Source organism: Candidatus Zixiibacteriota bacterium (assembly GCA_022865345.1).
GTDB lineage: Bacteria > Zixibacteria > MSB-5A5 > MSB-5A5 > RBG-16-43-9 > RBG-16-43-9.
Window position 1 is genome coordinate 1 of sequence record JALHSU010000134.1, and the last position, 57,671, is coordinate 57,671.

At 43.5% G+C, this 57,671-nt stretch carries 45 protein-coding genes (1 of these 45 running past the window's edge); 4 read left to right on the forward strand and 41 right to left on the reverse strand.

Annotated elements, in window-relative coordinates; translation table 11 throughout:
* Positions 1–800 precede the first annotated feature (800 nt).
* The 14 genes from ftsZ to mraZ all read right to left on the reverse strand — a co-directional run bounded on the left by ftsZ (position 801) and on the right by mraZ (position 17,765).
* Complete coding sequence (gene ftsZ, locus MUP17_05850) at positions 801–1,949, reverse strand: cell division protein FtsZ (protein MCJ7458495.1); 1,149 nt, start codon at positions 1,947–1,949, stop codon at positions 801–803.
* A 165-nt stretch (positions 1,950–2,114) separates the two neighbouring features.
* A complete protein-coding gene (gene ftsA / locus MUP17_05855) occupies positions 2,115–3,347 on the reverse strand; it encodes a cell division protein FtsA (GenBank protein MCJ7458496.1) in 1,233 nt (410 codons plus the stop codon).
* Between the two features lie 57 nt (positions 3,348–3,404).
* Positions 3,405–4,130 (reverse strand): FtsQ-type POTRA domain-containing protein, encoded by a 726-nt coding sequence (locus MUP17_05860; protein ID MCJ7458497.1) that lies wholly within the window; start codon positions 4,128–4,130, stop codon positions 3,405–3,407.
* Positions 4,127–5,509: a UDP-N-acetylmuramate--L-alanine ligase gene (gene murC / locus MUP17_05865; protein MCJ7458498.1), complete on the reverse strand. Its 1,383-nt coding sequence runs from the start codon at positions 5,507–5,509 to the stop codon at positions 4,127–4,129. The genes MUP17_05860 and murC overlap by 4 nt, the downstream gene beginning before the upstream one ends.
* Positions 5,510–5,806: 297 nt before the next feature.
* Positions 5,807–6,904, reverse strand: a complete 1,098-nt coding sequence (murG, locus tag MUP17_05870) for an undecaprenyldiphospho-muramoylpentapeptide beta-N-acetylglucosaminyltransferase (protein ID MCJ7458499.1) — start codon at positions 6,902–6,904, stop codon at positions 5,807–5,809.
* A complete protein-coding gene (ftsW, locus tag MUP17_05875; GenBank protein MCJ7458500.1) occupies positions 6,898–8,010 on the reverse strand; it encodes a putative lipid II flippase FtsW in 1,113 nt (370 codons plus the stop codon). Before ftsW ends, murG begins: the two co-directional genes overlap by 7 nt.
* Positions 8,003–9,406, reverse strand: coding sequence for a UDP-N-acetylmuramoyl-L-alanine--D-glutamate ligase (gene murD, locus MUP17_05880; GenBank protein ID MCJ7458501.1), 1,404 nt, complete (start codon positions 9,404–9,406; stop codon positions 8,003–8,005). The genes ftsW and murD overlap by 8 nt, the downstream gene beginning before the upstream one ends.
* Positions 9,407–9,809: 403 nt before the next feature.
* The gene (gene mraY / locus MUP17_05885) at positions 9,810–10,898 is read right to left on the reverse strand and encodes a phospho-N-acetylmuramoyl-pentapeptide-transferase (protein MCJ7458502.1); all 1,089 of its coding nucleotides are present in this window, start codon (positions 10,896–10,898) and stop codon (positions 9,810–9,812) included.
* 1 nt (position 10,899) lies between these two features.
* Complete coding sequence (locus MUP17_05890; GenBank protein ID MCJ7458503.1) at positions 10,900–12,315, reverse strand: UDP-N-acetylmuramoyl-tripeptide--D-alanyl-D-alanine ligase; 1,416 nt, start codon at positions 12,313–12,315, stop codon at positions 10,900–10,902.
* 80 nt (positions 12,316–12,395) lie between these two features.
* A complete protein-coding gene (locus tag MUP17_05895; protein MCJ7458504.1) occupies positions 12,396–13,880 on the reverse strand; it encodes a UDP-N-acetylmuramoyl-L-alanyl-D-glutamate--2,6-diaminopimelate ligase in 1,485 nt (494 codons plus the stop codon).
* Positions 13,873–15,927, reverse strand: a complete 2,055-nt coding sequence (locus tag MUP17_05900) for a transpeptidase family protein (GenBank protein MCJ7458505.1) — start codon at positions 15,925–15,927, stop codon at positions 13,873–13,875. Before MUP17_05900 ends, MUP17_05895 begins: the two co-directional genes overlap by 8 nt.
* On the reverse strand, positions 15,917–16,357 hold the full coding sequence (gene ftsL, locus MUP17_05905; GenBank protein MCJ7458506.1) for a cell division protein FtsL: 441 nt from the start codon (positions 16,355–16,357) through the stop codon (positions 15,917–15,919). The genes MUP17_05900 and ftsL overlap by 11 nt, the downstream gene beginning before the upstream one ends.
* A 33-nt stretch (positions 16,358–16,390) precedes the next feature.
* Positions 16,391–17,338, reverse strand: a complete 948-nt coding sequence (gene rsmH / locus MUP17_05910) for a 16S rRNA (cytosine(1402)-N(4))-methyltransferase RsmH (protein MCJ7458507.1) — start codon at positions 17,336–17,338, stop codon at positions 16,391–16,393.
* The gene (gene mraZ / locus MUP17_05915; protein ID MCJ7458508.1) at positions 17,304–17,765 is read right to left on the reverse strand and encodes a division/cell wall cluster transcriptional repressor MraZ; all 462 of its coding nucleotides are present in this window, start codon (positions 17,763–17,765) and stop codon (positions 17,304–17,306) included. The genes rsmH and mraZ overlap by 35 nt, the downstream gene beginning before the upstream one ends.
* A 461-nt stretch (positions 17,766–18,226) precedes the next feature.
* On the opposite strand from mraZ, the gene MUP17_05920 reads away from it, so the two are divergent.
* Positions 18,227–20,656: a C25 family cysteine peptidase gene (locus MUP17_05920; protein MCJ7458509.1), complete on the forward strand. Its 2,430-nt coding sequence runs from the start codon at positions 18,227–18,229 to the stop codon at positions 20,654–20,656.
* Between the two features lie 131 nt (positions 20,657–20,787).
* Here the strand turns inward: MUP17_05920 and MUP17_05925 are convergent, their stop codons facing one another.
* Together MUP17_05925 and MUP17_05930 are read right to left on the reverse strand one after the other, a co-directional pair.
* Positions 20,788–21,447 carry a rhomboid family intramembrane serine protease gene (locus MUP17_05925; protein ID MCJ7458510.1) on the reverse strand — a complete coding sequence of 220 codons (660 nt, stop codon included), beginning with the start codon at positions 21,445–21,447 and terminating at the stop codon, positions 20,788–20,790.
* Between the two features lie 185 nt (positions 21,448–21,632).
* Positions 21,633–23,354 carry a M23 family metallopeptidase gene (locus MUP17_05930; protein MCJ7458511.1) on the reverse strand — a complete coding sequence of 574 codons (1,722 nt, stop codon included), beginning with the start codon at positions 23,352–23,354 and terminating at the stop codon, positions 21,633–21,635.
* 144 nt (positions 23,355–23,498) lie between these two features.
* Between MUP17_05930 and MUP17_05935 the strand changes: the two genes are divergently transcribed.
* From MUP17_05935 to MUP17_05945, 3 genes are all read left to right on the forward strand, one after another.
* Positions 23,499–24,581: a hypothetical protein gene (locus MUP17_05935; protein MCJ7458512.1), complete on the forward strand. Its 1,083-nt coding sequence runs from the start codon at positions 23,499–23,501 to the stop codon at positions 24,579–24,581.
* A gap of 41 nt (positions 24,582–24,622) precedes the next feature.
* Complete coding sequence (locus MUP17_05940; protein ID MCJ7458513.1) at positions 24,623–26,506, forward strand: S8 family serine peptidase; 1,884 nt, start codon at positions 24,623–24,625, stop codon at positions 26,504–26,506.
* A gap of 182 nt (positions 26,507–26,688) precedes the next feature.
* Positions 26,689–28,488, forward strand: a complete 1,800-nt coding sequence (locus MUP17_05945) for a peptidylprolyl isomerase (GenBank protein ID MCJ7458514.1) — start codon at positions 26,689–26,691, stop codon at positions 28,486–28,488.
* A gap of 77 nt (positions 28,489–28,565) precedes the next feature.
* On the opposite strand, the gene MUP17_05950 is transcribed toward MUP17_05945, so the two are convergent.
* From MUP17_05950 to MUP17_06070, 25 genes are all read right to left on the reverse strand, one after another.
* On the reverse strand, positions 28,566–28,979 hold the full coding sequence (locus MUP17_05950) for a hypothetical protein (protein MCJ7458515.1): 414 nt from the start codon (positions 28,977–28,979) through the stop codon (positions 28,566–28,568).
* A 66-nt stretch (positions 28,980–29,045) separates the two neighbouring features.
* Complete coding sequence (locus tag MUP17_05955; GenBank protein MCJ7458516.1) at positions 29,046–30,707, reverse strand: transglutaminase; 1,662 nt, start codon at positions 30,705–30,707, stop codon at positions 29,046–29,048.
* Positions 30,708–30,915: 208 nt separating this feature from the next.
* On the reverse strand, positions 30,916–32,172 hold the full coding sequence (locus MUP17_05960) for a Glu/Leu/Phe/Val dehydrogenase (protein MCJ7458517.1): 1,257 nt from the start codon (positions 32,170–32,172) through the stop codon (positions 30,916–30,918).
* Between the two features lie 336 nt (positions 32,173–32,508).
* Entirely contained in the window at positions 32,509–32,925 is a 417-nt protein-coding gene (locus MUP17_05965; GenBank protein ID MCJ7458518.1) for a F0F1 ATP synthase subunit epsilon, read from the reverse strand.
* 272 nt (positions 32,926–33,197) lie between these two features.
* Positions 33,198–36,128, reverse strand: coding sequence for a M28 family peptidase (locus MUP17_05970; GenBank protein ID MCJ7458519.1), 2,931 nt, complete (start codon positions 36,126–36,128; stop codon positions 33,198–33,200).
* 295 nt (positions 36,129–36,423) lie between these two features.
* Positions 36,424–36,855 carry a PaaI family thioesterase gene (locus MUP17_05975; GenBank protein MCJ7458520.1) on the reverse strand — a complete coding sequence of 144 codons (432 nt, stop codon included), beginning with the start codon at positions 36,853–36,855 and terminating at the stop codon, positions 36,424–36,426.
* A 98-nt stretch (positions 36,856–36,953) separates the two neighbouring features.
* The gene (locus MUP17_05980) at positions 36,954–37,706 is read right to left on the reverse strand and encodes a hypothetical protein (protein ID MCJ7458521.1); all 753 of its coding nucleotides are present in this window, start codon (positions 37,704–37,706) and stop codon (positions 36,954–36,956) included.
* Between the two features lie 211 nt (positions 37,707–37,917).
* A complete protein-coding gene (argF, locus tag MUP17_05985; protein ID MCJ7458522.1) occupies positions 37,918–38,850 on the reverse strand; it encodes an ornithine carbamoyltransferase in 933 nt (310 codons plus the stop codon).
* A 326-nt stretch (positions 38,851–39,176) separates the two neighbouring features.
* Positions 39,177–40,541: an ATP-dependent protease ATPase subunit HslU gene (gene hslU / locus MUP17_05990; GenBank protein MCJ7458523.1), complete on the reverse strand. Its 1,365-nt coding sequence runs from the start codon at positions 40,539–40,541 to the stop codon at positions 39,177–39,179.
* Positions 40,542–40,729: 188 nt separating this feature from the next.
* Positions 40,730–41,275 carry an ATP-dependent protease subunit HslV gene (gene hslV / locus MUP17_05995; GenBank protein ID MCJ7458524.1) on the reverse strand — a complete coding sequence of 182 codons (546 nt, stop codon included), beginning with the start codon at positions 41,273–41,275 and terminating at the stop codon, positions 40,730–40,732.
* Between the two features lie 21 nt (positions 41,276–41,296).
* Positions 41,297–42,217: a tyrosine recombinase XerC gene (xerC, locus tag MUP17_06000; protein ID MCJ7458525.1), complete on the reverse strand. Its 921-nt coding sequence runs from the start codon at positions 42,215–42,217 to the stop codon at positions 41,297–41,299.
* Positions 42,218–42,230: 13 nt separating this feature from the next.
* Positions 42,231–44,471 carry a type I DNA topoisomerase gene (gene topA / locus MUP17_06005; GenBank protein ID MCJ7458526.1) on the reverse strand — a complete coding sequence of 747 codons (2,241 nt, stop codon included), beginning with the start codon at positions 44,469–44,471 and terminating at the stop codon, positions 42,231–42,233.
* Positions 44,472–44,483: 12 nt separating this feature from the next.
* Entirely contained in the window at positions 44,484–44,723 is a 240-nt protein-coding gene (rpoZ, locus tag MUP17_06010) for a DNA-directed RNA polymerase subunit omega (protein ID MCJ7458527.1), read from the reverse strand.
* 175 nt (positions 44,724–44,898) lie between these two features.
* Positions 44,899–45,516: a guanylate kinase gene (gene gmk, locus MUP17_06015; protein ID MCJ7458528.1), complete on the reverse strand. Its 618-nt coding sequence runs from the start codon at positions 45,514–45,516 to the stop codon at positions 44,899–44,901.
* 107 nt (positions 45,517–45,623) lie between these two features.
* The gene (locus MUP17_06020) at positions 45,624–46,502 is read right to left on the reverse strand and encodes a YicC family protein (protein MCJ7458529.1); all 879 of its coding nucleotides are present in this window, start codon (positions 46,500–46,502) and stop codon (positions 45,624–45,626) included.
* A gap of 163 nt (positions 46,503–46,665) precedes the next feature.
* Entirely contained in the window at positions 46,666–47,136 is a 471-nt protein-coding gene (locus MUP17_06025) for a DUF2721 domain-containing protein (protein MCJ7458530.1), read from the reverse strand.
* A 101-nt stretch (positions 47,137–47,237) separates the two neighbouring features.
* Positions 47,238–48,515, reverse strand: a complete 1,278-nt coding sequence (locus MUP17_06030) for a bifunctional folylpolyglutamate synthase/dihydrofolate synthase (GenBank protein MCJ7458531.1) — start codon at positions 48,513–48,515, stop codon at positions 47,238–47,240.
* 33 nt (positions 48,516–48,548) lie between these two features.
* On the reverse strand, positions 48,549–49,403 hold the full coding sequence (accD, locus tag MUP17_06035; protein ID MCJ7458532.1) for an acetyl-CoA carboxylase, carboxyltransferase subunit beta: 855 nt from the start codon (positions 49,401–49,403) through the stop codon (positions 48,549–48,551).
* Positions 49,404–49,414: 11 nt separating this feature from the next.
* The gene (rimI, locus tag MUP17_06040) at positions 49,415–49,870 is read right to left on the reverse strand and encodes a ribosomal protein S18-alanine N-acetyltransferase (GenBank protein MCJ7458533.1); all 456 of its coding nucleotides are present in this window, start codon (positions 49,868–49,870) and stop codon (positions 49,415–49,417) included.
* The gene (gene tsaB / locus MUP17_06045) at positions 49,863–50,549 is read right to left on the reverse strand and encodes a tRNA (adenosine(37)-N6)-threonylcarbamoyltransferase complex dimerization subunit type 1 TsaB (GenBank protein MCJ7458534.1); all 687 of its coding nucleotides are present in this window, start codon (positions 50,547–50,549) and stop codon (positions 49,863–49,865) included. The genes rimI and tsaB overlap by 8 nt, the downstream gene beginning before the upstream one ends.
* A 221-nt stretch (positions 50,550–50,770) precedes the next feature.
* Positions 50,771–51,193, reverse strand: a complete 423-nt coding sequence (tsaE, locus tag MUP17_06050; protein ID MCJ7458535.1) for a tRNA (adenosine(37)-N6)-threonylcarbamoyltransferase complex ATPase subunit type 1 TsaE — start codon at positions 51,191–51,193, stop codon at positions 50,771–50,773.
* A 28-nt stretch (positions 51,194–51,221) separates the two neighbouring features.
* On the reverse strand, positions 51,222–52,784 hold the full coding sequence (locus tag MUP17_06055) for a bifunctional response regulator/alkaline phosphatase family protein (GenBank protein MCJ7458536.1): 1,563 nt from the start codon (positions 52,782–52,784) through the stop codon (positions 51,222–51,224).
* 147 nt (positions 52,785–52,931) lie between these two features.
* On the reverse strand, positions 52,932–54,185 hold the full coding sequence (locus MUP17_06060; protein MCJ7458537.1) for a HAMP domain-containing histidine kinase: 1,254 nt from the start codon (positions 54,183–54,185) through the stop codon (positions 52,932–52,934).
* A gap of 407 nt (positions 54,186–54,592) precedes the next feature.
* The gene (serS, locus tag MUP17_06065) at positions 54,593–55,864 is read right to left on the reverse strand and encodes a serine--tRNA ligase (protein MCJ7458538.1); all 1,272 of its coding nucleotides are present in this window, start codon (positions 55,862–55,864) and stop codon (positions 54,593–54,595) included.
* Positions 55,857–57,671, reverse strand: partial view of a sugar transferase gene (locus MUP17_06070; GenBank protein ID MCJ7458539.1) — the 3' portion only. The gene runs 498 nt beyond the window's last position; 1,815 of the gene's 2,313 nt are visible here — the last part of the coding sequence; its start codon lies beyond the right edge, outside the window; it ends in the stop codon at positions 55,857–55,859. Before MUP17_06070 ends, serS begins: the two co-directional genes overlap by 8 nt.

Sequence of the window (57,671 nt, forward strand, 5' to 3'; positions counted from 1 at the left end):
CAACTGCTTAGCAGGCAGCTGCCTTCAGCCATCTCGGCCACCTCTCCGGGAAATACAGTTTGGAGTTTGTTTGTTTGGAGTTTGGAGACCACTCAACCCCACAACACCTAACTCAAGGTTTAGGAGTCTACAAGTTTAAGAGTTTAACCGACCCATCCCTACAACTCCAAAAAATATCGCTAATTTTACAAAGAGCAAATTCGAACTTGATTTTAAAAAACCCTTAAACCTTATTTGAATTTCTTCGCTAAGAACAAGAAACTTCCACCGCAAACTTATTCTATTTACGGATGCTTCAATATATAAATAAAAAATTATCAGAAATCAACTACTTTTATTCATAAGTTAAACCCACGTTGAGGGCAACCCATACGGGCAAGCTGTGGGTTTACCAATTTGTAGGGACGAGGAAACCTCGCCCCTCGGTTTTTTGTAGCGTCGGGTTTCATATCCGACGTTTTGTTTTATTTTGGATGTTCGGGAGATATTTAAGAACAAACAGGGGCGTTCATTTGAACGCCCCTACAATATAAAACATAGACAGAAGGTCAATCCTCTTACCTAGGTTGAGGGCAACCTAGGGCTACCGAGTTCCCCACGTAGGAGACAACATGGATCTACCAAGTTTTTCGTAGGGCAGCCCTTCAGAGTTGCTCCTTTTCTTTTTCGTAAGGCTGAAGTCTTCACCAGGATCCTGTGGACAAGACCTTGATGGCCTTGCCCTACGTATCGGACAGGGACAAGCCCTGTCCCTACTTGTCTTGTCTCAAACTCCAAACGAACAAACTCCAAACTCTCTTCTATCTCCCTTCCTGTTTCCTGAGATAAGCTGGTATCTCCAGGTCATCCTGGGAAAAAGCCGCATCCCTGTTTTTAGGCACAAGGATCTGCTGGGTTGTGCTCTCTTTTTTAAGCGGACGCGGTTTCTCAAAGACCAGCTTGCGCGAGGAAAACAGGTCGTGTTCTGATTCCGGCTCTTTTTTCAGGGCTGAACTTCCGAAACCGGTCGCAATCACCGTCACCCTGATCTCGTCTCTTAAGAACTCATCGATAACTGCTCCCCAGATGATATTTGCTTCAGCTCCAGCTGCCTCTACTACGACTGAGGAAGCTTCGTTCACCTCAAACAGGGTCATCTGCGGACCTCCGGTCACGTTCACCAGAACACCTTTTGCTCCGGAGATGGAGACATTTTCCAGGAGCGGACTGGCGATAGCTTTCTGAGCTGCCTCTTTAGCCCTGTTTTCCCCGGATGCATAGCCGGTTCCCATAAGTGCATCACCCATCTCCGACATGATCGTTTTCACGTCTGCGAAATCCAAATTGATCAGACCGGGCACGGTGATTAAGTCTGAGATCCCTTTGGTGGCTTGAAGCAAAACCTCGTCTGCAAACCTGAAAGCCTCTAAAAGCGTGGTCTCCTTCTGCACCACAGAGAGAAGTTTCTGATTCGGTATAATAATCAAGGTGTCAACCCTCTGCTTCAGCTCCTCAATCCCCTGCAGGGCTTTTGCCATTCTTTTCTTTCCCTCGAAATCAAACGGCTTGGTTACCACTGCAATGGTCAAAGCACCTAATTCTTTAGCGATCTCCGCAATTATGGGTGCTGCACCAGTACCGGTTCCTCCACCCATCCCTGCGGTGATGAAGACCATATCCGTACCAGCTAATGCCTCTGCTACCAGCTCCCTGTCCTCTTCAATTGCCCTCCTGCCGATCTCCGGATTGGAGCCTGCTCCCAGACCTTTGGTCAGCTTGGCTCCGATTTGGATTTTCTGGACCGAGCGGGAGTTATCCAGAGCCTGGGCATCTGTGTTGACCGAGATAAACTCCACCCCGGATAATGATGCATCTATCATCCGGTTAATTGCGTTACCGCCCGCACCTCCCACGCCCACCACTTTCATCCGCGCATATTCCTGAGCCCCTATGTCTAACTCGAAGAACATAACTGACCTCCTGTCTTAAGAGATTTTATATTTCTTTATCATTCCTGCCAAAGTGAACGAGCCTGGCCGGGCAAGGTGCCCGACCTACGAAGACCGTGAACTTATATTTCATCAATTCTCGTAGGCGGGACCAGCCCCGCACACATGAGCTTTTCAAAGATCTCTTTATAAATATTCTCCAAAAAAGTTTTTTACCCTCTGAGCGACCCGGTTGAAAAGCCTTCCATTAGCTCCCTTTCTGAATTTCCCCTGGTAATTTCTTAGCCCGTAAAGAACCAACCCGATTCCTGTGGTATTCACCGGATTAACCGCTATGTCTAAAAGACCGCTCACCCCTTTAACTTCGCCCTTTTTTACCGGCATATCAAAAACCTGCTCAGCTAAATCCTCTGTCCCTTCTAAAAGAGAGCCTCCACCAGTCAGCACAACCCCGGTTGCCAAAATATCTGAGAAACTTGTCTTCTTCAGCTCTCTCAAAGCCAGACTGAAAATCTCCTCCATCCGTGGCTCGATTATAGCGGCTAATATGCTTCGGGAAACTTCCCTTGGCTCTCTTGCACCCACTCCAGGAACTTTTATCATCTCCTCAGGATCAGCCAAGGAAGCCAAGGCACAGCCGTAATTTTTTTTCAGTTCTTCAGCCTGCTCGACTGGAGTTCTCAAACCTATGGCTAAATCGTTAGTCACGTTCCTCCCGCCTAAGCTTATGACTGCAGTGTGCCTTATGCAACCATCGTAGAAAATTGCCAGATTAGTAGTTCCTCCACCTATATCAATCAGGACAACTCCCGACTCTATCTCCTCTGGCGTAAGTAGAGCCTGGCTTTCTGCCAGGGGTTCTAAGACTAAATCTAAAAGCTCATACCCTGCCCGTTTCACACTGCGGTGGATATTTTGGGTCGAGGTGACTGAGCCGGTGACTATGTGAACCTCTACTTCCAATCTCGTTCCTCCCATTCCTCTGGGGTCTTTAATACCGGACTGGTCATCCACGGTGAACTCCTGGGGAAGCACATGAATTATCTCCCGGTCCATCGGGATAGCAACAGTTTTGGCAGCCTCAATTGCTCTTTCAATTTCAGACTGGGTGATCTCATGGTCCTGACGGGTTACAGCTATAACCCCGCGGCTGTTGATGCTGCGGATATGGTCGCCGGCTATGCCAGCATAAATCGATTCAGCTTTCACCCCTGCCATAAGCTCCGCGTCCTGGACCGCTTTGATTATCGAGTTAACAGTCTGCTCCAAATTCACCACCACCCCCCGCTTCAATCCTTCTGCCGGGGCTGTTCCTAACCCGATGATCTTCACCTTTCCTTCTTCGTCTACTTCCCCGATCACTGCGCCTATCTTGGTCGTGCCTATATCTAAACCTACAACCACGTTATCTTTTCCCATAGCTTATCTCCCCTGCAAGCTTTTATACCGCCTGAACGGCAGTATAAAGGCTTCTTTTTAGAGGCTTTTCCTTGCTTCTTTAAAAATTACCTGGTCCTTGAATCTGAAATCAAGGCATGAGCATTCCTCAACTACTAATGCTTTTTCTAACCAGACGAATCTTTCGATTTTTTTTTGAAAATCTCCTGTCCCGAAAAAGATCCTGGCGCCGCTTTTCACTAGAATGACTACTAAATTATCCTTATCCTCTAAATCTATCTCTGAAATTTGATCCAGAAACTCGGGTAGTTTTTCCCTTACTGCTTTATAAAAGGCTAAGGCTTCCTCGATTTTTGGCTCCTCTGCTCTGCTGTAAGGTTTAAAGCTTCTGGATTTTATCCCGTTAACAATTGGCAAATCATAGGCTTCCCCTTCTCTTAATGGGATGATCTCCCCCTCCAATGATAGGCCGCACAGCTGGGGCGAAAGGTTTAAGATTAAATCAGGTTTTTTCTCCTCTATCCTTATGGCGATTTTATCTGGAAGGATCCTGTAAGTCTCAACGGATTTCACCCTCTGATCTTTTTCTATCTTCCTTTCGATATCCCCTAAGTCGATTTTGAAAATGTTCTGCTTCAATCTCAAATTCGCCAACTTGAGCACCTCATCCTGGCTTAAACCTTCGTTTCCAGTTATGTCCAGGTTTTTCAGACCGAAAAGAGTTGACTCGGTGAAAAAAAGCTCAACCCCTCTCAGCCAGAGAAAGAGCAGCACCAGAACTCCTGCGATTGCTGCTTTTTTCACCTCTCCCCCTCTTTTAAGGATAAGAGCAGATTCTCACCCACCTTGAATATGTCTCCTGCCCCTAAGGTTATCACCATATCCCCTGATTTTAAGATTTTTTTAAGGAAGGGGATTGTCTTCTCTTTCTCCGGTATATAGAAAACCTCCTTATGCCCGTATTCTCTCGCCTGTGAAGCAACAAGCTCACCGGTTATCCCTGGGATAGGCTCTTCCCTGGCTGGATAGACATCTGTTACGATCAATATGTCCGAGTCGAAAAAAGATTTGCCAAACTCTTTATAGAAATCCCTGGTGCGGGAATAAAGATGAGGCTGGAAGACAGCTATGGTCCTTCTTGACCATCCATCCCTTGCAGCTTTCAATGTAGCTCTTATCTCTGTGGGATGGTGTGCATAGTCATCTACAACCATCACCCCGTTTATAATCCCTTTGATTTCGAATCTCCTGCTAACTCCTTTGAATTCTGATAGGGCTTTTTTCATCTTGTCAAAGGGTATCTCAAGTTCCAATGCCACACAGATTGCAGCTAAAGAGTTTTTGACATTATGGATTCCGGGAACAAACAGGGAGACTTCTCCTAAATCTTTGTCCTTATGCCTTACCTTGAAACGGCTGCCATTTTCTTTGAGCATGAATGAATGAGCTACCAGGTCAGCCTGGGGAACCAGCCCGTAAGTGATTATAGGCCTTTCTATCCTGGGCATTATCTCCTGAATGGTCGCCTCATCCAGGCACAAAATCACGCTTCCATAAAAGGGAACTTTATTGACGAATTCTGTGAAAACCGATTTTATCTCCTCTAAATCCTTGTAATAATCCAGATGCTCAGCTTCTAAGGTAGTGACCACAGCAATCGTAGGTGTAAGGCGCAAAAACGAGCGATCGAACTCGTCTGCCTCAGCTACCAGGTATTCACCCTGACCTAATTTGGCATTGCTCCCTAAGTTTGTGACCCTCCCACCCACGATAATGGTCGGGTCTAATCCAGCTTCTGTTAAAATCTGGCCTATCATCGAGGTGGTAGTTGTCTTTCCGTGAGTCCCTGCTACACCGATGCCGAATTTCATCCGCATCAGCTCGCCCAACATCTCCGATCTTCTTATCACCGGGATTTTGTTCTCCTTGGCTAAAACTACTTCTGGATTCGTATCTTTGACTGCTGAGGAGATGACCACAACATCCGCTCCTGCGACATTCTCCCTCTTATGCTCCAGGAAGATCTTAATGCCTAATTTTCTCAACCTTTCAGTTGATTCAGAGCTTCTTATGTCTGACCCGGAAATTGAATATCCTAAATTCCAGAGGATCTCGGCAATGCCGCACATCCCGGTCCCGCCTATCCCCACAAAATGAAGCTTTTTTACCTTTTTGAATTGCATCATCATATTTCACTTCTTCTTAGTTCCTCGTTGGGTCTCCTGACCAACGAGGCTCCGTTGGTGAGAACACCAACGGAGAGCACTTTCATCAGTCATTGCGAGGAGTCCGCACGGACGACGAAGCAATCTGAACTAAGTAAACGGATTGCTTCGCCCTTTCGGGAACTCGCAACGACGTTTGTTATTTCTTATTATCTTCCTTTTTCAGTCTTCCATTTTCCTTTACTTAGCCCGCGTAGGGGCGGAGCTCATCTCCGCCCTAAGGTGTGCGGGTGGAGGCAAGCTCCGCCCCTACGACTATTTCTTTAAGAGTTCCTCCATCTCATCCACAATTTGAGAAGCTGCCATTGGTTTAGCTAAAATTTTTGCATTTCTCGACATCTCTTTCAATCTGTTTTCATCCTTCAAGAGCCCCACAATCAGAATTGCCAGATTCTCACCTTTTAGCTCCTTTTCTAATATCACTTCAGCCGCACCTTTTTCTTTTAAGGACATAGCATTATATCTCTGATGGTCTGCTGTGGCAAAAGGATAAGGGATAAGAATCGAGGGTTTGCCGCAGGCGGTCACCTCAGCTAAAGTCAGAGCACCAGACCTACAAACCAGCAAATCAGCAACGGCATAAGCTGAGCTCATATCCTGGATAAAAGGAAGTATTGTTGCGTTTAAGTTTACACCTTTCATAAAATCTCTGATCTCCTCAAAATCCTTACTTCCTGTCTGCCAGAGAATCTGAATATCTCCAGCCTGTTCCAGATAACTAATCCCTTCCCTTATGGCTTGATTTATCCTTCTTGAACCCTGACTGCCACCCAAGATGAAGACTGTTTTCTTGTCCGGGTTCAGATTGAACTTTCTTAGTCCTTCTTCCCTGTTCCCGGAGATGATCTCTTTTCTGATAGGATTACCTAATACCCTCAACTTTCCCTTCAAAGGAAAGTACCTGGTCGAATCTTGGTATGAAAGACAAACCCGGTTGGTAAATAAGGACAAAATCCTGGTAGATATGCCCGGATAAGAATTTTGTTCCTGAATTAGCGTTTTCTTTCCCAGCAAGCTCGCCATTAAAAGAACAGGCAGGCTTACATAACCTCCGGTACCAACCACAATGTCAGGTTGATACTTTCTCAAAACCGTTCTTGATTCCAGAAAACTTTTCAGTATGTAGAAAGGCAAAAAGAAAAGCTCTTTTCTCAGACTGCGGGCTAATCCTTTAGCGGAGATGAACTCCAAATTGAAATTATTTCTTGGAACCAATTCCTTTTCCAATCCTTTCCTCGTGCCGATGAAAAGTATCTCCGAGTCCGGAAACCGGTATTTGAACTCATTGGCAATAGCAATCGCCGGGTAGATATGCCCTCCGGTTCCTCCTCCAGCTAAAATCACTTTTAGCATAACCTCCTGTGTATCTTAAAATCCCTTTGTCTGGAGATATTCAGGATTATCCCCACACCTGCCAGATTGAAAAAAAGAGAAGTTCCTCCATAACTTAAAAAAGGCATCGGTATTCCCGTGGTTGGAAGTAGTCCTAAAACCACGCTTGAATTTATGAGAAAATTTATGAAGATGGTAAAGGTAAGCCCAAAAGCAAGGTAATAACCTAACAGGTCCGGCGCTCTCTGGGAAATCTGAATACCTCTCCAGGCTAAAAGAAAAAATAGGATTAAAATGCCTGCTACCCAGAAAAAACCTCCCTCTTCACCGATTGTAGCCAGGATGAAATCAGTATGAGGTTCCGGCAGAAAGAAAAGTTTCTGCCTGCCCTGACCTAACCCTACGCCGGTTAATCCGCCATTACCCATAGACAAAACCGATTGTTTGAGCTGATAACTTCCCTGTAACGGGTCATTAAGGGCTTTAGCATAATCTATTATCCTGTCTTTTTCGTACCCGGTTAAAAACACAAATAAAAGCCCGATGACTATAACGGGAACAGTGATGAATAACAGATAACGCAATTTTACTCCAGATAGATAAAGCAGAACCAGGGAACTTAAAACCAGGGTAAAAAGCCCTCCCAGGTGAGGCTCTTTCAAGAGAAGCAGACCTGACACTCCTAAAACCACCAGGTAAGGCAGGAGCAGATGTTTGAACTGTTTTATCTTCTCGCCTTTTTTAACCAGGGTAAACGACATAAATAGGATAAAAGAATACCTGAAAAATTCGCTGGGCTGAAACCCGATAGGGCCAATCCGAATCCATCTTTTTACCCCTTTGGTCGGGTCCAAGAACAACACCAGGACCAGAAAAATCGCCGATAGAAAAAGACAAACATACGATATCTTTTTAAGGCGATGGTAATCTGTCTTCATTAACAGGAATAAACCCACAGAGGAGACAATAAGCCAGGAGAGCTGTCTGATTAGAAAAAAGGATGAGTCCTTCTTCATTTTGAAATCAGCCAGTATGGCGGAGGCAGAATAGATCATTATCATTCCCAGGAAAACCAGGATTAGAACGATAGCAATCAACATGAAATCAGGCTTGGACCGGTCAGTCATCTCTTTTCCCCTTTAGATTCAGGACCGCTTCTTTAAAAACCCTTCCTCGGTGCTCATAATCTTTGAACATATCGAAACTGGCGCAGGCAGGGGAAAGCAAAACGCAGTCACCCTTATCCGCTTTTTTGAACCCTAATTCTACTGCTTCCTGCATAGACTCGACTATGCATGTAGGCACCAGCTCACCTAAGGCATTTTTTATTTTCTCTTTTGCCTGGCCTAAAAGGATTAGTCCTTTAACCTTCGATTTGACTAACCCCCTCAATTTCGTAAAATCTCCGCCTTTATCCTTACCTCCGGCGATGAGAAAAACCGGCTCTTTTATGCTCTGCAGGGCATAGAAAACAGAATCAACATTGGTGGCTTTGGAATCATTAACGAATCTTACCTGGTCGATTATGGCAACTTCTTCTAACCGGTGTTCGACCCCTTTGAAACTTCTCAGGGTTTTTTCCATTGAATCTTTTTTCACGCCTAAGACAGCACTGATGGCACAGGCAGCGCAGGCATTGGACAGATTATGTGGCCCCTTGATCCTTATCTCTTCTAACGGGATTATCTCTTCAGCTTTACCATTGAGCTGAAACACTAAGTTTCCATTTCTGACGTAGGAGCCAACCTTCAATTCGCTTTTAGTGCTGAAAAACAGGCTTTTTGCCCGGGACAGAGGTGCCAGGTTTGAGGTTATCGGATCATCCCAGTTTAAAACGACAAAATCATCCTCGGTCTGATTCTCGAAAATCCTCAACTTGGCATCAGTATAGCTTTTCATATCAGGGTAACGGTCAAGATGGTCAGGGGTGATGTTCAAAATTGCCGAGACCTTCGGCTTGAACTCCTCGATTTTCTCCAATTGAAAACTGGAGACCTCCAGAACGATTATACCTTTGCTGGAAACCTCCTGCACCACACTTGAGAACGGAACACCGATATTTCCCGCCACTTTTACCTCCCTTCCATCCTCTTTTAATATCTCACCCACAAGAGTAGTAGTGGTTGTCTTGCCGTTTGAACCGGTAATACCTATGATCTGAGCTTCGCAAAGCCAGTAGGCTACCTCCATTTCCGAGAAAATCGGTATTCCTTTGTTCTGAGCTTCAATCAAGACCGGTAGATCAGAGGGTATACCCGGACTTATGATCAGATAGTCCTTATGTTCAATGGATTCTTTCGTGTGTCCTCCGGTCTCATAGTCTATTTCTGAGTTTTTCAATTCTGTAATCTCTGAAGATAAGCTTTCCTTATCCTTCTTTTCTGTCAAGAAAACAGAAGCACCCAGGCTCTTCAAAACCTTAGCCAGAGCCATACCAGACCGAGCCATCCCGAAAACAGAGATTTTTTTCCCTCTAATCCGATCCACTCTCACGCATACCTCATCCGAACAAAGCGCTCTCAATTTTTCCCCTCAAACCCTTTAGTCCTCGAATCTTTTATTTTTTTCGTAGGGCAAATCTCAAGATCCACCTTGGACCTTCAGGTTTGTTTGTCTTCTATCTCGCAAGGCTGAAGTCTTGCCCTACCACCTGTCATTGCGAGGAGTCCGTAGGACGACAAAGCAATCTTCACAGTATAGGGGATTGCTTCGCCCCCTATGAGGGCTCGCAATGACAGCATAATTTTTTACCGCTGCTCGTTGGTCTCCTGACCAACGAGGCTCCGTTGGTGAGGACACCAACAGAGAGCAAGGCCTTGACATACACACCTTTTGTATGTTCTAACCGACTTTAGTCGGGTCTTTTCTTACGCCACTGAAGTGGCTTTGAACTAAATTTGTTTTTCCTTTGAACTTTTGAACTTTTTTATCTTATCTTTAGAGTACTTAACGTCAAAAGCGCAAATATCGCTCCTGCTATCCAGAATCTGACCACCACTTTCGGCTCCTGCCAGCCGGAAAGCTCAAAATGATGATGCAGAGGTGCCATCTTGAAAATCCTTTTGCCTTTACTGCACTTGAAATAGACCACCTGGAGCATAACTGAAAGCGCCTCAGCCACAAAAACTCCGCCGACTATCACCAGGAGCAGCTCTTTTTTTACCAGAACAGCCAACAAACCTAAGGAGCTTCCCAAAGCTAAAGCTCCGGTATCCCCCATAAAGACCTTTGCTGGATAGGAGTTGAACCATAAGAAACCTAATGCCGCTCCTATTAAAGTCCCGCAGAAAATAGTTAACTCACCAGCCCCTTCTAAATAAGTAATGCCTAAATATCTGGAAAAATCCGTCCTTCCTGTAACATAGGCTATACCAGCAAAGGCGATTGCGCATAGCCCGGCCAAGCCTATGGCTAATCCATCCAGCCCATCAGTCAAATTGACCGCATTGGATGAGCCAGTCAGGACCAGCATCACAAATGGAATGTATAAAATCCCGAAGTCCAGGAAGTAGCTTTTGAGAAAAGGTATCTCAGTGGCAGTATCAAAATTGCGCGAGGGCGGAAAAAAATAAAGGAGCGCTCCTATGATTAAGCCCAGACTCACCTGTCCTATTAATTTTTTCCTGCCAACCAGTCCTTTGCGCTGGTGTTTTATGGCTTTGAGATAATCATCCATGAACCCGATCGCACCGGTCCAGGCAGTTGCCAGAAGAATCAGCTGTATATACCGGTTGCTCAGATCAGCCCAAAGGGCAGTGGGCAGCAAAACTGAGAAAAGGATTATCAGTCCGCCCATAGTTGGCGTCCCCTCCTTCGTCAGATGGGTTGCTGGCCCCTCTGCCCTTATCTTTTCCTTCACCTGTTTTTCCCTGAGTTTGCGAATGAAGTAGGGTCCCAGAATCAGACTTATCAAAAGAGCAGTGACTGTAGCATAAGCGCTGCGGAAAGTTATATATTTAAACAGGTTAAAAAAACTTATATGCTTGCTTAAGGGATATAACAAATGATAGAGCATTTTAGCTTTTGACCGGATAAAGTTTTTTCAAACCATCCACGACTGCTTCCAAGCCTATTTTCCTTGAGCCTTTGAAAAGGACCACATCCCCGGGTTTCAAAATCTCCAGAAGCTTTTCCAGGAGAGATTTTTTATCTTGAAACGAGAATATATTTTTTTTCTCAAAACCTTTATCTTTGGCCCCTTGGGCAATTCCTGAGGAGAGCCCTCCAAAGGTAAAAAGGTAATCTACTTCACATTCCTTGACTTTTTCACCAATTGTTTTGTGAAATTCCAAAGATTTTTCGCCTAACTCTAACATATCCCCTAAAACTGCCACTTTATTTCCAGAAGTCTTCATCCCTTTAAGGGTTTCTAAAGCCATCCCCATTGAAGTAGGGTTAGCATTATAGGAATCGTTTAAGATTTTTATACCATCTACTTCAGACAGTTCCATTCTTAACTCAAAAGGAGTATAATTTTCCAGAGCTTCTTTAATTTTTTCCCCCTCTATCTTGAGGATCGATGCTGCCGAAAATGCGGCTAAGGCATTATAAACATTATGTTTCCCTAAGAGCTTAATAGTAATTGGAAATGAATTATTTACAGAAAACGAGAAAAATCCATTTCCGTTTTGAATTATGTTTTTCGCTACGAAATCAGCTTCTTTTTCCAGGCCGAAAGTGTAGACTTTTCTTTTCTCAATTTTAACTCTTTTTGAAAGCCAGGGGTCATCTGCATTCAGGACTATCTTTCCTTTTTCATCCATATTCTCTAAAAGCTCAAATTTAGCCTGAGCAATTTTTTCTAAGCTTCCCATAAACTCTAAATGAGCTGGACCTATATTGGTGATCAGTCCCGTGTCAGGATTTGCCATTCTGGTCAAAATTCCTATCTCTCCTGGCTGGTTCATCCCCAATTCCAGGACCAACACTTCAGTCTCAGAAGTAATCTTAAGCAGAGTCAAAGGAACCCCCACCTGATTATTGAAGCTTTTTTCTGAACGGAGGACTTTATACTTTTTCGAAAGAACCTCTGCTATCATCTCTTTGGTAGTGGTTTTACCATTTGTGCCGGTGATAGCCACTACTTTGACATTAAATTTATCCCGGTACCATTTTGCAATCTCTTGCAGGGCAGTTCTGGTATCTTTAACCAGAACCGCCCTTTTCCCTGAGGTGGAAGATATGTAGGGAATTTCTCTATCTGTTAATTTGTCTTCTGAAATGATTACACAGGATGCCCCTTTATCCAGGGCCTGTTTTATGAAGTCGTGTCCGTCATACTTCTCACCTTTTATGGCGATGAAGAGATTCTGGGGCTCGATCGTTCTGGAATCAATAGACAACCCTTTAATCCGGAAATCCGCAAAGGGTCCTTCAGGAAATGGTTTCCCTTTAACTATGTCTAAAAGCTCTTTATATCTTATTTCTATCATAAATCTATCTTTTTGTTCAGACTGACTTTAGTCAGGTTCTTTTTTCCTCTCCTTCGTAAGGAGAGGGTGAGGTTACGCCACTAAAGTGGCTTGGAACACGATTGCACCCGACCTGATTTCTTTAACTCATCTTCTACAATCTCTCGCTCGCTGAAATGGAGCTTCTCTTTACCAATTATCTGATAATCCTCATGCCCTTTACCTGCTAAAACGATGGTGTCGTTTTCTTTTGCTCTTCTCAGGGCAGAGATAATTGCCTCTTTCCGATCCAGGATTACTTCCACTTTTGATCTATCAGAAACCCCTTTTAGTATCTCTGCGATTATTTCCTTCGGATCTTCGCTCCTCGGATTATCCGTGGTAAGCATCACAAAATCTGCCAGATTACTTGAAATCCTGCCCATAATTTCTCTTTTTGTCCTGTCCCTGTCACCCCCGCATCCGAATAAGAAGACTATCTTTCCCTTTGTCATTTTTCTAACTGTTAGGAGTAGGTTCTCAAAGGCAAAAGGAGTATGAGCATAGTCGATTATCACCTTGAAATTCTGACCTGACTCTATTTGCTCTAGTCTACCCGGAACTCCGGAGAAACTCTCTAAACCTGTCTTGATTTTTGAAAGACTCGTTCCGGTAACAAAAGCGGAGGCAACGGCGGCTAAGGCATTGTAGATATTCACATCGCCTAAGACCTTCAAGTTTATATCCAGATCACCTCCCGGGGTAACCAGTTCTAATTTGAACCCTGAATCAGTCTGGGAACAGGTCTTTACATAGAAATCTGCTTCTTTGTTTTTCAATGAGTATGTCAATCTTACCCCTTTGCTGACATTATAGAAGTATTCCCATTCCGGATCATCCAGATTGATCACCGCATAACTGTCATCTTTAAGATTCTGGAATAGAATCCCTTTAGCCTCCCTGTAAGATTTCATATCCTTGTGAAAATCTAAGTGTTCCGGATTCAGGTTGGTGAAGACCGCCACGTCGAAATCCACCATCTTAACTCTGTTCAGGACTAAGGAATGAGAAGAGACCTCCATCGCCACAGAAGTAACCTTTTGCTTGAGCATCTCGTAAAACATCCTCTGCAAATCAAGTGATTCCGGGGTGGTATTTGCAGCCGGGATTTTTTTATCACCTATATGGTAAGCTATAGTCCCGATTAAACCTGTTTTCTCTGCATCTTTTTCCCAGATAGATTTAAGCATGTAGGTGATGGTGGTCTTGCCGTTGGTTCCGGTTACTCCAACTACTTTCAGCTTAGAGGAGGTATAATCATAGTACAAAGCAGAAATTAGCGACAGGGCTTCTCTTGAGTCTTTCACTTTTATCTGAGCCTTTAAAGGGTAGTCGCCTTTTTTTTCTAAGACGCAGGCAACAGCCCCTTTCTGGATAGCGGAGTTTATATATTTGTGCCCATCCTGCTCAAATCCGGACATGGCGAAAAAAAGGTCGTCTTTTTCTATCTTTCTTGAATCATATTCTAATTTATTTATGTTACAATCGATGTCTCCGTAAATCTCCTTCTCCGGAAGCACCTCCAGAAGTTTCTTCAGTTTAGTCATCTGATCTGCACTCCAGAAAACAGGTTTCCCCACCTGTAAGTTTCGTTCCAGGCAAGGGAGCCTGCTTTATCACTTTGCCCGAACCCTGCAGCTTTACTGTAATTGAATAAGAGCTTAAGAGCTTGACAGCTTCCCTTACCGTGGAGCCAGTTAAATCCGGCATGATTTTCCGGTCCTGCAACAGTTTCAAATCCTTTATCTCACTGCCAGAATCTATCTTCCCCTTTAGAGAAGTAACATCCTGCTCATTCAGCCGTACCTTATGAAGTGTTGCTGCTTGAACGGCTGATTTTTGTCTTTCTGAATCCTGTTCCCTGGAGGCAACTGAAAAGGAAACCTGTGGCTTTTCAATTTTATTTTTCACCAGTAGATTTTCAGATGGGATTATTTTCTCAGTCACTCTCTTGAAAGCCGGACCTGCTGTCTGGCCTCCATAATGCATCCCTTTAGGCGAGTCCAGCATGATAAACCCGACCATCTGAGGATTTTCTGCCGGGAAAAAACCTACAAATGAAGCGATATATTTACCCTTCTGGTAACCTCTTTCTCCGACTTTAGGCTTCTCAGCGGTGCCGGTCTTTCCGGCTATATTTACCCCTTCTATTTGCACTGTATTCCCTGTCCCGTCAGTGACCACACCCCTCAAGAACTCAGTTAAAAGATAAGCGGTTTTTGGCTCTAACGCTCTTCTGAGCACGGTAGGCTGGAACTCCTGAGCAACTTTTCCCTCCTCATCCAGAATCGCTTTCACCACATAAGGTTTAAGAAGAAGACCACCATTGGCTATGGCAGCATAGGCACATACAAGCTGGATCGGGGTAACTGAGACGCCCTGACCAATGGCAAAAGTTGCGGTAGTGATGTCAGACCATTTCTTAGCAGAGGAAGGAAAAAGTCCTTTCGCCTCTCCTGGTAGGTCTATTCCGGTTCTCTCTCCAAATCCGAACCTCTTAGCATAATCTAAAAGGTTCTCGTCACCGACCTCCATTGCCACCTTGGCCATACCTATATTGCTGGATAACACCACACAGTCTTTAAAAGTTAGCCAGCCATATTCGTGAATATCGTGGAACGTCTTTTTCCCGATCTTGAACTTACCCTTCTCGGCAAAAAGCGAATCTTCAGGCTTTTTTATCCCTTTTTCCAGCGCGGCCGCAACTGTGATTATTTTAAAAGTAGAGCCTGGCTCGAAATTGTCGCAGACTAATCTGTTTTTAAGCCTCAGTTCAGAAGATGTGTTCTCTGCATTTTCTTTTGAGATATATGCCATAGCCAGGATCTCTCCTGTGCTCGGGTTTAGAAGAATGCCGGAACCAGCTTCTGAACCGGTAAGTTTAATGGAGTTCTTCAGTTCATCTTCTAATTTAGCCTGAAGGTCTAAATCCAGAGTCAACACCAGGCTTTTTCCGCTCTGTGGATCCACCAGAGGGTACTCCCTTATCTGGTATGAGTTTCCCCAGGCGTCCTTCTGAAAAATTCCCTTCCCGTCCTTTCCGGATAGGAACTGGTTATACTGATATTCTACGCCAGCAGAACCCTTATTATCTATGTCCGTGAAGCCTATCAGGTCGCAAGCCAAAGGATAATAAGGATAACTCCTTTTGGTCTCTTCCTGCACGTATATCCCCTTTAAACGCCAGCTTTTTACCTTTTCAGCTTCCTCTTTTTCGCACTTCCTTTTTAGCCAGACAAACCTTTTTCCATCCTGACATAGGGAACCTTTGATTTCCTGGTCACTTTTTTCAGACAAAGCGGAGAAACGGTTTGCCACCAGGCTCTTATTGGCGACACTTTCCGGCACCGCGAAAAAAGACTCAGCCGGAAGGTTAAAAGCCAAAATCTTCATATTCCGGTCATAGATCACTCCGCGTCTTGCTTCTAACTTCATACAGACCTCCTGCTGGCGTAAAGCAAGTTTCTGGATTTGCGCACTCTTGACTACCTGGAGCTGAAAAACCCGCAGAAGTACCGCCAGGGTGAAAAGGACTGCTAACAGAAAAAGAACCGTGCTTCTTCTTCTGAGTTCCGATTTTTTCTTAGAGGTCATGTTTTATTTCTTTAGCTGGCAATCTTTTCTCTTCAAAAGGATAAAGTTTTTTCCCGAAATTTTTTAGCTTGACCCACAGGTTCGCAGTAAGATTTGACTTTTTTGGCTGCTGTTCATACACTCGCTGAATCTGATATTCAGTGGGATGGACCAGTTCTAATTTCTCCTGGGAGATTTTCTCTATTCTCTCAAAGGATGAGAGTTCCGAGGTCTCCAGGGTGAGGTATTTATATTTTTTTTCCTCTTCAGCCAGGAGTTTTTTTTGTTCCTGTATCTCTTTTAATAGCTTTATGACCTTAACCCTCTGCCAGACATAAAGGATTGAAAAAACGATCAGCACCAGCAGAGCCAGATAAAAAAACTTATGGCTATACCCTTTAATCCGCTTCTTTTGCGGTTTTGGCCTGTAAAAGAATTTGAATTCTGACAAGCAAGCTCCCTGCTTCTTCCACCTCAGACCGGGTTATCCGATCTTTTCTGCTACCCTTAATTTTGCGCTTCTGGCTCTTGGATTTTCTTCGATCTCTTTCTCATCCGGAATAACCGGTTTCCTGGTCAGGATTTTCAGCACTTTCTTTCCTCCGCAGGTGCAGACTGGAAAATCCGGTGGACAGGTGCATCCTTTAGCCAGTTCAGAGAATCTACTCTTGACGATTCTATCTTCCACGGAATGATAGGAGATAACGCAGACCCTTCCTCCCGGAGCTAAAGCTTCAATCCCGGCATCCAGCCCATTTTTTAATTCAGAAAGCTCATCATTTACCTCAATTCTTAAAGCCTGAAAAATCCGGGAAAGAGTTTTGATATCGCCCTTCGTTTTTAATATGCTTTTCACTATATCCTTGAGTTCTTTGGTGGTTTCTATCTTTTTTATTCTCCTGTTCTGGACAATTGCCTGAGCTATCTTTTTAGAAAACCTTTCCTCCCCATATTCTTTGAAAATCCTGGTAAGTTCTTCAGCTGGATATTCATTTACGACATCTAACGCTATTGTTCCTTCACTCTGGTCAAATCTCATATCCAGTGGACCATATATAGAGTAGCTAAAACCTCTTTCCGGATTCTCTAATTGATAAGAGGATAGACCCAAGTCAAATAGGACCCCGCTTATCTTCTCTAAATTCAGGCTTTTTAATATCTCAGGAAGATGGCTATAACTCTGACTGAAAAAATCCACCTTCTTTCCAAACCTCCTGAGTCTTTCTTTTGAAATCCTTAAAGAATCGCTATCTCTATCAATCCCTAAGAGCTTTCCTCCCTCATTCAGCTCTTCTAAAACCGCTTCTGCATGTCCTCCGGTTCCCAGGGTCGCATCGACATATGTTCCTGACCTGTCAGTAATTAGACATTCAATTACTTTCTCTTTAAGTGCCGGTTTATGGTAAATCGTTCCAATCCTCGATCTCTTCAACTATCTCCTCAATCGGTTTTTCTCCTTCTCCACCTTCCTTATACTTCTTGAACAACTCTGGATTCCAGAGCTCGATCCGATCTGGTAACTTGATTATTCGCACTTCTTTTTCTATTTTGGCGTCTGCCAGAAGCTCTTGCGAGATACTCATCCTTCCCTGTTTATCTAACTGAGATTCAGTGGCATTTGAGAAAATGATTCGTAAGTAGCGTCTTATATCCTTTTTATTTGAACGCAGTTTTTTAAGTTTTCCGATGAAATTATCCCATTGATCCATAGAATAGACTGCCAGACAACCTTCCAGCCCGACCGTTATCATATAAGTATCGCAAAGCGTTGAACTATTAGTTTTTCTGAATTTAGCTGGAAGGCTAACTCTCCCTTTGTGGTCGAGTGAGTAATTATAGGAATTTTTGGTGAGGGGCATTTTTATCTATTTTTAGGTTTTGTTTGCCACTGCTTGCCACTGCTTGCCACTAATATTATCTTATGTTTGTTCTATTGTCAAGGAAAAAATTAAAAATTCTAATTTTTTTTTAGATTCCCCAAGTATTGGAAACTCACCACTATTTATAGGAGCCTTCCCCCTACATCTTGATTCAAATTCTAATCCTTGTAATCACGAAAAAAATAACTTCTTCACCTGAAACAGAATATAAGAATCTTCAAAACATCCGCTTGAAGTTTTATATGGCAAGCCTTTTGCCATATACTTATTGATAAATCCTAAAGAAGCTCTGATGAAGTCGCGGAGCATGGTCTGGCAAGGTGCCCGACCTACGAAAAATAACACATTTATCCATTTCGTAGGCGTCCCGCCACGGCGGGACCAGCCTCGTAAGTTAAGGTTCTCATAGACTTCTTAAAAAACCTGGAGGGGGAGTAGTTTTGGCTAAGAAATTCTTTTTAAGTTGTGTAGTTCTTTCGATATTACACTCATTTTGTTTTTCACAGTCGACCTATCAAGTAAATTTCTCAGAAGAAGAGCTTCAATTTCAGAAAAAAGGTAATTATGATTATATTCAGCTAAAAAAAGGTGAATCCGAGGAAGAGATTGAAAAACCTGTACTTCCTTTCAGGATTTTTAACCTTTTAATTCCTGAGAATAAAGTCGTCGATACGGTTCTGTGCGAGACTGAGAACGAGAAGCTTCTCGGAAACTATTTTATTTGCCCTGGTTTTAGAAAAGAGAAAACCGATGGAATGCCAGTCGAGGATTTACCTGTATTTGACTCTACAGTTTACTTCTCTGATGAGGTGTATCCTCAAGAACCATATAAGATTATAAGCTCAGATTATTTAGAGGGGAATCATATTTTGAGCCTGGCTTTATATCCTTTAAAGTATTTTCCGAAATCCCAGAACCTTTTATTAAACAAGAGCTTAAAGCTAACCATCATTCTAAAGGAAGCTCCATCGAGAAGAGTTTATCCTAAAATAGGTTTAGAGGAAAAAAATAGACTGTCAGCAGCTTTTCTTGGTGATTTACTTTACAATCCTGAAGAGCTTCCTCAATATTCCCGCACGCCTGAATACAAAGCCGGAGCCTCGGATCAACCTGTATATCTAATAATCACTTCAGAAGAGTTGAGGAATTCCTTTTTCCCTCTGATTGAATGGAAAACTCAAAAAGGGTTAAGGGCAAAGATCGTTACGACTGATAGCATAATGAATTCCTGTAGTGGCAGAGACCTCCAGGAAAAAACCAGAAATTTCCTGATCCAATCTTATCCTGATGGTCTTTTGTGGATCCTTTTAGGTGGAGACGGAGATATAGTCCCGTTCAGATACGCCTACCATGCCAATACCTCTTCCCCCATTCCGATTATTGACCAGCAGATCTGCGACCTTTATTATGCGGATTTAGATGGAGACTGGGATAAAGATGGAGATGGGGTTTATGGGGAGCCGACTGATGATTCTCCTGACTTGTATCCTGAGCTTTTTGTCGGGAGAGCACCTGTAAAAACTCCAGAAGAAGCGGACGTTTTCGTCCAGAAGATAATAAATTACGAGAAAAACCCGGGGTCTGGTGATTATTCCTTTCTCAAAAAAGCGTTGTGGCTAAGCTCTGACCAGATGAGAGACTGGGAAACAGTCGGACAGCATACTTTGGTCTCCCAGCAGGTCGACCAGAGTTTTTTCCAGGACCTGCAGAGTTTAGTAGAATCTCCTTCAGGAAGTGCTGAAAACCCCACTGATCCCTCAGGCTCAAAATGTATTGAGGTTCTAAATCAGGGATGGGGAATAATCGGGGTATTTGCTCACGGGAAATCAAACGGTTTTGTCGCCAGTTCCAATCTTATAAACCAATGGCCCAAAAGCTGTGTTTATTCGGATTCCAATATCGATGATGGCAATGGTCATTTGAATAACCTGAATAACAGCAATAAGTTAGGAATCATTTACTCGATTTCCTGTGACCAAACCGCGCTGGATGTTGAAACTGAGCCGACTTTAGGAACTCCGCCCTGTATAGGAAAAAGTTTCCTGATCTCCAAAGATAAAGGAGCAGTCGCCTTTTTAGGGTATTCCCGCTGGGGCTGGGTTTCTACCTCTTACAAGTTAGCTTCAGAATTTATGAAAAATCTTTTCAAACCTGAATATGAATATCACATCGGAATAGCTGAAGCCTTTTCAAAAACAGCCTACTCAATTTACAGGGACTTGAATTACGGACATAACCTCTTAGGTGACCCGGAGATGCAAATCTGGACCGAAGTACCTTGTTCTCTTGAAGTTAATTACCCTTATGATCTCTCATCCGATTCTATCTTTATCGTGCAGGTTAAAGTAAAAGGATTACCATTGCCTGATGCAAAAGTAGTTGTAAGCCAAAAGGATACACTCTTTTTCACAGGTATAACGGGTCAGGAAAGCAATACTTCCATCCCTCTTTTAAATTTAAGACCGGGTGAGGTTAACCTGACTGTTACTAAACACAACTTTTTACCTTTTGAAGCTAAAATGAACCTTAGTGCCAAATCAGATGTAAAAGATTCTGATAAAGGATTAGATCTAAACCTCTCCCTGGGACTTAACTATCCTAATCCCTTTAACCCCTCGACCACCATCCCCTTCAAAGTTGGGAGTTTGAAGTCTGGCGTTGGGAGTCCCCTCCTCACATCCCTGAAAATCTACAATATCCTCGGACAATTGGTGAGGACTCTGGTGAACGATGAAAAACTTCCTGGAAATTACCAGGTCATCTGGGATGGAAAAGACCAAAGGGGAAACTTGGTGTCATCCGGGATTTACTTCTATCAGTTAAGGGCTGGTGATTATCAGGAAACTAAAAAGATGAGTCTGGTGAGGTAACCCACCTTGCCCTCAAGGTGGGTCAAAATTGATCAACCCAGGTTGAGGACAACCCTACGGGCAGGCTCTGGGTCTACCATTTTCTCACTCCGTACAGGGCGAGGGAACCTCGCCCCTACCGCGCGTCTGATTTATCTCAATATATAAAACAACAGAATCCCAGCTAAAAACCCTCCTATATGAGCAAAAAAAGCAACCCCTCCTGCGCTCTGAGCACCTAAAGACGGAAGAGCATATATCAACTGCAGTATAAACCAGAATCCGAGAACAAAAAATGCTGGTATCTTTATTATCCTGGCAAAGAATCCGAAAAAGACCAGAGTCAACACCCTGGCATAGGGAAATGCCACCATATAAGCCCCCAACACCCCGGCAATAGCTCCTGAGGCTCCGATCATTGGCACTGTAGAATTGGGTGAAGTCAGTATATGCGAGAAGCTGGCTGCCAGACCTGAGATCAGATATAAGAGGATGAACTTAAATCTGCCTAATCTGTCCTCCATGTTGTCTCCGAATATCCATAAGTAAAGCATATTCCCCAAAAGATGCAGAAAACCCCCGTGAAGAAACATGGAGGTAAAAAGGGTCAGAGGAACAGGGAAAGTGGCATAATGGGTCACTTTACCAAGGTGTGTAATCTTGTAAGGTATCGCACCATATTTAAGCACAAGTCCTTCTACTCCAGGACCTAAGGAAAATTGATATAGGAAAACCAGGACATTTATCCCGATGAGCAGAGGAGTTACTATTGGTTTCTTATAAGAAGGTATGTCGTCTTTTAGCGGAAGCATTTGTTTTTTTCCATTGAACTTTTGAACTTTTTTTCAGTATTCCAGCCTTGCCCTCAAGGTGGGAGCATTTCTTAGGGTAAAGCTAAAGCTTTACACTCCAATTTTAATCTCTCAGTTGGTCTCCTCACCAACGAATTCTTTCCCTTTGACCCTTTATCCCTTGAACTCTTTAACCTTTGAACTGTCTAAATTATTTTAAACCTGCTTTTGATTATTTTGGTATTTCGCATCCTGTCCTGAGCCTTGATAACCAGTTTGTGCCATCCAAGAGACAAAACCTTTACAGGTTTGCAGATTAAAATGAGTTTTTCGGGGTCATACTCCGGTATCTGCCAATCCCCGTCCAGGTAAACCTCTATATCCTGATCATTTCCTATTCCCGATAGGTCATCTGAAACCCTTGCGGATATGATTATCTTTTTTACGCTTATCTTTTGACCCGGTTTTGGATAAAGCTCTCTTATCTCCGGAGTTTTCCTATCCTCTAAGAGCACGTAGGTTGACAGATCTCGCACCTCTCCGGAAATCGAATTGTTTGCGGTATCTATTTCATGCCCTGTGAATTTATATGCGCTGTCAAAGAACTCATATAGTCCGGTTTTTGCCAGTCGACACTTGCCTTTCGTGCATCGGATAGTGATTTTTGCATTTCTGGCTAACGGGACATCTGACGGCAGAAAAGAATAAAAAGAGCTTCTCAGCCTAGCATTTCTGGGTAAGCCTAATTTCTTAACCTGCAGGGCAATCTTTCTAAAAACCGAGCCTGAGTCTATCTCAACACTCGCCAGTCCATCCTCGCTCTGTGTGATTATTTTGTCCTGGTTTATGGTCATAAAAAGTCTGGGATTTTCAGTCTTCAAAACCTCATATACGCGCGGACGAATTGCCTTCAGAACCAGCTTTGACCTGGAGATATTTCCAGGGGCATCAAAAGCTAAAATTACGAGCTGATGAAGTCCGCTGTCCGGAAATTCGAGAAATCCTCTGTTTATGGAATGATACATAGGCAAATCATTGCCATAATCCAGATAGAGCTTATAAAACTCTCCTTCTTTCTTCTTCAGTAGCCCAAAATCACGGTCCAGCTCAACTTTCCAGCTACTTTCGAAATCTACGGTATCATAATGAGTGGAGAACACCAGCAGACTATCCAGGAAAAGCTCCAGTTTGTAGACTCCAAACCTGCTCCCTTTTTCTGCCATCTGATCATAAGCTGAGATTTCGATACCAATATTTCTTTCCACAATCGGGATTTCTGTTGAGGAATAAACTTGTTGCTTGGAATCAAAACGCAGAGGATAAATCATGATATTTGTTGAGTCATCCACATACGAATTCAGGTTTAAAGGTCTTATCCCTATGCTGGTGAAGACCGGAGGGATTGTATCCGGGATTGAAAACCCGGATGTGAGTGGATTTAACGGCCTATTCTTCTCATCCCTGATTTCAAAATGAAAATGAGGCTCTCCAGTTCCAGTCTCACCCGAATATCCGATCAGCTCACGCTGTTCTATCCAGATTGTATCCTGGAGGAAAATATCCACCCTATATCTTTTATTTTTCAACTGTTCATCAGTCACGATTTTCTTTAGCTTCTCCGAAAAATCTGAAAGGTGAGCATACAGGGTAAGTTTTCCATCCGGGTGTTTTAGATAAACGGCTTTGCCATAACCCCACCAGGAGGCAAAAAGACGGTATACCCAGCCGGATTTTGCAGCGTAGACCTCAAGCCCGGTCTTCTCCCCGGTCTTAAAATCGATACCTGAATGAAAATGAAAGTTTCTATGGTCGGCAAAGATCGAAGAAAGCTCCCTGCTTTCTTTAAGTGGGAAAATATATCCTTCTTGAGAAAAAGAGAGGGTGAACAAGCATAAAGTCAAGAACAGGCAGAAAATCATCTTCTTCATATTTCATCAATAAACAGATTTATTCTGCAATGTCAATTTTTTTTGAAAAAACACTTGACAAACCAACTTGGTATTCTTTAGTTATGGTTGAATTCTTATCAATCATATCATTAGGAAAAGAATCTATCAACTGAAGGAGTTGATATGAAGCGTGAAATCTTTTGGGGAGTTACTCTCCTGATAATTTTATCTATTTTTATTTTCTATTCTAATTGCACCAAGAATTCTGTCCGTTACGAGTTTATAAAAGACTATTACTTATACACAAGTGGGGGCTTTAGTTCAGACATTACAAAGTTGATCTATGTCATCTCGACCCAGACAGATTCACTTGTGGATTCAATCTCCCTTGGTCCCTATAACTGGCCTGGTTATTTAGCCTTATCTCCGGACAAAAGAACGTTATATGTACTTGTTAATGTCTTTGACACCACGTCTTCTTCTTGGTCTTCTATTTATTATGAGATAGATACCCGAACCAAAGTTACAAAATACATTGGGCCTAATAGTAGCACTGTGATTTCACCGGATGGAAGATATCTATTTCAGTACGAAGGGGAATTCAGGATTTTGGATGCCTCTACGCATCAGCTGGTTTATGCGGAGAGCACCATCTTTCTACCGGGTTGTTTTGACCGAACTGCTCCCTTAGCTTACGGTAAAGTTGGGGGGGAAATGAAAGTATTCAATTATCAGACTAAATGCTTTGTTCGTTCTTTTAACATTCGTCTGCGGGATGGAAGAATACCAGGGTTACTTGATTATCAGTTGTCTCCGGATGGCAAGATTCTGTATTACCTTGGTCGCACCACCTGGGAATTTTATTTCTGTGTTTTTGATATTGCCCAGGATAGCTTGTTAGTTCAACTTGAGATAAATTCAGGTGGCCAATTAGGAATTAAGCCTGACGGGAGCGCAGTCTATCTGACGGACCCTGGTGGAGGAGGCTCCTGTATGTCGATTGAACCCCCACCAACGGAGAAACTGGGCGTTTTCGATACTAAGACTAATACTCCCTTGCCCAGTATTGACCTTACTTCACTCAGGGATTCGCTGGACCCGGTACCTGTTAAACCTTTTTTCATAAGGATAACCCCTGATGGAAAAAAAGCCTACCTGACTGTATGCTCAAGTCGGGTGCTGGTGATTGACCTGGAGAGAAATGAGCCTCTTAAGGTGATAGCTGTTCCAAAGCCTCACCAGGGCCTGGATATCATGGCCCTGTGAGTGCGTGTGTAGTCTTGAACCTTTTTGAAAGGAGGTGAAAAATGCTTTCACTGAGACATTTTCTAGTAATAACAGTGCTGACAACAGCAGTCTTACCATGCTCTCGAGTCTGTGCTCAGAATGTATACTATTATTCTTACGAGGTGAAGAAACCCTTAGCGCTTTCACAAGAGAAGGTTACTATCAAGTTCTTGCCAACAATGACCCAAGACAGCGTAAACAATTTTATTTTCTCCGAGGCCGCCTTTGACCAAAATGTGGAACCAGAACCAACAATGGAAGACTTTTTGGTCCTGCATGTTTTACCGGGTACCGATATTGAAAGTTTGATTCAAAAACTCAGAGCGAAGAGTGAAGTCGTCATGGCAAATCCCGTTTACTCGACGTTAGACCCTATGGAATGTCTCGTTACAGATCAGTTCGTTGCTCAATTTTATCCTTCGGTGTCCCGTTCCTATATCGACAGCCTGAACGTTGAACATGGGGTTATCATCGTCGATTCAATACCGGACTTTCCCAATTTTTTCATCTTGAAGCTTACTGGCTCTATTGATAAAGATGTGTTACAAACTGCTAATAAGTACAATGAAGATTTGTCCACCTATTATTCACACCCTGATTTCATAATAGAGATCGTCTTGACCTCGTTTACTCCCAACGATTCATTTTTTCAGCATCAGTGGAATTATGAAAACACGGGCCAGATTGGTGGAAAGATCGATGCGGATATAGATGCTCCTTTAGCCTGGGAAATATGCAAAGGCAATGCAGATTTGCCAATTGCTGTTATCGACGATGGAGTCGAGCTGCATGAGGATTTGCCTAACTTGGCACAGGGATATGATGTTGTAGGATATAATACTTTTCACCCACAAGAAGACTGGGACCCGACGCCCGGTGATTATTGCGCACATGGACAAATTTGTGCCGGTCTTATTGCCGCTACCCAAAACAATTCCCTTGGAATATCAGGTTTGGCTCCCCTTTGCCCAATAGTTCCAATTAAGAACTCTGATGACTCTATGTGCTACCCGTGGAGGTTTACTACACAAGTGGTTACAGCTTTCGCTATGGCAGGAGCCTTGGGTGCGAAAATAGCAAGTAACAGTTGGATAATAACCACTTGCGACTCCACGCCTTGGCCAGATATAATCGAAGCGATTAATTTCTTCATCCGTCCAAAACCTTCCAATCCTGAAGGAGGCGTAGTGGTGTTCTCAACTGGCAACTTCGGAGGTTGTATATTCTTCCCCGCTAATATGGACTCCGTAATAGCAGTTGGTGCTTCAGACAGTCTGGACAGATACTGGTCTTATAGCTCCTACGGACCTCAATTGGCGGTGTTAGCGCCAAGTGGATATATTAATCTTGAAGGAGATATATGGAGTACGGATCTTATGGGAGCAAGAGGTTATAACCCTCATTTCCCAGGTCCTGCGAATGTAAATTATACTGCCAGATTTGGTGGGACTTCAGCAGCATGCCCTCAAGTGGCAGCGACTGCAGCCTTAATAAAGGCACAATGGTGGCGTCTCTATCCCGCTCTTCCTTGTTCCAGCTATCAGGTAAAGGAAATAATTGAAAAATCCGCTGAAGACTCCTGTTACCTTTTTCAAGCCGGCGGTCCAGATACTACTGAATGTTTCAGCCTGCGTTATGGTTATGGTAGGCTGAACGCCTTTCGCGCGCTTTTGGCCATCAGTCGTGGAGATGCGAATAACGATAAATCTCTAACTGTGGGGGATGTAACCTATCTGGTAAACTTTTTATTTAAGCATGGTCCGATACCGGTTCCGGTTGTAGAAATGGGGGACGCAAATTGCGATGGGAGTGTTACTGTTGCTGATGTGGTGTATCTAAATGCTTATCTCTTTCGAGGGGGACCGAAACCAAAAATTTGCTATAAATATCCCCACAACTATTAATAAGATTAAACCCTTTTTTCGAAAAAACCGGGATTCACAAAAAGCCCGGTTTTTTTGTATTTACCGATGAATTTGGTGTTTCAATCCCAAAAACCTCTTGCCATTTAGAGAATACAAATTATATTAGTCATCCGTATAAATATATGGTTTTTCAAAAGATATAAAAAAGGAGAGAAACTTTTATGATGAAGACAATGCGCAAGATGACCCGCTCAATTTTGTGGATAGTGATTGCCGCCTTTGTGGGAACCATAGTCTTTGCCTGGGGGATGGAGTTCACTTCAAGAAAATCAAAACAGGGGGTCATCGCGGTGATAAACGGAAAAGATATACCTTACCAGTCGTTCCAGTATCTATATGAGCAGAAGCTGAGGGATGCAGAGAAAAAGTCCGACGAGGTCACTGACCAGGTAGCTAAAGACCTGAGAGATCAAGCCTGGTCAGAGTTGGTTGACCAGACCCTTCTCGCCCAGGAGGTGAAGAAAAAAGGGATAGTCATTACCAACAAGGAGCTTTACGAGTTTATGAAAAGATTCCCACCCAAGGAGATAATGGAAAGCGAGGGTTTCCAGACCAATGGAAAGTTCGATTACAACAAATACCTGCAGGCCCTGACCGACCCAAGAGTGCCCTGGGGTCAAATAGAAGGGCTGATCAGGAACCAGCTCATGGTTGGCAAACTGCAGGAGAGCATAATCGGCTCAATTCGCATAAATGACCAGGAGGTCTACAGAAAATATGTGAATGATAACCAGAAAGTCAGGGTGAATTATATCTTCGTCCCCACTACAGAGTTTCCTGCCTCGGGTATAAAACTCGACCAGTCAGAAATTCAAAAATACTATGACGAAAATAAAGATAAATTCAAGATGACAGAAAGGGCGATCTTGAGATTCGTGGAATTTCCCAAAGCCCCTTCTAAGGAGGATGAAGAGAAGACGAAATCGAGACTTGTGGAGATCCGGGACCTGGCTCTAAAAGGGGAGGATTTCGCTGGATTGGCAAAAGAGTATTCTGAGGACCAAGCCACCAAAAAGAATGGAGGAGATTTAGGCTGGTTTAGAAAAGGATCAATGAAGAAGTCGTTTGATGAAGTTGCCTTTACCTTAAAACCGGGTGAGATCTCTGAGCCAGTGAAGACAGAGTATAGCTTCTACCTGATAAAGCTACTGGATAAAAGAAAAACTAAGGAAGGAGAAGAGATTCACGCCAGCCATATTGCATTAAAAGTAGCCCCTTCTGAGGTGACTTTTAACAAAATCAAAAGCAGGATAGATGAATTTTTGCTAAAAGCCAGAAAGATGGGTTTCGATAAGGCTGCGGCTGAAGAAAAACTTGACGTCAAGGAAAGCGGGATGTTCATTAAAGGTAGTTTTATTCCCGATTTAGGCTTTTCAGCAGAGGCAAACAAATTCGCCTTCGAGAACAAACCTGGTAAGATTAGCGATCCGATAGAATCTCAGGTTTTCTACTACGTAGTACAGGTAAAGGAGAGGAAACCGGCGGGGATACCTCCTCTCTCTGATGCTGAGCCTTTTGTCAAACAGGCTCTTTTGAATAAGAAACAATACGAATTGGCTTATCAGAAAGGCACCAAAATCTACGAAGAGATAAAGAAGGGCAAGGATTTCAAAAAAGCAGCAGAAGAAAACAACGAAAAAGTCATGGACTCAGGCGAGTTTTACAGGAGTTCTTACGTTTCCGGAGTAGGTCAAATCCCGGAGTTTGCCGGTACTGCTTTTGCCTTAAATGAGAAGGGCCAGGTTTGCTCACCAGTTGAATTGACCACAGGGACTTATATATTACAACTGGTATCGAAATCTGCAGTTAACGATAGCCTTTATCAGACTCAAAGCGATTCTCTTAAGGTCAACCTGCTGCGTAGAAAACAATATGATTTCTATACTCAGTGGTTTGACAACCTGAAAAAGAACGCCAAGATACAGGATTTCCGCGACCAGTATTATAAAGAGACCTATTAAGAACTTGTAGGGACGGGTTTACCCCGCCCCTACCATTTTCAATTACAAAAGTTATAGGGGTTCAAATTTTTGAAACCCTACTTTTTTCTAAAACCTATTTTCCTCTCAACTTCAACAGGAAATGTATAATTTTGGTAACATTTAATTTTATTTGGGTCATAAGGACAACTGTTTGGAGTATTAGCAGGGTCCAGCACCAAATCTAAAGTCCCGGACTCAGGAAAAGCTCCTTTAGAAAATTTTTCTTCAAAAAGTCTTCGTGCATATTCACAAAGAACTTTCTCCAAGTCATTGTTTGAAAATCGCCAAATGACCTTTTGTGGACCAGAACAAAAAATATTTACTTGATAAATTTTTCTATATTGTTTTTCTTCAGACTGATTTATCTTTTCCGCAGGAATAGTCTCAATTTGCATACGATATTCTACATTAGACGACCAGGATGGCGTAATATTAAGAAATTCTTTTATCAAGCATTTATATTGTCTCATTTATTTCTCCTATTAATACCTGTGAACAGGTAGGGGCACAGCATGCTGTGCCCCTACAGATTTTTCTTATTTCTTAGGCTGGCAGGTTTTTGCTGATTCGATCCGCTCCTGTTCGGAAAGTTGTTGTTCTGATAATGGTAACCATTCACCGATATGCTCAGCAAAAACTTTGCATTTACCAGAAGAAGTCCAGGTCTCATTTGAATTGTAATTCCACTCTAAATACTCTGAGCCTCCACCTCCCACAGTAGTGATCAAATAGCGATTAGCCAAATTCCCGAAATAAGCTGCCTGGGCTTCAGGCGAGGGCTGATCTCCTCCAGAAGGGTCTACCGGAATCCAGCCGTAATTGGGAAGATAGACTTCGCACCAGCGGTGAAAAACATCATCCGTTGAAGCATCATCCCCCCGTAGGGCCACTGAGCCTTGATACCTTGCAGGAATACCGGCAGCCCGACACAGAGCGATGAAGACAAAGCTGTATTCAGAACAGGAGCCGGTCCCTCTTTTTAAGACGGTTGGCGCGATATTCCAGCCTCCAACCAATTCATAACGCATCTTATCCTGAACATAATCATAAATCTTCCGGGCAATCCAGTAGGGGTTTTTCTCATCACCAATTGCCTCAGCCGCAGACTTTTGAATGAAAGGATCAGAGATCGAGTATTTGGTATCATCCACTAAATATTTTTCCTTTATCTCTTTGGGTATATCTTTTAGACTCCCCACTTTTTCAGGAAAAATAAAGTACTTGGTCGAATAAAGTTTAGCTTTGACTTTCATCGAAGCAGTTACAAATTCTGTGGCTTTCACTTCTTTATAATGATAATGTGCCACCTTCTGCCCCCACCTGTCAGTGAGAATGTCTGAAGGTTCAGGCATAAACTCTATTTTACCTATTATTTTCTGATTATCCAGGTCCTGGGGGATGGCTAAATAGATGTCCAAATCCTCTAAGGTTCCGGGACCATAATTTCTCACCTGATTGGTATACTCCAGAGCTTCTAACTTTTCATTTGTGCAGACTAGCTTGTCTTTGTCTCCGATTTTGATCTTGTAAATTTTGTCTGTCTGATAATCCACATTCCAGAGGTTTTTACCATCCCAGGCAAGGCCCCGGGCATAAGGACCAGGCGCATCGAAGAATAGGATAACCTCTCCCTTATCAGGCGTAACCATATAAATCTTGTTAGACGTCCTGTCAGAAACCCAGAGATATTTGCCATCAAAAGCTAATCCCTGAATGTCTGATGATGGAGCAGGGATAGTGGTAATGGTTGTTCCGTCTTCAGTGCTTATTTTATTTATCTCCCTGGCCAAATTATCCGCCACCCATAAAAACTTTCCATCCCAGGCTAAAGCTTTGGGACTGGACGAAGGAGAGGGAATAGTCTTCAAGGCTATCCCGGTCTGGGGGTTAACTTTGAAGATCAGATTCTCTTCATTGTCCAGACACCAGAGATATTTCCCGTCCCAGGCTAAGCCTACGGGCTGGTAACCTGGAGCTGAAATTGTCTTACTGACTGTGCCATCTTCCGGTTTTATTGCATAGAGCGAATCAGTTTTTCGATCAGCCACCCATAGATTTTTTCCACAGAAGACCACACCAGTGGGGCAGGGTGCCGGGGTGGCGAAGGAAGTATCCACCTCTCCAGTATAGGCAAAAACCTCAATCCAGGAGAAAACCAGCCAAGCCAAAGTCAACGAAACAATGATGTTTTTTTTCATATAAGCCTCCATTTAAATTTTCTAAATTTTAAAATATCTATTAAATTTTAAGAGTCAAGAAATTAAAATAAGAATTTTCATTATGGAATTTATACCTCCAGTGTAGGGATGCGGTCTTGACCCAACCAAAGTTGGGGCACTCAAAGAGAAAACCCCGGCTTCAGAGTGAAACCGGGGTATTTTATATCTTCCTGTCCTTTTCAACGGATCATGGGAAAATCCCTCTTTTTTGTAGGGCAGTAGCCACTTTGTTCACTGCTAACATCATTGCCCCGTTCCTCATGTCCACTTTCTTCTCTCTGGAGAAATCCCAGACCTCTGCAAAACTCTTGGACATCACCTCTTCGAGTTTTTTATTCACCTCCGCCTCATTCCAGAAAAAGGATTGCAGGTCCTGAACCCATTCGAAATAAGAGCAAGCCACGCCACCAGCATTGGCTAAGATATCCGGAATCACAATGGTTCCCTTTTCGGATAGAATCTTATCCGCCTCCGGCGTAGTCGGTCCGTTGGCTCCTTCGGATATTATCTTGGCTTTTACGTTTTTAGCATTTTTCTCAGTTATCTGTCCCTCTAAAGCAGCTGGAACAAGAACATCGACGTCCAGAGTCAGAAGCTTCTCTGAGGTTATCTCCTCAGCCCCTTTTTCGCTGTAACCTTTGAGCAGATGATTCTTGGAGGTCTCAACATACTTATTGATTACTTTGATATTCAAACCATTGGGGTTATAAAATCCGGTGGAGACATCGTTCACTGCAACTATCTTGCAGCCTTCCTGCTCCAAAAGGGTGGCCGAGATCGAGCCAACATTACCATAACCCTGAACCGCAACCGTACATTTCTTGATATCCTTTTTCAACCTCTTCAGAAGTTCGCGAGTGCAGATCATGACTCCCCTGCCAGTCGCTTCCTTTCTTCCGAGGGAACCTCCTAACTCGATCGATTTCCCGGTGACCACACCCGGTGCGCAGTAACCCTTGAACATACTGACCGTATCCATCATCCAGTCCATGGTAGAAGGTCCGGTGTTCACATCCGGAGCCGGTATATCTTTTTCCGGGCCGATCAAGGGCAAAATCATAACTGTAAACCTGCGGGTCATCCTGCGAACCTCTGCCTCGGACATCTTAAATGGATCGACCTTTATTCCTCCCTTACCTCCACCATAAGGGAGATTTACCACTGCACATTTCCAGGTCATCCAGGCGGCTAAGGCTTTTACCTCATCTATGGTAACATCCTGATGATACCTTATACCACCTTTGCACGGTCCCCTGACACTGCTGTACTGAACCCGGTATCCAGTAAAGACCTCAATCCTGCCGTCGTCCATAACTACAGGCACTGAGACCTCCAGGGCTCTTTCCGGCTGGCTGAGGACTTTCAGGATACCTTTATCCAGCTTCAACTTGGCGGCTGCATCTTTCAACTGTTGAGTCGCCATTTCGAACGGGTTAACACTCATGGTTTAACCTCCAGATATTTGTTTGTAAAAACATCCATTCGCCTTCTATTCCAGAAAGCTTGTGAAATTTGTAACAAATAATAATAGGTTAATGTTTTAATGTCAATTATTTTTTCTAGTAAAAATTAGTTTTTTGGGGATTTCGGAGTGCAAACCCTTAGGTTTACCCTGATATTGCTATGCCATAGGCAGATCTGCCTATGGAGTAATTTTTACTCCAGTTAATGTAGTTGCCCAATTCATGGTGCATTTTTGGCTCGATAAATCGAGCAACAACAGTCTTACGAGAGATTTTCGAAATTCGATGATAAATCTGGGGGAACAGTCAAAACGGGGCTAAGTTGTTTTCTCTTTTATACATTCTTCGCAAACTGCAATCCTGTTCTGAGCTCTTTTAAGGGCTGCTGTTGCTCGAGGGATATCGATATCTTTTTCTTTTGATTTTATCCTTTGCCTTGCTCTTTCCAGAGCTTTTGTTGCTCTTTCTAAATCGATATCTTTAGCAAACTCTACTGAATCTGCTAAAATCACTACTTTATTTTTCAAAACCTCCAAAAACCCACCGCTTACAGTCATTACAGTCTCAGCATCACTCGAATTCTTGACGGTAATCTTTCCCGGGACTAAAGCAGTGATCAAGGGAGCATGGTCAGTTAGAATACCAAGATACCCTTCGATACCCGGCGCAATAACTGAGGATACCTCTTCCTCATAGAAGGTTTTCTCCGGGGTTACAATGCTTAGTGGAAACATTTTGATTCGCTACTCGCTTTTGGCTGTTGCTTGTCGCTATTAGTCTCTCAAATTATTCATCTTCAAGTTGAAATTATATTAAAGAATACTTCTTTTGTCAACGTTTTCCTTATGAAATGTAGCGGAGGTCTTCAGACCTCCAAGGAGGTGGGGGAGTGACAAAGATGGAAGGCTAAAGCCTTCCCCTACAAAAAAACTGTAGGGGCGTATTGCTCTTCAGCTTCGCTCAGAGCAGTGAGCCTGTCGAACTGCAATACGTCCCTACCAAAAACTTACCTCAGCAAAACCATCTTCTTAGTCGCTGTGTATTCCTCAGTTTTTAACTGGTAGAAATAGATCCCGCTTCCTACCTCTTTGCCAGAATTGTCCTTACCATCCCAGATGATCTTATAGCTCCCCGCTGCTTTCTCCTCATCCACCAGAGTCCTCACCAACTGCCCCAGGATGTTGTATATCTTCAGGGTGGCGTGGATGGGTCCCTTGAACGTTGAACCTTGAACCTTTAAACTGAAGGGCAGGGTAGTGGTGGGGTTAAACGGATTGGGGTAGTTCTGCGCAAGCATATATCTTTCAGGAAGGCTCACATTGGGATGGTCTTCGACTCCTAACGGCTCCCCGAAATCCTGCATCAATGACCTTACCATTTCCTTTGCACCAGGTGCCTCCAGATAATATAAGGGCAACCCAAAAAAAGCTAATTTGTAATCAGTCCCATCATACTTCAAACCGCATACCTTCCCCTCATAAGCCGGGTTATCCGAATAGGAATCAAAATAATATAATGGCTGGGCTCCAGGTCTTAGATTGAATATATTCACATACTTTAACCGACCTTGCCAGTCGCTTATATATTTTAAAGTGTCTGATTTAATGTCCAGATAAAATATAGTGTCATAAGGAAAAGCTCCGGCAAAATCGTTTACAGGGTTCTCATTTGCCCAGCTTATGTGCAGATAATCATACACAAAACTACCCGCAGAAAATGTCTTAGGTAGAGTGCCGGCGAACCTTCTTAATCCAGTCCAGCTAAATAAGATAAACCTGCCTCCATACCCCAAATACTCCTTTATCAGGTTATCATCTTTATCCGTTACAAAATTGAAGATCTGAAAATCATCATCCAGCCATACCACTGTCGAATAAGGGCCCAAGTCGATGATCGAGGGCTGGGTGGAGATATCGGTATATTCATAAAAACTCACCTGATACCCGGAAAATAGCTCCGAATACAAACTATCCTGCTGAAAATCACTGGAGGGCATAGGAGGGTTTCCCATACTGTTGCCAGTCTCATCTATTACCAGAACACCCTGATCCAAGGTTATGGCGATCATCCTCGCCTCCTGGGAAAAACTGCTCTCATTCCCCAGGGTATCCACTGCGGTTATGCAATAATAATACCAGATCCCTCCCTGGAGTGCGCTATCCTGATAGGAAAAACCTTTTATCCCGGTGGCGATACTGTCAAAACCTGAGCCAGAGCTAAGGCTGCGATAAACCTTATAATATGCAAGGTCTGCCTCCTGATTAGACTGCCAGGATAAGTTTATCTTGAAATAGCCAGTCTGGGCAGTAAGGCCTGAAGGCGCCAGGGGAATTGAACGCGGCGTGCCTATGATCTCTATTTTGTAAAAACTTTCCTTGCCTAAATTATTCACCGCGGCAACAGCCATATAATAAGGCACCCCGGTTTGAAGATTTCGCAATGTATCTGAGTGGACAGTTGGAGCAACAAAGTGGGTATCAGTATAAACCCCGCTCTGGGTGCCAGAATATACCTTGTATCCAACCAGATTATTCTCCTGTAAAGGAGCCCAGTTCAAATAAAGCTTCTCCCCGTCTCCGGCATCCATTACCTGCAAGTTCTCAACTGGACCAGGAGACTCTGCTACCTCAATTAGAGTAGCCAGGTTCATCCTGACGATCTGGCTCATATAAGGGATATTCATATTAGTTACAGAATCAGTAATTAGGTGCCAGTTGTCGCTGAAGATGCGTTCAGCACTGTATATGATGTTATATCCAACTTGAGAAAAGGGCCAGCTATCACTTCCAGAAGAATTCCCCAGGATGTGAGGAGTAAGGTTGGTATATGTGCCTGCCATTTGGACTAAAAGCAGAGCATAAGGCAAAGAAGGTGGATAGGTATGGATATTCATTTCAGTTGAGTTGGGCCAGTGAGCTATCATATCAAAATTAATCATTAACTGAATATCCTTTCCCTGAGAAGCTGCATCGTAGGCATAAGCTGAGCTTCCCAGAAGTCCAACCTCCTCCGCTGCAAAAGGCATAAAGATCACCGTCTTGGAGAGGGGGTGATGGGCCAATATCCTAGCTATCTCTAAAGTAGCCGCAGTTCCACTGCCATTATCATCTGCTCCTGGTGCTGGATCATTAAAATTCCACATGCCCCAGTTCACAGAATCGTAGTGTCCGCCTACTACAATAACTTTATCCGGTGCAGCGGTCCCAGGTATGACCGCCACCACATTAGAATCCTGCATCCAGTTTCCTCTGATATAGCCATCCCACGCAGTAAAAGGATAAAAATAAACGCTGTCGATCCCGAACTCTTTGAACTTGCTGTAGAGCCAGTGCCTTGCTTTTACAATCGAATCAGAATAAACAAATCTGGTGTCATAAGCCTGCAGTTTTAATAGATAAGAGGTTATAGAATCTACTGAGACCTGGTCAACCAGGGTGTCTCTTTCAGGAGAAAAGGATAAGGCTGGAATGGCAAGCGAAGGAGGAGGGGTATATTTTAAAGGAATAACCTGTGGAGTAATCCTGGTCAGGCGATACCCGGCATTAAGAAGCTCCAGAGCTTTGTTCTGATCAGTTTTCAGTAAGGTTAAATCATCCTCATCTAATAAAACCTGCCCGTAATCTGAAAGATTTGCTTTCGCTCTAAAAAAAGTCTTTGAAACCAGAAAATAATCCTGAGTAAAGGGGGTCTCATCTATAATCTGGTAAGGAATTTTAGCAACCTCTAATTTTTCGATCTTATCTTTCTCGATTTCACCCAGATAAGCTTTATCCAGTCTTACATAGGCTTTCAGCCCAACTTCAGCTGCTAACTGGTAATCCTTTGCAGTCTTTAGTTCGATCCTAATCAGAACCGACCCTGAAGCCAAAGACAGGTTAAGAAAAAGGATAGTCAAGAAAGCCCCTAAGCCACCAAGCCAAACCTTTCTCCAGAACATAAGTCTCCTCTTGTTAAGTTTGAGAAAAAAAGCTTCTATTTTCACCACAATTTAAGAAGAAATCGGGTAATGTCAATAGGACAAATTCTATTTAAGTTATACTTGAATGTAACCTCTAAGGTTGCATAATTTTTTGCTCCGTCATACAGGAGTTCCACGATCTCTTCAATATCAGAATACCTATGTTGCCCCAATGCGGGTATCTAATCCCGCTCCTACGGATCCATTAATAGGATTTGAGGGCAAGGCGGAATTACCGATTTTTTTGTTCCGCCAAAGGCAGAGCCTAAAATCTCTATTCTAAACTTTTCTCTAAAACCATTCGCATTTCTTCAGTGACTTTAAAAAACCTTCCTTTCCCAGCAGCGACTATTTCCCCTTTCGAGTTGCTGACTGTCCCTTCGGCTGTGAATATTTTCTTTTGTTCTCCAGTGATCTTCCCTTCCAGAAACAACTTCTCACCAATTTTCACCGGCTTGATGAATTTGACCTGGATTTCAGCGGTGACTACTAAAATACCCCTCGCAATCACGGCTTTAATCATCACCTCATCTAAAAGAGCAGAGATGATCCCGCCATGCAATATATCCTTATATCCTTGAAATTTTTCCCCAGCCACATATTCAGCTCTGGCTATGCCTTTATCATAAAAAAAATCAACTTTCAAACCATAATCATTCAGATTACCGCAGACAAAACAGTTCGAATATCTTCTTATCAATTCCATCTTTTCGCCTCTGACTTCTTAAATAAAAATGGTGGTTATCATTTTACTCTGAAAACCACCATTCTTAGTATGATTTAACTCTTCACCGATTACTTAGGTTATTTGGGTATTTTGGGAAGCTCTTTCTTCAAAGTATCAATAGCTGGTGCCTGTTCCATCTTCTCTGTGCCGGGTATAACTAATTTCTCAGGCTCTTCGGTTATTGCGGACTTGGCATCTTTGCCGAATTTCTGAATTTCCATACTCACCCCCTGGGTAACCGATTTAGCCAGTCCAAAAAATGGAACTTCCTTAGCCTGCCAGACGTCTGATGCTTCTTTATTTTCTGATACATATTGCATGTGAAAACATTCTAAAATTCCCGCAGGGGTTTGCATCTTCTCAATGCCCAGATTTTTGACCTCTCCTTCTTTTTTGATCTTCTCTTCTTTCTTCATCGGGGCATTTATCATCCGCATCATCTCTTCTGGAAGCTCCATCGCCTTATCCTTATTGTGCTTGAAGATCATCCGGTTTATGGTGCCCTCTTTTTGAGGGTCTCCAGAGATCAGCATCTTGACGATGTCGATATTCCCGGTTTTGGGATCAGTGGTCTGGTATTCATACCAGTAAAGCTCTTTACCGTCTGGAGTCTTTTCTTTCCCGACTATGGACATCCTGACGATAGTCTCCACCTTTTCAGAGGGATAGGTCATTTTATACTCGGCATAGCTTCCTACCTGCGGCATCTTGAACTCGCCGAACATCCTGGGCATGTTGCCGGGACCAGGAATTCCTGGCATCTGGGCACTGGCTATCTGGACAAGAAAGAAGAACAGGCAGAGCCAGAGTAAAGATTTTTTGTTGAACATAGAACCTCCTTTGTGTTTAGCGATTCGCGGTTCGCTATTCGACTTTTGACTTTGGATTATTCGCTCTTCGTTGGTGTTCTCACCAACGAAGACAGGAGGTTGGACTTTAGATCAACCTCCAATTGGCTATACTCAATAAATTGAGCAACTACACTTTTTGTTCCTTTCCATCGGTTTGAGTTTTGGGTCTTTTGACTTTAGACTATAGACTTTAGCCTTTAGACTTCTTTAGTAGCTCGACGATAATCCCCTTCTGGATATGAAGTCTGTTCTCCGCCTGGTCAAAGACCACAGAATTTTTCCCGTCCATCGCCTCATCTGTTATTTCCTCGCCCCGGTGAGCAGGCAGGCAGTGCATCACCAGACAATCCTTCTTGGCGTACCCGATAAGCTGAGAGTTCACCTGAAATCTTCGCAGCAGCCTGGCTTTTGACTCATAAAGATCCTCCTGCCCCATGCTTGCCCAGACGTCAGTATAGATAACGTCTGCATTTTCCACTGCCTCGATTGGATAGTTGGTAAGCTTTATCTTGCTCATCCGGGATTTCTGCGCTCTCTCCAGAACCTTTTTATCCGGCATTGTTTCTGGTGAGGTACCAATGCGCAAATCCAGAGGAATCAGGGAAGCTGCATCCAGAAAAGAGTTGCACACGTTATTGCCATCCCCAACATAGGCGATGGAAACATTTTCGATTCTTTTCTTCTTTTCGAAAATGGTAAAAAGGTCTCCTAAAATCTGACAGGGATGGTAAAGGTCAGTCAGGGCATTAATCACTGGGACCCTGGAGAATTTGGCTAATTCCTCGACTCCGGAATGTTCAAAAGTGCGAATGACGATAAGATCAATCATCCGGGATAAAACCTCTGCACCGTCATAATACCATTCCCTTTTTTCCGGATCGTCTTTTTTGCCCAATTTGAATTCGTTCCCGGTAATGTAAAGAGACCTGCCTCCTAACTGCTGGATTCCCACCTCGAAACTAATCCTGGTTCTCAAAGAGGGTTTGTGGAATATGCAGACCGCAGCTTTGTTCTTAAGGGGCAGGGGTTTAATTTTCCCCTTTTTCATATCCGCAGTCAGTTTGAAGACCTCTTTGACCTCTTTATAGGAAAAATCTGAAACCGCCAAAAAATCTCTTTTCATATCATCTCCTCTTCTCAATGAATTGTCTATAAATTTAAAGGCGAATTCCCTTAAGTCAAGGAAAATAAAAGCTGATATTCCCTGTCCTTTTAGGAGAGGGTCAGGGTGAGGTCCTCCAGTAGCGTGGGGTTTAAGCCCGACGGGAAAAAGATACGCTTAAAGGTATTAGGACAGAACGATGTTCTGTCCCTACGAAAACAAAAACATCCGGGATAAACCCGGACGCTACGAACTTCACGCTCACGATAAACGGATAACGATCACTTTTTTTCCCTTGAACCGTTAAACCTTTGAACTTTTGAACAGGGAAAAAAGGAGGGGAAGGGTTAAAGTATATATCTGCTTAAATCCTTATCTTCGACGATAGATTTTAAAGTGTCCTCCACCATCTTCTTTGTCACCACAATCTTCTCCATTTTCGTCTCCGGTATCCTGAACATTATATCCTCTAAGAGAGTGGTCATCACAGTATGCAGTCTCCTGGCACCGATGTTTTCAGTCCGCTCGTTTACTAAATTGGCGATATGTGCGATCTCCTCGATCGCCTCTTTCTCGAATTCTATCTCCACCCCCTCTGTGGCTAAAAGGGCGGTATACTGCTTGATCAAAGAGTTTCTTGGCTCAGTCAAAATCCTCACGAAATCTTTAGTGCTGAGGCTGTCTAACTCCACTCTGATCGGGAACCTGCCTTGCAGCTCAGGGATCAAATCTGAAGGTTTGTAAGTGTGAAAAGCTCCGGCTGCTATGAAAAGTATGTGGTCGGTTTTGACCATCCCATACTTGGTCATCACATTTGTCCCTTCCACAATCGGGAGCAAATCTCTTTGAACCCCCTCGCGTGAGACGTCCGGACCTGCGCCTTTGACCTTCTCCCCTACAATCTTATCAATCTCATCCACAAAAATTATCCCGGAGTTCTCTACCCTTTCCAAGGCAGTGGAGATGATCTCTTCCATATCCACTAACCTGCCCACCTCTTCCTGGGTAAGAATTTTCTGCGCCTCACCCACACTTACTTTCCTCTTTTTAGTCTTCTTGGGAATCATTCCGGAGAACATCTCCTGGAAATTGAAACCTAACTCCTCGATCCCGGCAGGAGTGAAAATCTCCACGGTGGGAAACCTGTCCTCTGGCAATTCGATTTCGATATGCCTCTGGTCTAATTTCCCCTGTTTTAATTTTTCTCTTAACTTCTCTCTGGTTTTCTTTCCTTTCTCCTCTAATTCTTTACTCGGTGCCGGCAGACTCTCTTTGCCGGCGTTTTTTCTTCTTAAGGTAACTGGCAAAAGCAGGTTTAAAATCTTCTCCTCAGCTAACTCGGATGCCCTCTGGCTCACCTCAAGCGATTTCTCCCTTTTAACCATATTCACTGCCAGATCAATCAGATCTCGCACCATCGACTCGACATCACGACCTACGTAACCCACTTCAGTGAACTTAGAGGCTTCCACTTTAACAAAAGGGGCACTGGCCAAATTTGCCAGCCTTCTGGCTATCTCGGTCTTTCCCACTCCGGTTGGACCGATCATTATGATATTATTGGGCATTATCTCATCTTTTAACTCACCTTCCACCTGCTGCCTTCTCCACCTGTTCCGAAGGGCGATCCCCACAGATTTTTTGGCTTTATCCTGCCCGATTATATACTTATCCAGTTCCTCAACGATCTGATTAGGTGTAAGCTCTTTCATCTTCATTTGCTCCTGAATCACTCTTTAGAGATTCATGACTTAGAGGTTTTCGAACTGTAGCGTTGCCACTCCTGTGGCAACGAACATTCATGTGTCTGAGAGCAAAACTCGTCCTCACGGGAGTGAGGACGCTACACTTATCCCTGATTAACCCAAAGGTTTACACTCCACAATCTACTTAAACCTCTTTATAATTCCTCTATTATTATCTTATCATTGGTGAAAATGCATATCGAGGAAGCTATCTCCAGAGATTTCTGAACTATCCCTCTGGCATCCAGGTCTGAAAACTCCACTAACGCCCTGGCTGCAGCCAAAGCATAAGGGCCACCTGAGCCGATAGCCACGATATTATCGTCCGGTTCGATCACGTCCCCGTTCCCGGAGATTACCAGGGCATGCTCCTTATCCAGAACCGCTATGAGCGCTTCCAGCCTTCTTAAGTACTTATCCATCCTCCATTCTTTTGCCAGCTCCACTGCTGCCCGGTTAAGGTTGCCGTGAAATTCCTCGATTTTCGATTCGAACCGGTCAAACAGGGCAAAGGCATCTGCAGAAGCTCCGGCGAAACCGGCTAATATAGTGTCATTATAGAGCCGTCTGAGTTTCCTGGCGTTCTGCTTGATGATGGTGTTCTCAAAGCTGACCTGCCCATCACCCCCTATAGCCACCTTCCCCTTATGCCTGATCCCCAGAATAGTCGTCCCGTAAATTTTTTGATTCGATTCAATCATGTGTCACCTTTATTCTTTGCTTCAGCCTTTATATCCCGATCTCGGATGGGCTTTTCTATAAACTTTTTTCACTCTTTCCAGAGAAACGTGAGTATAAATCTGGGTAGTGGAGAGCTTTTTATGTCCTAACATCTCTTTGACTGCCAGAAGGTTTGCTCCTTCGTCCAGAAGATGCGTGGCAAAACTGTGCCTCAAAACGTGAGGACTAAATTTTTTTTCCTCGATTACCTTTGCCCCGATTTTTTTCACCACCCTGGCTATCCCCCTGCGACCAAGCTTCTCTCCATACTTATTTGAGAAAATAAAATCATCTTTGGAATTCTTTGAGTCCAGATATCCAGTAAGGATTTTAGCCGCGTTCGCGCCAATCGGGACAATTCTTTCTTTATTCCCTTTTCCCAGGACTTTTATTTCGCCAGCTTGGAAATCTATATCTCCTCTCTTAAGGGAAGATATCTCAGCCAGTCTTAGACCTGTATTGTACAGAAGTTCCAGAATCGCCCTGTCCCTCAATCCTTCTTTTTCCTTCTGATATAAGGAAGGCTCGAGCAGAGACTTGACCTGTGGCCAGCTTAGCGCCCGAGGAAGCCTCTTTTTCCTTTTGGGGGCTTCCAGGCTTGAAGCTGGATTAGTTTTGACCTTCAGCTTCCTTTGCAGATACTTGAAAAAAGACCTTAAAGTTGAGAGTTTCCGCTGGATCGAAGCAGGATCAAAACCCTTCTGGCTTAGATAGATTAAATAATTCTTTATGTCTTTCCTCCGGATTGAGTCTGGGGTGATTTTTTCCTTTTGCTTAGACTTCAGAAAATCTGAAAAGGAAAACAAATCTTTCTTATAAGCATCAAAGGTATGAACGGAGTAATTTTTCTCAGATTGAATGTAAGAAAGATAATCCTGAATGCTGCTCTTCAGCTCTTCTTCTGCATATTCAGATCCGGACATAAAAACTCACCTTTCAGCTCTTGACCTCTACCTTATCTTCAGCCACACTTTTTTCATATTTACATTTCAGGCACAGGAGATATTCCCCTTTTTTCTTGCTTTCTTTTAAAACCATAAAATTCGCCCCGCATTGCGGGCAGTTTTCCTTGACCGGTTTGTCCCAGGCTGCGAAATCACATTTGGGGTAGTTGGAACAGCCATAAAAGATTTTCCCTCTTTTGCTTTTTTTCTCCACGATGAATCCCCCGCATCCTTTGGGACAGGGAATCCCTAAAGAATAAGGTTTGGTATTTTTGCACTCAGGGTATCTGGAACAGGCAAGAAATTTTCCGAATCTGCCGTTTTTCAAAACCATCGGGGACCCGCAGAGCTCGCATTTTTCCTCAGTGATGTGGTTCTGCTCATTATTATTCAGCGGCTTGGTTTTCTTACATTTGGGATAAGCTGAACAGGCTAAAAACCTGCCGTGCCTGCCCCATTTTATCACCATCGGGCTGCCGCATTTCTCGCAGATCTCCTCGGTTTTTTCCTGGATTGTGCTTTTGATCTCTTTTCTTTTTTTCTCCGCCTCCTCTAAGATAGATTTAAAAGGAGTATAAAAATCTTTCAGCACCTTGACCCAGTTATCTTCCCCTTCCTCGATCCGGTCTAATTCCTCCTCCATCTCAGCAGTGAACCCCACGTCGAAAAGCTCAGGGAAATTCTCCACTAATATCCGGTTGACAGTCTTTCCTAACTCTGTGGGGAAAAGCTTCTTCTTTTCTTTTTCCACATATGTTCTCTCCTCGATGGTGCCCACGATCAGAGCATAGGTAGAGGGCCTTCCGATGCCATTGGCTTCCAGTTCTTTTATAAGGGTGGCTTCGGAAAATCTTGCAGGAGGCTTGGTGAAATGCTGCTCCGGTTCAAGCTTCAACAGATTTAACTTCTCACCTTCTTTCAAGAGCGGAAGCTTCGCCTCCTCCTCTTTTTCCCCGTTCTCCTCTTTGAGCTCTTGATAGACTTTTAAGAAACCGTCAAATCTCAATTCTGAAACAGTTGCCCTGAAAGTATAGCCATCTGCTTCGATTTCTACACTGGTGGTGTCATAGATTGCCTCTCTCATCTGCGAGCCTAAGAAGCGATTGTAGATCAACTGGTAAAGCTTGAACTGGTCTTTGCTTAGATATCTTTTTATCTCATCCGGCGTATATTCCACATAGGTAGGGCGAATAGCCTCATGCGCCTCTTGAGCAGTCTTTTTGGATTTATATTCACGGGGCTTATCTGGGAGATAGTTCGAGCCAAAATTTTTCTCTATGAAATCCCAGGTCGCCTTTTTAGCTGAATCTGCAATGCGAACTGAGTCTGTGCGCATGTAGGTGATCAGACCGACTGCGCCCTTCTCCCCTAATTCCACCCCTTCGTAGAGCTGCTGGGCTATGACCATAGTTTTCTGGGGAGAGAAATAAAGCCTGCGTGCAGAATCCTGCTCTAAGGTAGAGGTGATAAAAGGAGGATAAGGGTTTCTGCTCCTCTTCTCAGTGCTGACAGAATCTACTTCGTAATTTTTCTGCCCAAGGTCCCGGAGAATTTCCTCTGCCCTAACTTGATTTTCAATCCTGAAATCTTCCCCTTTTATCTTGACCAAATCCGCTGAGAACGACTCTTTCTTCTGGTTTTCAAACCAGCCGGTGATGCTCCAGTATTCCTGGGGAACGAATTTCTCTATCTCTTCTTCCCGCTCGCAGATTATCCTCAGGGCAACTGACTGGACTCTCCCAGCACTCAAGCCCCGGTAAACTGTTTTCCATAAAAACGGGCTGACTTTATATCCCACCAGGCGGTCCAGGATCCTTCTAGCCTGCTGGGCATTGACCTTGTCCATATCAATTGGACCAGCCTTTTCTATCCCCTTTAAAACCGCTTCTTTGGTTATCTCGTTAAAAGATGCTCTGAGGATATTAGGATTGGTTTTCTTGATCTCTTCTGCTACGTGCCAGGCAATTGCTTCACCTTCCCGGTCCGGATCAGGGGCAAGGTAAACCTTCTCAGCTTTCCCGGCTTCCTTTTTGAGCTTATCGATGATTTTTTTCCTGCCAGGGATAACTACGTACTCCGGCTTGAAATCCTCTTCGATCTTCACACCTAAGCTTTTCTGGGGCAGGTTCTTTATATGCCCTAAAGAAGCCTCCAATTGATAATCCTTGCCTAAAAACCTTTTTAAAGTCTTGGTCTTGGCAGGCGATTCTACAATGACTAAGTTCTTTCCCATAAATGTCTACATTTATCCTTTCTTTCGAGTTCTTACTTCCGGATACTCAAATTCGATTTTTCCTTTCATCAATGATTCCAGTGCTTCATCCGCAGCCCTGGGCTCTTTTATCTCCTCTTCTTCCCCTGCCCTGCTTTCTCTTTCAGCTAAGAAATCCTGATTTATCTTACGTGCCCGCCTGGCAGCCACAATCACTGCGGCGAATCTGTTTATCCTCGACTTGTACAGATCATCCAGAGAGAAATCTGACATTCAACTACCTCCGGGTTGTCTTTTTTCGTAGGGCAAATCTCAAGATCCATTCTGGACCTTCAGGCTTGCTTATCCTTTGTAAGGGCTCAAAATTTTGAGCCCCACTTTACTTTTTTTTTCGTAGTGCGACCCTTTCAGGGTCGCTGCCGCGAGGCTTAAGCCTCGACTTAGTTTCCTATTTTGACCTTTTACTTAAGAACACCTCTATTGCCGTCCTCTTTGCCCTGTGCTTTTCGGCAGTTATGATCTCCTCCAGAAACTTTACGGTATCTTTGAGCTTTCTATTGACCACTATATAGTCATATCTTTTACAAAAAGTGATCTCTTTTAGAGCGGCTTTCAGTCTTTTCCTGATTATCTCCGGCTTGTCAGTTCCCCGATGGGATAATCTTTTTTCCAGTTCGGCCAGAGAGGGTGGTAAAATAAAAATCAATACGCTGTCCGGATACTTGCGTTTGAGAGCCAATCCTCCCTGGACATCCAGGACCAGGAACAAGACCTTAATCTTTCCTTCGGCTTTTTGGATATTTTTTTTAGGCGTGCCGTAATAATTCCCGAAGACTAAAGCCCATTCCGCAAACTGACGCTCCTTTATTTTCTTCTGGAATTCTTTCCGGCTGACAAAACAGTAATCGATCCCTTCTTTTTCACCTTTTCTTTTTTCCCTGGTGGTAAACGAGAGCGAACGTTTGAATTTCGGATGTTTCTTAAGCAATGATCTTGCGATGACGGTTTTGCCTCCACCAGAAGGTGAGGATAAAACCACCAACATCGGCTTTGTTTGTTTTCTCATCTTTTATTCTTTTCCTTGAGCTTCTTCTGAAACCGACCACCCACCACTGACCACTGATTTCTATATGATTAAGGTAATCCCTGATCCTTTGTAGATAAAAGGATAATTCATTCTATGTTCTGGACCTGCTCCCTTAGCTTTTCGATCTCCTCTTTTAAAAAGATGACTAACTGAGAGATGGAGACATTCAAGGCTTTTGCCCCTATGGTATTTGCCTCCCGGTTCATCTCCTGCAGGAGAAAAGTCAGTTTCTTGCCGACCGGAACTTCCTCTTCCAAGGCAGCAAGGAATTGCTGGTTATGGCTTCTTAACCTCACGCATTCCTCAGTCACATCTGATCTTTCAGCCAGAAGTGCCACCTCCTGGATCAGGCGCTGCTCATCCAGACTTATGTCACCTAAAAGCTCAGACATCCTGCTCTGTAATTTCTGCCGGTAATTTTCCACGTTCTGGCTGGAAAGGGACTCTATCTTGCCTAAAACCTCGTCCAGTTTTTCTAGCCTTTTCCTGAGGTCCTCGCCCAGTTTCAATCCTTCTGACTTGCGCATCGAGTTAATATCCGACAGGGCTTTTTCCGTGACCTCGGCAATTACCTTCCAGGCTTTTTCCAAATCATATTCCTCTTTCTCCAGCTTGATCAGGTCCGGAAGATTGATGAAGTCTTTTACTTCTAATTCTCCTGACAGGTTATACTTTTTTTTCAGTTCCTGGAAAATGTTGAAATAGACCTCAGCCGCTTCCTGGTTTAATTTCACGTAAGAAGACGGTGGCAGATTCTCCTCCCAGGTCAGGCTATAGGTGATCTTCCCCCGGGTTATCTTTCCCAGGATTTTTTCCTTTAATCTCGCTTCTAAAAGGGAAAAGAATTTAGGGAGTCTGAACTGAATCTCGCAAAAGCGATTGTTTACTGTGCTTATCTCTACTACCACTTTAAAATCCTGGTTAACGGCTTCAGCCTTTCCGTACCCGGTCATGCTTAAAATCATTCATCCTCCTTAAAGTTTTCTTCAATTATTAACTGTCTGACCTGATTTGTCAATCTCTATTTTACAATCATTTCTCTGATTACGTCGAGGTGGGGCAATTCGTGAACTGCCCCGGCAAAAAATTCATTAATCAAGAAATGTAGGGGTTCAAAATTTTGAACCCCTACGACTCCTCTTCCACCTCAAATTGAACCACCCGGAAGGAGATCCTGACCTCTAAGTAGGCGAAAACCGTACCGCTGAACACAAAAGCAGTTCCGACTAAAAAAAGAATCAGGGGGAAAAGCTCTCCTTTGAAAAGCAACCCCAGATCTCTTAGAGCTATGAAGAGCGAGGTCAGCATGAAGAAAATCATACCGGTATAGAGATTCAAAATCGAATTTTTGTTCAGCCGAGCCCTTCTCAAAAGCTGTCCCACTTGTTTTTCAATGCTTTTTAATCTTCTTACCTGAAATTTATTCAGCTCTTCAGTCAATTTCAATTCCCTTTTCTCTTCATTCAGTTCCCGGATGGCACTGATGATGTTGGAGTATTTATTTTGCAAACCCAAAAGAAGCAACCCGCACGCGGATATCATCACCACCGGGGCTAACATATCGCTGATAAATTTGGTTATCTCTATACCTGGAGCCATTGGAACCTCTTTTTTTCTACTTAATCGGTAATCCGGATTTGTTCCTGCATTCTGCAGGATGGAAGAACCGACCCACGTTGGAGGCAACGTGGGTTTACCGATCATTTTTTATTTTTTCGACATGACAAGAATTCACCCACGGTGAAATGCGAACCGGTCACGCAGAGAACATCGTCCTTCTTCATTTTTTTTAAAGCACTCTGGTAAGCTTCCTTTACTCCAGAAACAGAGCTATATCTCAGCCCTAACTTTCGAGCCGAATCAGCCAGAGAATCAAGCTTGGCTGACCGTTGATAATCAAGTTGAGTCAAAATTATTTCCTTAGCTATTCTGCTCATAATCTGGAGCATCTTTCTGTAATTTTTATCCTCCATCACCCCGAAGATGAAATATATATTTTTATCGTGTAATAACTTTTTCAGAGCAGAAGTCAAATTCCTAATCCCATCCGGGTTATGAGCCACATCTAAAATCACCAGAGGATTTCTGCAGTATACTTCTAATCTTCCTGGCCAGTTTACCTTCTTTAGTCCTGAAAGAATCGCCTTTTTATCAACTTTAAACCCTTGATGAGTAAGATTCTCTATGGCTAAGATTGCGCAGGCAGCATTTCTGACCTGGTGCTCACCTGCTAAGTTGAGTCTTATTCCAGAATAGGTATCTGTTCTGGTCTTAAGATTAAATTTTATTCCTGCAATCGAACTTTCTTTGATCTCCCATTTGCAATCCTTGAAAACCGAAAAGAGCTCTGATTTTTTCTGCCGGCATAATGACTCGATTACCTTAAAAGGCTTTTCTCTTTCAATTGAGGTCACAGTGGGAACGTTATCTTTTATAATCCCTGCTTTTTCCCTGGCGATCTTTTCCAGAGTCCTTCCTAATCTGTCAGTATGTTCCAGACCGATGTTGGTGATTACACTCACTTCAGGTTTCAGAATATTAGTCGAGTCCAGCCTTCCGCCCAAGCCGGTTTCAACAACCGCCAGCTCAATTTTCCTGTCGGCAAAATAGGAGAAGGCTAAGGCTGTAATAACCTCAAAAAAGGTATACTTTTTCTTTAGAATCTCCCCTTTGAAATCTGAGACGAAATCTTTTAAGTAATCTTTTTCTATGAGAGATTCCCCTACCCTGATTCTTTCTCTGAAATCTACAAGATGAGGAGAAGTATAAAGTCCGCAGGAATATCCTGTCTTTCTCAGAATCGAGTAAAGCATCGCACAGCAGGAGCCTTTCCCATTAGTCCCGGCAACATGAATCGAGGTAAACTTGAGATGGGGATTCCCCAACCTTTTCATCAGGGAAAAAGTATTCTCCAGACCCAACTTTATCCCGAACTTTTCCAGACTAAAAAGGAAATCCACTGCTTGCTGATAGTTCATCTTGTATTAAAAGGATAAAAGGTTTATATGGATTCAGCTTGTCTTATTCGGGGGCAAGAGATATTCCAACAGAAGAGAAACCGTCTTCTTCAAATCCTTTCTTTCCACGATCTTATCCAGAAAACCGTGTTCTAAGAAAAACTCGGAGCTCTGGAAACCAGGCGGAAGCTCCTGTCCAATAGTCTGCTGGATCACCCTGGGTCCGGCAAATCCTAAAAGTGCTTTTGGCTCGGCAATTATAACGTCACCCAGGGAGGCATAGCTTGCCATAACCCCGGCCGTAGTGGGGTTGGTGAGAACAGAGATAAACGGAATGTTAGCATCATAGAGTTTAGCCAGAATTCCACTGGTTTTCGCCATCTGCATTAAAGATAGAATCCCCTCCTGCATCCTGGCTCCACCAGAGCAGGATACAATCACCAGAGGTATTTTTCTCTCCAGAGATCTTTCAATGGCTCTTGCCACCTTTTCACCCACTACCGAGCCCATGCTCCCGCCGATGAATCCAAAATCCATCACCCCGAAGCTGACCTCTTTGTTTTCGATTTTACCAATCCCTACGATCACCGCATCGTTCAGCCCGGTTTTCTTACGCGAATCTCTTATCCGGTCCGGATACCTTTTGGAATCTTTAAACTTAAGCGGGTCAGTGGAGATCAGATTATTATCATACTCTTCTAATTTCCCTTGATCCAGCAGAAGCTCGATATAATCTTTGGATTTTATCCTGAAGTGAAAATTGCACCGGTGACACACCCACAGGTTTTTCTCCAACTCTTTCACATAGATGATCTCGCCACAGCTCTCGCATTTAGTCCATAACCCATCCGGGATCTCCTTTTTCTGCTGCGAGACCAGGCCAGTTTTAGGTTTTTTGAACCATTCCATAGATTTATCTCTTAGAGCTTTTTCTCCATTATGATGGCATCTTCTACCGGAAAGCGGTAATAATTTTTCCTTCTGCCGATCTGCTCAAAACCGAATTTCCTGTAAAGCGTCAAAGCGACTGAATTGGATATTCTCACATCCAGGGTCACGCTTTTGCATTTCTGCTTTAATCCCTGCTCGATTATCCATTCCATCAGTCTTTGAGCTATTCCCTGGCGCCGGTGCTCGTTATCTACTGCAATGTTGGCTAGCTGTAGCTCATCCTCGATCTTCCATAAGCAGGTATATCCGACTAATTTCCCGTCTTTCCTTGCCACTGCTGGATAAGTAAAATCTTTATTAAGGTCCTCCAGAAAAGATTCCCTGGTCCAGGGGTCAGAGAAGCTTTCCTTTTCTATCCTGAGGACTTCCTCTAAATCTCCTTCTTTCATCCTTTCAAAGGTCAAATCCTTGAGCTGTTCAGACATTTTTAAACTTCAGCTCCTGCTCAGAGCTTCTCAGATAAAAAGGCTCTAATTTATCTAAGTACTCAAATTGAGAGCGCTTGAATTTTTCCAAGCCCAAAAAAGCTATAGCTGTTCCGCTGGGCAGGTTCCTCTCTCCTTCCAAGAAATGAGCTTTTTCTCCCAAAAGCTTCTTCAGATTCTCCTTGAAAACCTCTAAACCCAGACCTAAGAATATAACCTCCTGTGGAATTTTGGCAACTAGTTTTTCTAAAGTAGTGACCCAGTAGTCTGAGACTCTCTTTATTCCGCCATCTCTGGAATCATAGACTGCTGAGTAGACCTCATTTTTCTTAGCATCCAAGATCGGAACTAAAGGATCTGAGGAAGATCTCTGAAAATATACTAAACCATCTAAAGTAGGCACAGAAATTAGAGGTTTTCCTGAAGCGAAACAAAGTCCTTTGGCAGTAGCCAGTCCAATTCTTAAGCCGGTAAAAGAACCAGGACCTATGGAAATTGCAATCCCATCCAGTTCCTCTAACTTTAAGGAAGCTTCATTTAAAACCCTGTCAATGCTGGGCAGAAGAATCTGGGCATGCGTCTGCCCGGCATTAAATCTAAGCTCAGCTAAAACCCTCTCATCTTCCACAATCCCTAAAGCTAAAAAAGGAGTTGCAGTATCTATGCCTAAGATTTTCATAAGAAGTCAGCTTTGGAAATCCGCAGGTGCTGATTTTGTAGGGGCACGACATGTCGTGCCCCTACACCTGCATCAAAACATATAGAACGAGGCTTTAGCCTCGTGATTCTCCTACAGCATGGAGGTCTGATGACCTCCGCTACATTTTTTGTAGGGGCGGGTTTTAAACCCGCCCCTACGTACTACGTACCTCGAACAGACAGAAATGTCTGTTCTACCAGTCAAAATTCCTCTATCCTTATCTCCCTTTCACTTTCTGATAAAGTCTTCAGATGAATTTCTATCCTTTTCTCCGGCAGGAGCGCAGATGCTTTTTCCGCCCATTCGACAATGCAGACTCCATCCCCGTAAAAATATTCCTCATACCCCAAGTTAATTATTTCAGATAATTTTTCCAAGCGAAAAAGGTCTATATGATAAACCTTGTATTTCCCCTGATATTCGTTGATCAGAACGAAACTCGGGCTTACCACAAAATCTTTTACGCCTAAGCCGGAACAGATTCCCTGGGTAAGGCAGGTCTTACCGCTGCCCAGAGTACCGAATAAGGCAACAACCAGCCCTGGATAAAAACCCTGAGCTATCTTTTCTCCGAGCTTTTTGGTTTCCTCTGGAGATGAGGTTATGATTTTATCCTTAAACAAATTTAATCTATCCGTATCCGGACTTCTATTATATTTTGGGACGAAGGATTGTTACCGGGAGAATCATCTCCTCTAAAGAAATACCCCCGTGCTGAAAACTATTTTTGTACTGCCTCTCGTACTCGCTCTGTTTCGTCGGATAGACGAAATAGTAATCCTCCTTAGCGATGATGTAGGTAGTGCTCATAGTATAAGTAGGAAGTTTGTATCCCTTGGGATCTTTGATCAGGAGAGCATCCTTCTGGTCACAATTGAGGTTATCCCCATATTTATATCTTAAGTTGGTGGAGGTATCCTTCTTGCCATGAGCTACTGTTCCCCTGGTACCCAGAACGCTGCCATGGTCAGTGGTCAAAAGGACTGTGCAGTCCTGCCTGGATAGATACTTCAATATCTCGAAAAGAGAGGAGTGCAAGAACCATGACCTCATCAGGGAACGAAAAGCCCCCTCATCTGGTGCAATCTCTTTGAGGATCTCAGACTCAGACCTTCCGTGAGCTAAGATATCCAGGAAATTGTAAACTATGGAAAGAAGTGAACCGTTTCTGTAAGATGATATCTTCCGGGCTAAATTATCCCCCTCAGCGATATCCAGCACCTTGACATATTTGGGCTCGGTCTTAAAAGTAAGCTTCAACCTTTGCAGCTGGGCGTCCAGGAGCTGTCTTTCATATCTATTCCGGCTGGACTCATCCTCAGTCCCTGCCTTCCAGAGTTCAGGATAATGCTTTGCCACCTCCTCTGGAAAAAGCCCGGAGAAAAGAGCATTCCTGGAATAAGGAGTTGCTGTCGGGAGGATGGAATAGTAGTATTCTCTCTGGAGGTTGAAATACTGGTTCAAAATCGGTTCGATGTAAAGGTACTGGTCCAGCCTCATGCAATCGACCACGATGAAGAAAACCGGTTTTTTCTCCAAAAGCAAAGGATAGAGGTATTTGGGAACGATGTCTACGGACAGCGGAGGGGAGTCTTTCTTCTCGACCCAGTCCACATAATTCCTTTCCACGAATCTGCCGAACTCCAGGTCACATTCTCTTCTCTGAGTGAAATGTGTCTCGGACAAACCTATCTCTTTAAAATCCTCCATCTCCAAGTCCCATTCTGAAAGCAAGCGGTGAATTTCAATCCATTCCCTCCAGCTCACGGGACCAGCTAAAGTTGAGCGGACCCGGTTAAAATCCTCAGCATATTTTTTCGAGAGGTGCTCTTCCCTGATCCTTCTTTTGCCTAATATCTTTTTAGCAGCTGAGAGCACCTGGCTGGGATTAACCGGCTTGGTCAGGTAATCGTCTATCTTTTCCCCGATTGCCTGATCCATCAGATTCTCCTCTTCGTTTTTCGTGATCATAATCACCGGCAGATGAGGATTTTTCTCCTTTATCTCTTCCAGAGTAGTCAATCCATCTTTGCCCGGCATCATCTCATCTAAGAGAACTAAATCGAAATTTTTCTTTCCCACTAAAGCTATGGCATCATCCCCATTCGTAGCTGGCGTTACTTTGTATCCTCTTTCCTCTAAGAAAATAATATGGGATTTTAGATTATCTATCTCATCATCCACCCAGAGAATGCTTTTTATCTCTTCTTTCATCTGCACCTCATTTGTATTTTTCTACGAAGAATATTCCTAAGTCACTTTATTGGTTATGTCAGGTCCTTCGACCTGACACATTTACTGTCTGGAGTAGCTCCAGACAGAACTAAAGAACTAAAAAACTCTCTAATGGCATATTAACATCTAATCTACGCTCTTTTCTCGACCCTTTTTTGACCCCAGGGGAAGGCAGACCTGGAAAGTCGTCTTCTGATTGGGAATGCTTTCCACCAGGCTCAGTTTCCCTTTATGGTACTCTTCTACGATTCTTCTGGCTAAGGAAAGTCCCAGCCCCCAGCCTCTTTTTTTGGTCGTATATCCTGGAGCGAAGATCTTACCCTGTTCTCTGGTCGGAATCCCTCTGCCGTTGTCAGTCACCAGAATGAAAGCATTTTTTCCGCTCTTATCAATGCCAGTGGAGACCTCTATCTTTCCGTTCTGACACTCAACCGCTTCCACGGAATTTTTGAGAAGGTTCTCGATTACCCAGGTTAAAAGCTCGCGGTTCATCTCCAGCTTGAGTGGTTCTCCTAAATGCTCCTCAATTGTTACACCTTCAGGAGTCCTTTCCTTAAAATATCCTACAGTTTCTGTGACTACTTCATTTAACTCAGTCTCTTTCAACTCCGGAAGAGAGCCTATCTGGCTGAAGCGGGAGGCGATTTTTTCAAGCCTCTTAACATCTATTTGCATTTTCTCCAGATAATCCTCCTTTTGACCGGAGCCGGTTTTGAGGAGCTCTATCCAGCCTAAAAGGGATGAAAGCGGGGTTCCCAATTGATGTGCGGTCTCCCTTGCCATCCCCACCCAGATGTACCTTTTCTCGCTCCTCTGCATGTTTCTGAAACTCATAAAACCGATCCCGATAACCACCACCAGGAGTCCTAATTCCAGATAAGGCATAATCCGGAGCTGGGAGATAAGTTCTGAATCCCTATAGTGGAGGAAGTTGATAACTTTCTTTTCCTCTCCATAGTAGATAGGTATGGGCGCTTTATCTTTGTCCATCTTTCTGATCAGTTCTCTTAACTTGAGTTTGGCTTGAACTGTGGTATCATCCCAGGCTATGCTAATTCCTCTCCAGGCTTGCGGCTGCCCATCAGCTGAGGTGACGATTATGGGGAAATTACTTTTCCTTATTACCTCGTCGAAGATCAGATCGATTTCCGCACCGGTGGTTGCCTCAGAAGCTACCAGACTCCAAAGCCTGGCATAAGCTGTTACTACCCTTTTTGAATCTTCCTTCAGCCGGTTGATAACATACTGAGTATAAAAAACATACACCAACGCCAGGATGATTATCCCAAACAAAAGCGCCAGCTTAAAAAAGAGCGAGGAGAACCTCACTCCCGATTCGTATTGGGTATTTCGTATAGAATGGTTATTTTTCTTTTCCATTTTTATATCTTAGATATTATACGCAATTCAGGATGAGTGTCAGGGCAAGCCATAGAAATATAACCCCAGCCGGGTCAATATTCAATCTTTTTTGTCGGAATTCCCAAGGAAAAATCTACTCTCAAATAGGGGTAAACTCTGCATCTGCCCTAAAATTATCTTCATAGATGACCGGTGAGAATTTTCAGTAGGTCAAGCATGGCGAAGCCTGCTTGACAATTAAATACCGAGTTGGGGTATAAAATAGGTTGTCAACCAGTCCCTTGGACATGGTTGACCTACTTATCTGCCCGATGAACTCAAGGCAGTATAAGGGAGGGGACCCTGAAAACGGGATTTCGTCAAGCTCAACCATCCCCTCCGGTACTTGATTCTTTATCCGTTATTCGTCATCCGTCATTCTTCATCTAAGTTATCTCTTTGAGCCCTCCCAGATAAGGTCTCAAAACCTCAGGTACAATGACTGCTCCTTTTTCCGTCTGAAAATTCTCCAGCAAAGCAGCAACTGTCCTGGCTAATGCCACTCCTGAGCCGTTCAGGGTATGGACATATTCCGGTTTCGATTTCGGATCAGGTTTATATTTTATCCCGATCCTTCTGGCTTGAAAAGCCTCATAATTACTACAGGACGACACTTCCAGATATTTTTTTACTCCGGGCGCCCAGGCTTCAATATCATAACATTTAGCTGCGGCAAAGCTGAGATCACCGGTGCACAGAAGTCTCAACCTATACGGAATTTTCAGAAGTTGCAATACTTCCTCTGCATCTGCCACTAACTTCTCATGCTCTTCATAGGAATCCTCAGGTCTTACCAATTTCACCAGCTCCACTTTATCGAACTGGTGGACCCTCAGTATACCACGAGTATCTTTGCCATAGGAGCCTGCTTCTCTTCTGAAACAAGGAGTATAGGCAACATAATAGATGGGAAGCTCCTCTGCTTTGAGGATTTCATCCCGGTGGAGATTGGTAACCGGAACCTCAGCCGTGGGCACTAAGAAAAGGTCATCTTTTTCGCACAGGTACATATCCTCTTCTAATTTAGGCAATTGTCCGGTGCCTGTCATACTGGCTCTGTTTACCATAAAAGGAGTCCATACTTCTTTATATCCATGCTCTTTGGTATGCAGGTCCAGCATAAAATTTATCAGCCCTCTTTCTAAAAGAGCACCCTTGCCAGTGAGCGCATAAAATCCTGAGCCTGAAAGCTTCGCACCTCTTGCCAGGTCCAAAATACCCAGAAGCTCTCCAATCTCCCAATGTGCTCTTGGCTCAAAATCGAATTTAGGTAGCTCCCCCCACTCTTTTACCACTACATTTGAGTTCTCATCAAACCCTACCGGGACAGTGGAATGCGGGATGTTTGGTACCCTTAAAAGCAAATTGTCGATTTTATCTTCTATCTCTTTCAGGGAATTATCTAATGAGGAGATTTTTTCAGAGACCTCCCTCATTTTCTCGATCTCCGCCTGAACATCCTTTTTCTCCTTTTTGAGCGAAGCTATAGCCTGGTTGGAGAGATTTCTCTGGCGTTTTAATTCCTCAACCGAAGAGATAGCTTCCCTTCTCTTCTCATCTAATTTTAGAAGCTCGTCTAAATTTAAGGATTCATTTTTATTCTGAATCGCCTTTTTGACTAACTCTTTATTCTCCCGAATAAATTTCAGGTCAAACATCCTGCCTCCTGGTGAAAAAACCGAAGATCTGGTTTAAGATGATTTTAAAATCTAACCACAGGGAGACCTTCTCCGCATAGAGAAGACCCTCCTCCACTTTTCTTCTTGTCATATTTTCGGAAAAAGCTGAAGTTTCTTTTCTCCCCTGGCTCAGGCTGAAAATTCCCGGCTTTAAGTCCACCCTTTTATAGTAGTCCGGAAGCTCTGAGGAATAACTATTGGACCTTTCCTCCTCCGGCTGTGGTCCGACAAAACTCATCTCCCCTTTTAAGACGTTGAGCAGAACCGGAAGCTTTTCGATCCTGGAGCGTTTTAGGAATTTACCCAGTTTATTTTGAGAATCCGTAGGACCGGAGTTAAAAGTATAAAGCTGAAAAAGTTTTCCTCCTTTTCCTAAAAAACTTTTCTTCAGCAGAATTCCACCTGGGTAGTTCAAGGAGATTAGAAATGAAACTAAAAACCAGATCGGACTGGTAAGCATAATCAAAAACAACGAGAACAAAAAATCGAGAACCCGTTTCATGTCCGATTCCCAGGTCCTTAACTGGGTGGGATAGATTTTCAACCAGGGACCTTTATAGAATTTAATCTTTTTCAGGCCATTGAAGACCTGGCCCTGTTCTTGTGCTACCACTAAATCGATTTCGGTCTGTAAAAAATTCGAGAGGATCTGAGCAACTGAGTCCCCGCAATCTTGTCCTAAAGCTAAAATCGCCACCTCAGCCTTGATCTTCCTCAGAGTCTCATCCAGATCTTCTAAAAATCCTAAGACTTCTAAATCTCCTGGATATTCTCTATTTTCAGAAACAAATCCCAAGACCTTAAATCCAGGATTCGACTCGGTATTGAATGAATTTTTCAACTTCAGTGCATCTTCTCCGGTCCCTAAAATCAAGGTCTTCCTTAATCCTATCCCTCTGGTAAAAAGAGCTCGTTCCCATAAAATGAAAACCGTCCTGAAAAATAGAAGCAGCAAAATTAAGCTTAAAGAATAAAGGAGCACGAACCACAAGGAGATGAATTTGATGGAGAGGATCGAAAAAATAATTATCCCCAGTACAACTCCCTTAATTATCTTTTTCCATTCCTCTTTCAGGGGAAGCTGTGATCTGAATTCATATAATCCTAAAAATGCAAAAAGCACCAGCCAGTAGAGTGTGACCCAGATGGCAGGCACCAGATATTCGGAAAGCGGGATAACTAACCGGGTGCTGAAAAAACCCGATTCAAATCTAAGCCAGTAGAAGAAAAGGAAAGCCAGATTGACTGCAATGCTATCCAGAAGTATCAAGAAAAGCTTTTCTCCTGCCCGGACAAAATTGCGATGAAGATGAGCACCCAGGATAGCTAAAAGAAGCCCGGCGCAGACCACGATAAGCAGTTTCCAGGATGATTCAAAAAAGAAAAATATCAGAAGTCCGGTTATCCCCAGTCCCAGGCTGATCAGATAGATGGAGCCCAGGGTCTTCTTCGCGTGAAAACCTAAATTCATCAGCCGATGAGATGAATGGTCCTTACCTCCCTTATAGATTTTTCTCCCTTCCTTAGCCCGGGTAAATGTAACCAGGGAGATATCGAAAATCGGATAACTCAAGACCAGCATCGGCACCAGAAGCTGGTTGAAGGAGCTATTTCTTTTGGCAAATAGAACTCCCAAAGCAGAAAGGATAAATCCGTTGAACATACTCCCCGCATCCCCTAAAAAAATTTTTGCCGGCGGGAAATTGTAGAGCAAAAACCCTGATAGCGCTCCTATAAGAGCTAGACAAATTATTCCCAGGGAAACCTGACCGGTTAAAATAAAAAT

Bases quoted from the DNA above. Each gene is read 5' to 3' on its own strand.
- ftsZ (MCJ7458495.1), bottom strand. From the start codon at position 1,949: ATGTTCTTCGAGTTAGACATAGGGGCTCAGGAATATGCGCGGATGAAA.
- ftsA (MCJ7458496.1), bottom strand. From the start codon at position 3,347: ATGGGAAAAGATAACGTGGTTGTAGGTTTAGATATAGGCACGACCAAG.
- murC (MCJ7458498.1), bottom strand. From the start codon at position 5,509: ATGCAATTCAAAAAGGTAAAAAAGCTTCATTTTGTGGGGATAGGCGGG.
- murG (MCJ7458499.1), bottom strand. From the start codon at position 6,904: ATGCTAAAAGTGATTTTAGCTGGAGGAGGAACCGGAGGGCATATCTAC.
- ftsW (MCJ7458500.1), bottom strand. From the start codon at position 8,010: ATGACTGACCGGTCCAAGCCTGATTTCATGTTGATTGCTATCGTTCTA.
- mraY (MCJ7458502.1), bottom strand. From the start codon at position 10,898: ATGCTCTATCATTTGTTATATCCCTTAAGCAAGCATATAAGTTTTTTT.
- MUP17_05890 (MCJ7458503.1), bottom strand. From the start codon at position 12,315: ATGATAGAAATAAGATATAAAGAGCTTTTAGACATAGTTAAAGGGAAA.
- MUP17_05895 (MCJ7458504.1), bottom strand. From the start codon at position 13,880: ATGACTAAACTGAAGAAACTTCTGGAGGTGCTTCCGGAGAAGGAGATT.
- MUP17_05900 (MCJ7458505.1), bottom strand. From the start codon at position 15,927: ATGACCTCTAAGAAAAAATCGGAACTCAGAAGAAGAAGCACGGTTCTT.
- mraZ (MCJ7458508.1), bottom strand. From the start codon at position 17,765: ATGCCCCTCACCAAAAATTCCTATAATTACTCACTCGACCACAAAGGG.
- MUP17_05925 (MCJ7458510.1), bottom strand. From the start codon at position 21,447: ATGCTTCCGCTAAAAGACGACATACCTTCTTATAAGAAACCAATAGTA.
- MUP17_05930 (MCJ7458511.1), bottom strand. From the start codon at position 23,354: ATGAAGAAGATGATTTTCTGCCTGTTCTTGACTTTATGCTTGTTCACC.
- MUP17_05935 (MCJ7458512.1), top strand. From the start codon at position 23,499: ATGAAGCGTGAAATCTTTTGGGGAGTTACTCTCCTGATAATTTTATCT.
- MUP17_05940 (MCJ7458513.1), top strand. From the start codon at position 24,623: ATGCTTTCACTGAGACATTTTCTAGTAATAACAGTGCTGACAACAGCA.
- MUP17_05945 (MCJ7458514.1), top strand. From the start codon at position 26,689: ATGATGAAGACAATGCGCAAGATGACCCGCTCAATTTTGTGGATAGTG.
- MUP17_05950 (MCJ7458515.1), bottom strand. From the start codon at position 28,979: ATGAGACAATATAAATGCTTGATAAAAGAATTTCTTAATATTACGCCA.
- MUP17_05955 (MCJ7458516.1), bottom strand. From the start codon at position 30,707: ATGAAAAAAAACATCATTGTTTCGTTGACTTTGGCTTGGCTGGTTTTC.
- MUP17_05960 (MCJ7458517.1), bottom strand. From the start codon at position 32,172: ATGAGTGTTAACCCGTTCGAAATGGCGACTCAACAGTTGAAAGATGCA.
- MUP17_05965 (MCJ7458518.1), bottom strand. From the start codon at position 32,925: ATGTTTCCACTAAGCATTGTAACCCCGGAGAAAACCTTCTATGAGGAA.
- MUP17_05970 (MCJ7458519.1), bottom strand. From the start codon at position 36,128: ATGTTCTGGAGAAAGGTTTGGCTTGGTGGCTTAGGGGCTTTCTTGACT.
- MUP17_05975 (MCJ7458520.1), bottom strand. From the start codon at position 36,855: ATGGAATTGATAAGAAGATATTCGAACTGTTTTGTCTGCGGTAATCTG.
- MUP17_05980 (MCJ7458521.1), bottom strand. From the start codon at position 37,706: ATGTTCAACAAAAAATCTTTACTCTGGCTCTGCCTGTTCTTCTTTCTT.
- argF (MCJ7458522.1), bottom strand. From the start codon at position 38,850: ATGAAAAGAGATTTTTTGGCGGTTTCAGATTTTTCCTATAAAGAGGTC.
- hslU (MCJ7458523.1), bottom strand. From the start codon at position 40,541: ATGAAAGAGCTTACACCTAATCAGATCGTTGAGGAACTGGATAAGTAT.
- hslV (MCJ7458524.1), bottom strand. From the start codon at position 41,275: ATGATTGAATCGAATCAAAAAATTTACGGGACGACTATTCTGGGGATC.
- xerC (MCJ7458525.1), bottom strand. From the start codon at position 42,217: ATGTCCGGATCTGAATATGCAGAAGAAGAGCTGAAGAGCAGCATTCAG.
- topA (MCJ7458526.1), bottom strand. From the start codon at position 44,471: ATGGGAAAGAACTTAGTCATTGTAGAATCGCCTGCCAAGACCAAGACT.
- rpoZ (MCJ7458527.1), bottom strand. From the start codon at position 44,723: ATGTCAGATTTCTCTCTGGATGATCTGTACAAGTCGAGGATAAACAGA.
- gmk (MCJ7458528.1), bottom strand. From the start codon at position 45,516: ATGAGAAAACAAACAAAGCCGATGTTGGTGGTTTTATCCTCACCTTCT.
- MUP17_06020 (MCJ7458529.1), bottom strand. From the start codon at position 46,502: ATGATTTTAAGCATGACCGGGTACGGAAAGGCTGAAGCCGTTAACCAG.
- MUP17_06025 (MCJ7458530.1), bottom strand. From the start codon at position 47,136: ATGGCTCCAGGTATAGAGATAACCAAATTTATCAGCGATATGTTAGCC.
- MUP17_06030 (MCJ7458531.1), bottom strand. From the start codon at position 48,515: ATGAACTATCAGCAAGCAGTGGATTTCCTTTTTAGTCTGGAAAAGTTC.
- accD (MCJ7458532.1), bottom strand. From the start codon at position 49,403: ATGGAATGGTTCAAAAAACCTAAAACTGGCCTGGTCTCGCAGCAGAAA.
- rimI (MCJ7458533.1), bottom strand. From the start codon at position 49,870: ATGTCTGAACAGCTCAAGGATTTGACCTTTGAAAGGATGAAAGAAGGA.
- tsaB (MCJ7458534.1), bottom strand. From the start codon at position 50,549: ATGAAAATCTTAGGCATAGATACTGCAACTCCTTTTTTAGCTTTAGGG.
- MUP17_06055 (MCJ7458536.1), bottom strand. From the start codon at position 52,784: ATGAAAGAAGAGATAAAAAGCATTCTCTGGGTGGATGATGAGATAGAT.
- MUP17_06060 (MCJ7458537.1), bottom strand. From the start codon at position 54,185: ATGGAAAAGAAAAATAACCATTCTATACGAAATACCCAATACGAATCG.
- serS (MCJ7458538.1), bottom strand. From the start codon at position 55,864: ATGTTTGACCTGAAATTTATTCGGGAGAATAAAGAGTTAGTCAAAAAG.